The organism is Bradyrhizobium nivariense (genome assembly GCF_029846695.2).
In the GTDB taxonomy this organism is placed as follows: Bacteria; Pseudomonadota; Alphaproteobacteria; order Rhizobiales; family Xanthobacteraceae; genus Bradyrhizobium.
In genome coordinates this window covers 57,672-115,120 of sequence record NZ_JARWCR020000019.1, presented here as the reverse complement: position 1 = coordinate 115,120, position 57,449 = coordinate 57,672, and the positions used below count along the sequence as shown (strand labels likewise).

The 57,449-nt window shown below is 60.9% G+C and carries 51 protein-coding genes and 3 pseudogenes (1 of these 54 only partly in view); 24 read left to right on the top strand and 30 right to left on the bottom strand.

Annotated features, from left to right (window positions below):
* Window positions 1-310: 310 nt before the first annotated feature.
* The 4 genes from QCM77_RS18100 to QCM77_RS18085 all read right to left on the bottom strand — a co-directional run bounded on the left by QCM77_RS18100 (window position 311) and on the right by QCM77_RS18085 (window position 5,042).
* Complete coding sequence (locus tag QCM77_RS18100; protein WP_279660573.1) at window positions 311-817, bottom strand: lipocalin-like domain-containing protein; 507 nt, start codon at window positions 815-817, stop codon at window positions 311-313.
* Between the two features lie 458 nt (window positions 818-1,275).
* On the bottom strand, window positions 1,276-1,839 hold the full coding sequence (locus tag QCM77_RS18095) for a tetratricopeptide repeat protein (RefSeq protein WP_279684438.1): 564 nt from the start codon (window positions 1,837-1,839) through the stop codon (window positions 1,276-1,278).
* A 46-nt stretch (window positions 1,840-1,885) separates the two neighbouring features.
* A complete protein-coding gene (locus QCM77_RS18090) occupies window positions 1,886-3,487 on the bottom strand; it encodes a tetratricopeptide repeat protein (RefSeq protein WP_279684437.1) in 1,602 nt (533 codons plus the stop codon).
* Between the two features lie 358 nt (window positions 3,488-3,845).
* Entirely contained in the window at window positions 3,846-5,042 is a 1,197-nt protein-coding gene (locus QCM77_RS18085) for an MBL fold metallo-hydrolase (protein ID WP_279684436.1), read from the bottom strand.
* A 776-nt stretch (window positions 5,043-5,818) separates the two neighbouring features.
* Between QCM77_RS18085 and QCM77_RS18080 the strand changes: the two genes are divergently transcribed.
* From QCM77_RS18080 to QCM77_RS18065, 4 genes and pseudogenes are all read left to right on the top strand, one after another.
* Window positions 5,819-6,256: a hypothetical protein gene (locus QCM77_RS18080; RefSeq protein ID WP_279684435.1), complete on the top strand. Its 438-nt coding sequence runs from the start codon at window positions 5,819-5,821 to the stop codon at window positions 6,254-6,256.
* Between the two features lie 96 nt (window positions 6,257-6,352).
* Window positions 6,353-7,912 (top strand): OpgC domain-containing protein, encoded by a 1,560-nt coding sequence (locus tag QCM77_RS18075; protein WP_279684434.1) that lies wholly within the window; start codon window positions 6,353-6,355, stop codon window positions 7,910-7,912.
* A 192-nt stretch (window positions 7,913-8,104) separates the two neighbouring features.
* Window positions 8,105-9,195: pseudogene (locus QCM77_RS18070) on the top strand (DUF2130 domain-containing protein); the annotation flags it as partial.
* 104 nt (window positions 9,196-9,299) lie between these two features.
* Window positions 9,300-9,716 carry a hypothetical protein gene (locus QCM77_RS18065; protein WP_279684433.1) on the top strand — a complete coding sequence of 139 codons (417 nt, stop codon included), beginning with the start codon at window positions 9,300-9,302 and terminating at the stop codon, window positions 9,714-9,716.
* A gap of 401 nt (window positions 9,717-10,117) precedes the next feature.
* Here QCM77_RS18065 and QCM77_RS18060 read toward each other — a convergent pair.
* Both QCM77_RS18060 and QCM77_RS18055 read right to left on the bottom strand, forming a co-directional pair.
* Window positions 10,118-10,707, bottom strand: a pseudogene (locus QCM77_RS18060) (VapC50 family PIN domain-containing toxin).
* Window positions 10,708-10,709: 2 nt separating this feature from the next.
* Window positions 10,710-11,168: a helix-turn-helix domain-containing protein gene (locus tag QCM77_RS18055; RefSeq protein WP_279684431.1), complete on the bottom strand. Its 459-nt coding sequence runs from the start codon at window positions 11,166-11,168 to the stop codon at window positions 10,710-10,712.
* A 526-nt stretch (window positions 11,169-11,694) separates the two neighbouring features.
* Between QCM77_RS18055 and QCM77_RS18050 the strand changes: the two genes are divergently transcribed.
* The 13 genes from QCM77_RS18050 (at window position 11,695) to QCM77_RS17990 (ending at window position 23,775) form a co-directional block, all read left to right on the top strand.
* Window positions 11,695-13,350, top strand: coding sequence for an IclR family transcriptional regulator domain-containing protein (locus QCM77_RS18050; protein ID WP_279684430.1), 1,656 nt, complete (start codon window positions 11,695-11,697; stop codon window positions 13,348-13,350).
* A gap of 9 nt (window positions 13,351-13,359) precedes the next feature.
* The gene (locus QCM77_RS18045; RefSeq protein ID WP_279684429.1) at window positions 13,360-14,475 is read left to right on the top strand and encodes a mandelate racemase/muconate lactonizing enzyme family protein; all 1,116 of its coding nucleotides are present in this window, start codon (window positions 13,360-13,362) and stop codon (window positions 14,473-14,475) included.
* 22 nt (window positions 14,476-14,497) lie between these two features.
* Complete coding sequence (locus tag QCM77_RS18040) at window positions 14,498-15,643, top strand: NAD-dependent epimerase/dehydratase family protein (protein ID WP_279684428.1); 1,146 nt, start codon at window positions 14,498-14,500, stop codon at window positions 15,641-15,643.
* Between the two features lie 50 nt (window positions 15,644-15,693).
* Window positions 15,694-16,407, top strand: a complete 714-nt coding sequence (locus QCM77_RS18035; RefSeq protein ID WP_279684427.1) for an RraA family protein — start codon at window positions 15,694-15,696, stop codon at window positions 16,405-16,407.
* Window positions 16,408-16,411: 4 nt separating this feature from the next.
* Window positions 16,412-16,885, top strand: coding sequence for a nuclear transport factor 2 family protein (locus tag QCM77_RS18030; protein WP_279684426.1), 474 nt, complete (start codon window positions 16,412-16,414; stop codon window positions 16,883-16,885).
* 95 nt (window positions 16,886-16,980) lie between these two features.
* On the top strand, window positions 16,981-17,772 hold the full coding sequence (locus QCM77_RS18025) for a shikimate dehydrogenase family protein (RefSeq protein WP_279684425.1): 792 nt from the start codon (window positions 16,981-16,983) through the stop codon (window positions 17,770-17,772).
* A 219-nt stretch (window positions 17,773-17,991) separates the two neighbouring features.
* Window positions 17,992-18,801 (top strand): transporter substrate-binding domain-containing protein, encoded by an 810-nt coding sequence (locus QCM77_RS18020; RefSeq protein ID WP_279684424.1) that lies wholly within the window; start codon window positions 17,992-17,994, stop codon window positions 18,799-18,801.
* The gene (locus QCM77_RS18015; protein WP_279684423.1) at window positions 18,791-19,870 is read left to right on the top strand and encodes an Ldh family oxidoreductase; all 1,080 of its coding nucleotides are present in this window, start codon (window positions 18,791-18,793) and stop codon (window positions 19,868-19,870) included. Before QCM77_RS18020 ends, QCM77_RS18015 begins: the two co-directional genes overlap by 11 nt.
* 23 nt (window positions 19,871-19,893) lie before the next feature.
* Window positions 19,894-20,691 carry a transporter substrate-binding domain-containing protein gene (locus tag QCM77_RS18010; protein ID WP_279684422.1) on the top strand — a complete coding sequence of 266 codons (798 nt, stop codon included), beginning with the start codon at window positions 19,894-19,896 and terminating at the stop codon, window positions 20,689-20,691.
* A 34-nt stretch (window positions 20,692-20,725) separates the two neighbouring features.
* Window positions 20,726-21,409, top strand: a complete 684-nt coding sequence (locus QCM77_RS18005; RefSeq protein ID WP_279684421.1) for an amino acid ABC transporter permease — start codon at window positions 20,726-20,728, stop codon at window positions 21,407-21,409.
* Between the two features lie 16 nt (window positions 21,410-21,425).
* Entirely contained in the window at window positions 21,426-22,073 is a 648-nt protein-coding gene (locus tag QCM77_RS18000) for an amino acid ABC transporter permease (protein WP_279684420.1), read from the top strand.
* Window positions 22,057-22,791, top strand: coding sequence for an amino acid ABC transporter ATP-binding protein (locus QCM77_RS17995; RefSeq protein ID WP_279684419.1), 735 nt, complete (start codon window positions 22,057-22,059; stop codon window positions 22,789-22,791). Before QCM77_RS18000 ends, QCM77_RS17995 begins: the two co-directional genes overlap by 17 nt.
* Before the next feature lie 66 nt (window positions 22,792-22,857).
* Window positions 22,858-23,775: an aldose epimerase family protein gene (locus QCM77_RS17990; RefSeq protein WP_279684418.1), complete on the top strand. Its 918-nt coding sequence runs from the start codon at window positions 22,858-22,860 to the stop codon at window positions 23,773-23,775.
* A gap of 406 nt (window positions 23,776-24,181) precedes the next feature.
* On the opposite strand, the gene QCM77_RS17985 is transcribed toward QCM77_RS17990, so the two are convergent.
* Genes QCM77_RS17985 through QCM77_RS17970 form a run of 4 tightly spaced genes read right to left on the bottom strand, consistent with a single transcriptional unit; the run spans window position 24,182 to window position 29,902 of the window.
* Window positions 24,182-26,155 carry a MacB family efflux pump subunit gene (locus QCM77_RS17985; protein WP_279684417.1) on the bottom strand — a complete coding sequence of 658 codons (1,974 nt, stop codon included), beginning with the start codon at window positions 26,153-26,155 and terminating at the stop codon, window positions 24,182-24,184.
* A 1-nt stretch (window position 26,156) separates the two neighbouring features.
* Window positions 26,157-27,473 carry an efflux RND transporter periplasmic adaptor subunit gene (locus tag QCM77_RS17980; RefSeq protein ID WP_279684416.1) on the bottom strand — a complete coding sequence of 439 codons (1,317 nt, stop codon included), beginning with the start codon at window positions 27,471-27,473 and terminating at the stop codon, window positions 26,157-26,159.
* A gap of 43 nt (window positions 27,474-27,516) precedes the next feature.
* Window positions 27,517-28,971 carry an efflux transporter outer membrane subunit gene (locus QCM77_RS17975; protein ID WP_462804332.1) on the bottom strand — a complete coding sequence of 485 codons (1,455 nt, stop codon included), beginning with the start codon at window positions 28,969-28,971 and terminating at the stop codon, window positions 27,517-27,519.
* A gap of 52 nt (window positions 28,972-29,023) precedes the next feature.
* The gene (locus tag QCM77_RS17970; RefSeq protein WP_279684414.1) at window positions 29,024-29,902 is read right to left on the bottom strand and encodes a DUF3313 domain-containing protein; all 879 of its coding nucleotides are present in this window, start codon (window positions 29,900-29,902) and stop codon (window positions 29,024-29,026) included.
* Window positions 29,903-30,340: 438 nt separating this feature from the next.
* Here QCM77_RS17970 and QCM77_RS17965 point away from each other — a divergent pair, with 438 nt between their 5' ends.
* Window positions 30,341-31,702, top strand: a complete 1,362-nt coding sequence (locus QCM77_RS17965; protein WP_279684413.1) for an ATP-binding protein — start codon at window positions 30,341-30,343, stop codon at window positions 31,700-31,702.
* 70 nt (window positions 31,703-31,772) lie between these two features.
* Here the strand turns inward: QCM77_RS17965 and QCM77_RS17960 are convergent, their stop codons facing one another.
* A complete protein-coding gene (locus QCM77_RS17960; protein ID WP_279684412.1) occupies window positions 31,773-32,156 on the bottom strand; it encodes a hypothetical protein in 384 nt (127 codons plus the stop codon).
* Window positions 32,157-32,388: 232 nt separating this feature from the next.
* Between QCM77_RS17960 and QCM77_RS17955 the strand changes: the two genes are divergently transcribed.
* Window positions 32,389-33,111: a response regulator gene (locus QCM77_RS17955; protein WP_347882382.1), complete on the top strand. Its 723-nt coding sequence runs from the start codon at window positions 32,389-32,391 to the stop codon at window positions 33,109-33,111.
* Window positions 33,101-34,528 (top strand): sensor histidine kinase, encoded by a 1,428-nt coding sequence (locus tag QCM77_RS17950; RefSeq protein ID WP_279684411.1) that lies wholly within the window; start codon window positions 33,101-33,103, stop codon window positions 34,526-34,528. The genes QCM77_RS17955 and QCM77_RS17950 overlap by 11 nt, the downstream gene beginning before the upstream one ends.
* Before the next feature lie 36 nt (window positions 34,529-34,564).
* On the opposite strand, the gene QCM77_RS17945 is transcribed toward QCM77_RS17950, so the two are convergent.
* Window positions 34,565-35,299, bottom strand: coding sequence for a response regulator transcription factor (locus QCM77_RS17945; RefSeq protein ID WP_279684410.1), 735 nt, complete (start codon window positions 35,297-35,299; stop codon window positions 34,565-34,567).
* Between the two features lie 1,114 nt (window positions 35,300-36,413).
* Between QCM77_RS17945 and QCM77_RS17940 the strand changes: the two are divergent.
* Window positions 36,414-36,871, top strand: a pseudogene (locus QCM77_RS17940) (IS630 family transposase); the annotation flags it as partial.
* 161 nt (window positions 36,872-37,032) lie between these two features.
* Here QCM77_RS17940 and QCM77_RS17935 read toward each other — a convergent pair.
* Window positions 37,033-37,956 (bottom strand): LysR family transcriptional regulator, encoded by a 924-nt coding sequence (locus QCM77_RS17935; RefSeq protein ID WP_279684465.1) that lies wholly within the window; start codon window positions 37,954-37,956, stop codon window positions 37,033-37,035.
* 103 nt (window positions 37,957-38,059) lie between these two features.
* On the opposite strand from QCM77_RS17935, the gene mhpA reads away from it, so the two are divergent.
* Together mhpA and QCM77_RS17925 are read left to right on the top strand one after the other, a co-directional pair.
* On the top strand, window positions 38,060-39,634 hold the full coding sequence (gene mhpA, locus QCM77_RS17930; RefSeq protein WP_279684409.1) for a bifunctional 3-(3-hydroxy-phenyl)propionate/3-hydroxycinnamic acid hydroxylase MhpA: 1,575 nt from the start codon (window positions 38,060-38,062) through the stop codon (window positions 39,632-39,634).
* A 22-nt stretch (window positions 39,635-39,656) separates the two neighbouring features.
* The gene (locus QCM77_RS17925; RefSeq protein WP_279684408.1) at window positions 39,657-40,727 is read left to right on the top strand and encodes an alpha/beta hydrolase; all 1,071 of its coding nucleotides are present in this window, start codon (window positions 39,657-39,659) and stop codon (window positions 40,725-40,727) included.
* Between the two features lie 433 nt (window positions 40,728-41,160).
* Here the strand turns inward: QCM77_RS17925 and QCM77_RS17920 are convergent, their stop codons facing one another.
* The 12 genes from QCM77_RS17920 to QCM77_RS17865 form a co-directional block, all read right to left on the bottom strand.
* Complete coding sequence (locus QCM77_RS17920; RefSeq protein WP_462804331.1) at window positions 41,161-41,640, bottom strand: FAD-dependent monooxygenase; 480 nt, start codon at window positions 41,638-41,640, stop codon at window positions 41,161-41,163.
* Window positions 41,641-41,896: 256 nt separating this feature from the next.
* Complete coding sequence (locus QCM77_RS17915; protein ID WP_279684406.1) at window positions 41,897-42,877, bottom strand: SphA family protein; 981 nt, start codon at window positions 42,875-42,877, stop codon at window positions 41,897-41,899.
* A gap of 702 nt (window positions 42,878-43,579) precedes the next feature.
* Entirely contained in the window at window positions 43,580-44,767 is a 1,188-nt protein-coding gene (locus tag QCM77_RS17910; protein ID WP_279684405.1) for a helix-turn-helix domain-containing protein, read from the bottom strand.
* A 101-nt stretch (window positions 44,768-44,868) separates the two neighbouring features.
* Window positions 44,869-45,351: an FAD-dependent monooxygenase gene (locus QCM77_RS17905; RefSeq protein WP_279684404.1), complete on the bottom strand. Its 483-nt coding sequence runs from the start codon at window positions 45,349-45,351 to the stop codon at window positions 44,869-44,871.
* A gap of 783 nt (window positions 45,352-46,134) precedes the next feature.
* Complete coding sequence (locus QCM77_RS17900) at window positions 46,135-46,335, bottom strand: dienelactone hydrolase family protein (RefSeq protein ID WP_279684403.1); 201 nt, start codon at window positions 46,333-46,335, stop codon at window positions 46,135-46,137.
* Between the two features lie 220 nt (window positions 46,336-46,555).
* Window positions 46,556-46,798: a nuclear transport factor 2 family protein gene (locus QCM77_RS17895; protein ID WP_279684402.1), complete on the bottom strand. Its 243-nt coding sequence runs from the start codon at window positions 46,796-46,798 to the stop codon at window positions 46,556-46,558.
* 15 nt (window positions 46,799-46,813) lie between these two features.
* Entirely contained in the window at window positions 46,814-47,230 is a 417-nt protein-coding gene (locus QCM77_RS17890) for a nuclear transport factor 2 family protein (RefSeq protein ID WP_279684401.1), read from the bottom strand.
* A gap of 47 nt (window positions 47,231-47,277) precedes the next feature.
* Window positions 47,278-47,898, bottom strand: coding sequence for a malonic semialdehyde reductase (locus QCM77_RS17885; RefSeq protein ID WP_279684400.1), 621 nt, complete (start codon window positions 47,896-47,898; stop codon window positions 47,278-47,280).
* 83 nt (window positions 47,899-47,981) lie between these two features.
* Window positions 47,982-48,530, bottom strand: coding sequence for a nuclear transport factor 2 family protein (locus tag QCM77_RS17880; RefSeq protein WP_279684399.1), 549 nt, complete (start codon window positions 48,528-48,530; stop codon window positions 47,982-47,984).
* Between the two features lie 21 nt (window positions 48,531-48,551).
* The gene (locus QCM77_RS17875; RefSeq protein ID WP_279684398.1) at window positions 48,552-49,415 is read right to left on the bottom strand and encodes a fumarylacetoacetate hydrolase family protein; all 864 of its coding nucleotides are present in this window, start codon (window positions 49,413-49,415) and stop codon (window positions 48,552-48,554) included.
* A 17-nt stretch (window positions 49,416-49,432) separates the two neighbouring features.
* Entirely contained in the window at window positions 49,433-50,914 is a 1,482-nt protein-coding gene (mmsA, locus tag QCM77_RS17870) for a CoA-acylating methylmalonate-semialdehyde dehydrogenase (RefSeq protein ID WP_279684397.1), read from the bottom strand.
* 195 nt (window positions 50,915-51,109) lie between these two features.
* Window positions 51,110-51,529: an SgcJ/EcaC family oxidoreductase gene (locus QCM77_RS17865; protein WP_279684396.1), complete on the bottom strand. Its 420-nt coding sequence runs from the start codon at window positions 51,527-51,529 to the stop codon at window positions 51,110-51,112.
* A 217-nt stretch (window positions 51,530-51,746) separates the two neighbouring features.
* On the opposite strand from QCM77_RS17865, the gene QCM77_RS17860 reads away from it, so the two are divergent.
* Window positions 51,747-52,460, top strand: a complete 714-nt coding sequence (locus tag QCM77_RS17860; RefSeq protein ID WP_279684395.1) for a TetR/AcrR family transcriptional regulator — start codon at window positions 51,747-51,749, stop codon at window positions 52,458-52,460.
* 17 nt (window positions 52,461-52,477) lie between these two features.
* On the opposite strand, the gene QCM77_RS17855 is transcribed toward QCM77_RS17860, so the two are convergent.
* From QCM77_RS17855 to QCM77_RS17835, 5 genes are all read right to left on the bottom strand, one after another.
* The gene (locus tag QCM77_RS17855) at window positions 52,478-53,335 is read right to left on the bottom strand and encodes an SDR family oxidoreductase (protein WP_279684394.1); all 858 of its coding nucleotides are present in this window, start codon (window positions 53,333-53,335) and stop codon (window positions 52,478-52,480) included.
* Window positions 53,336-53,350: 15 nt separating this feature from the next.
* The gene (locus tag QCM77_RS17850; RefSeq protein WP_279684393.1) at window positions 53,351-54,556 is read right to left on the bottom strand and encodes an ABC transporter substrate-binding protein; all 1,206 of its coding nucleotides are present in this window, start codon (window positions 54,554-54,556) and stop codon (window positions 53,351-53,353) included.
* Window positions 54,557-54,658: 102 nt separating this feature from the next.
* Window positions 54,659-55,273 (bottom strand): NAD(P)-dependent oxidoreductase, encoded by a 615-nt coding sequence (locus QCM77_RS17845; RefSeq protein ID WP_279684392.1) that lies wholly within the window; start codon window positions 55,271-55,273, stop codon window positions 54,659-54,661.
* Window positions 55,274-55,708: 435 nt separating this feature from the next.
* Window positions 55,709-56,677 (bottom strand): VOC family protein, encoded by a 969-nt coding sequence (locus QCM77_RS17840; RefSeq protein WP_279684391.1) that lies wholly within the window; start codon window positions 56,675-56,677, stop codon window positions 55,709-55,711.
* Between the two features lie 81 nt (window positions 56,678-56,758).
* Window positions 56,759-57,449, bottom strand: partial view of a GntR family transcriptional regulator gene (locus QCM77_RS17835; protein WP_279684390.1) — the 3' portion only. Its footprint extends 107 nt past the window's final position; only the last 691 of its 798 coding nucleotides appear in the window; the start codon falls outside the window, past its right edge; the stop codon is at window positions 56,759-56,761.

Here is a 57,449-nt window from a genome sequence, read left to right as displayed (position 1 = left end):
CCGGGGTCGCTACGTCCGTTTGGGGTCAATCGCGTCGGTTTGCCCCCTGAGGTGATGATGTCCGGTCTGACCAGATAAGCGGACATCGTCAAATGGAACCAGGATGTCTCGAACGGGTCCAATTGCGGAAGTCACCCGGCTCCAGCCTTCATTCAATTCGCGCTGATGCTGGTCTGCCCCAACGATTTCGGGCGCCGCATTACAATGAACCGAGCGCGGATTCTGCTGAGCCCGGGTCGGACCAAGCAACCGCCTGCTGAACATCCAATGACTTCGCGCCCTTGCACCCGCTCAGGACCAGAGTCCGGACCTACTTGGCGCGTTTGTAGACGAGCTCAGAAGAGCCGCCAATGGACGTTGATGGGTTGGTGACCTTCAATTCGTCCGCAGCAATTGTGAATCCTCGCGTCTGTTCGGTCTCTGCTCGATTTGGGAACGAACTGCCCTCAAATTTCAGCGTGTAAGTTTTTTTCGTTTCGTCGACCGTGTACGTGCCGAAGTTGGCAATGCTTCCCTGTACGACGGCTTTGTTTTCCTCTGGCGTACCCTGTGCGCGGTTTTGCGTCGCGAACTTCGGAAGATCGGAGCGCACAATTTGCGACGAGAAGTATCCGTTCTCGGTGAAGATCAGCAGCCCTTTCGGATTGGTGCCCCACGCCGGACTCCCGTCCGGAAGTTTCGTTGTCGAGGAGACGAACGTCCAGGTCCCCACGAGTTGCTCCTTGATCGACTTCTGTTGACCACTGACGTTGCTCGGCAGCAGGGCGACTCCCAACGCCATCAGTGCAGACATGCTGAACACACTACGCCGATTCATGCTCTCCTCCTGTCTCGAATGGTGCTGAATAGATCGCAGGTGCGGTCGCGATTTCGTGGCCGCGCATTTTGCGGCCACGGGTGTATTCCGCCAAAAATGAATGTCGGCTTATTGGAATCCAATGCCCGCCGACGGCACGTTAGCAGCCCGCTCCCGCGCGGAGAATTCGGCACGTCCCGCTCAAGGGCAGATACATAACATCTAGCAGGTTTCGCGGGCTTGAGGAATGAGACCCATCGCCCGGTCGCTCCGATCAGGGCGAGGCGTTGGTCCACGAAATGCCGGCCAGACGAGAAATTCGCCTACGCTCGCCGTTGCGAGAAGACCCATCTCACGGCAGAGTTCGACGAAGCGCGCACACCTTGCGCAGCGCCAGGCCATTGTCTTTTGCGGAAGTCCGCTGTGATCAGGTGCGAGCCGATCCAGCAGCCTCATGACTTCGACATTGCGTCTGGATCTCAGCGCCCGGCCAGCCTCCTGTACGCCGCAATGGCTCGCTTGAGGTCGTCGTATTCGTCGCAGGGAATGAGGCAGAGGTTTTCCAGCGCCGCCAGAAGTTGCTCTGCCCTGGCCGGCTCCCCAAGCACCAGGTGAGCCTCGCCGAGATGCTCATGCGCGCTGCGGTGGCGCGGATTTAGCATCAATGCCTGGTGATAATGGCCGATGGCCGGACCCATCTGATGCAGCCGCCGATAGGCATAGCCAATGTAGTTCTGGACATCGGCATTAGTCGGATCGCGTAGCGCGGCGAGCTCGAACGCTACGACTGCAGCATGCCAATTCTCTACGCCCAGCGCCTTCTTGCCGGCCTTGAAATCGGGGTCGAGTTGCGCCCAGCCGGCCTCCGATGCGACCGATGCCATGGTGGTGCAGATCGGCCATGCTTCGGTCTCGTCCCGAGGGTCGAGCCCGCCGAACCGCGGTGTAATCCCGTTCCGCCAGCCCGGCGCGCTTATGGTGTAGATGGCCACGCCGGCCACCAGCGCGACGAGCATCGTAGCCAACGCGACCGCGCGAGTCATCGCTGCCTTCTCGAATTGACGGCTGCCGGGTCAGACAGCCGAGGAGTTATTTTCGTACGCCACCGATCGTGTCATCTCGGCGCGAGTATGCCTGGGCCTCACGGATTTCCGGCCGCTCCGTATCAGCGTTCTTGGCCAGGTTCGCCAGCTTGCCGAAGTACTCGGATGCCTTCTGGCGGTCACCTGCGCTGTCCGCAGCGCGGGCGGATCCCAAGAAGGCTCGGAAGCGGTTGGGGGTCTGCTTGAGCGCGGTCTCGAACTCGTTCAAGGCAGCTGCTGGCTGCCCTGTCTCAAGAAGCAGTTCCGCCAACAATTCTCGGAACGGATAGAGTCGATTCTCCATCGCCACATGCTTGAGGCTACCGTCTTCGCTGTCAGCCGCTGCTCGCATGAACCGCAGTGCCTGATCGCGATCGCCTTCTTTCAGTGCCACCCATGCGGAAATGGCAAGCATTTGCTCTTCCGTGCGGTCGGCCCAGTAGGACTGGTCGGCGTGCTGCAGCGTCGTGCGCAACGCCTTCATCGCTTCGATCTCTTCTTTAGCGCCCGCGAAATCGCCAGTGCGCGCCATGCCGAGACCTCGCGTGAAACGGATCAGTGAATCCGCCATAGGATATTGGGTGGGAGTCATCGGCAACGCGGCGGCGCCGGCCCAATCCGCCCGTTCCAGGACGTAACGCGCTGGCATCGCGGCCTTGGCGGTGAAATTGACGAAGTTGATCGGACGATCACCGCGGTCGGCGGTGGCAAGCGATTTCTTGATCATCACATCGGCCTTGGCATCCTGCGCGAGCTGCAGTTGGGCATATACCGTAAAATCCGACGCGTGATAGTAGTCGGGCTGGATCTCAAGCGACGATGCGTTCGAGGCGATGGATTCTTCCCAAAGTCCGACCATGGAGTAGATGTGCGACGGCATGTGCCGGGCGTGCGGCACGGCCGGCGCAATGCCAGCATAGCGCCGCGCCGACGCAATTCCCTTTTCGGCAAGTGGTGCAAAGTCATAGGCGTGAATGAGGTAGTGCGTCACACCCGGATGCTGCGGGTTCTGCTCGAAAAGCTTTTCTAAAAGCGCCGCGGACTTGGTCTGATTGGCATAGGTGAGGTCGCTTTTCGGCGCCGAGGCTTGGAGCGTCAGCGCGTAAAAGGTCTGCACCTCGTAGTCATCCGGATAGCTTCGAGCCATCCGCTCCATTGCGGCATTGTAGGCTGCCAGTCGGACATCCACGGCGACCTTGTCATGGTCGCGGAAATAGGCGCTCAGCGCCTCGATCCAGTCGCGTTCGCGCTGCGTCTTCGGCCCTGTAGCCCGCGCTTTCTCAAGCGCGTCCCAAGCAGCCTGCGCATCGGCCCGGCTCGGCGTGGCTGCAAGGGTGTTACCGAGGAAGTCCATCGCCACACCCCAATGCGCCATGGCGCAGGCGGGGTCCTGCTGTAGTATCCCTTCGAACGTCCGGCGAGCCTTTAGGAACCAGTATGAATGCAGCATTGCGACACCGCGATCGAACTCTGTCTGCACATTGGGGGCGCAAGAGGTAGGGAAGACCACCTTGCCGAGCTTTTCGTCTTGCTGGGCGATTGCGCCGCTTGCGAGCGCAGCGGTGATCAGACCAGCCGCAAACGAGATTCGCCGCGATTGCGTGTTCATTGTAAATGTCCTCTCTGGCCTTGCGCGAGCGATGGTACGTAAGCTTGATGCAGACAAACGCATCGGTCGGGCGCGCCATTTGCCTGATGTTCGCCTCGCGACGCGGGAGCGCAGCGCTCACAGCCACCAAAAACATCAAGGGCGGGCGATGATCGTTTCACTTTGCGCTTTCGCACGGTGAAACACTAGCTAAATGAAAACATTGCGGGAGATCAAAAGGGTCAGGCGGCGTGCCCATTCGGACAGCGGCATTCGCAGGCTCTAGGACACGGTCTTGAACATGCCGAAATCAGCGCACGTCGTCATTGGTCCGCTTCGGCCCCCACGAACGGACATTCATTTAATGGTTAGGCTGCGCTCACGCATCGAAAACCAATCGAGTTCCGGTGTACGAGCGTAGGAGCTTTGTCGGCATCGCAGCCCGCGCGGTTTCGTAGAAGGGCTCCCCCGTACAATGCAGCGGAATCACGTAAGTCGGATCGATTTCCTGGAGTGCCTTGACCGTATCTCGAACGTAGTCCTCTTGATAGGGCGCGAGATGAAAGCCCCCGATCACCGCATGAACTTTTTCCACGCCCGAGGCGGCTTGAGCTTCCTTGATCGCGTTGACCACGCCGCGATGGCTGCATGAAGTGAGAACGACAAGCCCCCGTCCTCTCAGATTAAACGCCGTCGCGATCTCGTGCTGAAACTGATCCGGTACCACAGGCGCAGTACGTTCCGCCTCGCTGAGGCGCTCGGGATAACAGCCGATGCCGCGGTCGAGACCAATGGTCATTGCGCTCGGTGACAGCACCTTCTCGAAGGTCTTCTGACTGATCTGCCCCGTGACGACGGCGTGATCCGCAACCAGGGCAGGTCTGGCTGCGACGGTTACGGCGAGGTCCGCCTCCTCGAGTGCTTTGCGGTCGATGACGCCGAAGCTGCCCCGCACCGGGGGTGCAGTCCACTCGCGCGCGCAGAAACATCCTTCGCCGCCGACAAACAACGGCAGTTTGGGCTTGAGCTTGCCGCTATGCGCCTGCAAGAAACCGACGAGACCGCCAAAGTGGTCCTGGTGCCCGTGGCTGAGCACAAGTGCGTCGATGGCCGCCGGGTCAATACCAAGCAGGCTCGTGTTGTTGAGAAGGGCTTCCGGCGTGAAACCGAAATCAACTAGGATGTTGCGCGTCTCGTTGCCGCGTCGCGACTCGACCTGCATCGCAAGGCCGAACTCGCTAACCAAAGTTTTGCGCGGCGGCTTGTCGCTAAGACCCCAGCCAAAGTGCTGGATATCGAGGTTGGGTAGCTTTCTGCTCGGGGCGACAGCGAACTGATAACTATCGATCACTATTCGAACTGCCACGCGGTCGAGCTCAGGCAATGACCCAGTGACAGCCCCCGCACTGACCGACTTCGAGCCACCAAGGGTAGCAAGTATCAGACTTAAGAGACCGGCGCCTCCGCCGCAGAGAAATTCTCGCCGCCCAACCTCGTCGCAGAAAAACTGCCGCCGGGGCGCCTGAGGACCTGTTTGTGATAGCGCGATTGAAGCCGAAGCGTAATCGATAGCCATTGCTAACCTCCCATTCTGCCAGCCATGAGGCCAAAACAGGAAAGGTCGGGCGTCTCAAGTCCGATATGCTCCTATCAACCAGCTGCTCCGTCAATAAAAAATACTCGCCTGAGCTCTGAGTTCTCGATCTGGCAAAGCTACTTCCCTTATCGACGTGTCGATTCGAGTAGCGGCTCGCGGCATGTCCGGTAATGGGCGGAAAGCGGGTCGGCCTTAGCGAATGGCCGAACGACATCCGTCGGTTACAGCCGACTTTTGCAATAAAATCGGCCAGGAAGGGACATTTCTCTCGTGCCGCGCGTCATGCGATCTGAGCCCGTCTCGCGCGCCGTTGCCCTTCTATGCCCCGGCGGTTGTGTGAAACCTCCGCGCGTTCATAAATCGTGAGTTGTGTTTGCCGTTGATCGGATCAAGCTCTTTCGATCGACTAGGTCGCGTGTGGCCGAATCCGACATCTAGTGCGCTGCTAGGCTCGCCGCTCGGCACGCAATGACACGCAAGGTTCGAGCCGAGCTGACGCGGCTCTAAACGGTATCAGTCAGCCCCACCTTGACATCTTTTCGCGACACGTCTGTGCCGTTGCTTGAACCCGCTGCCGCTGCTGCGCCCCCCGCTGTGCCACTACTCATCGAAAGGTAGGGGTCAGTTCCTGTGCGGTTGCAGCGATCAGCGCCGTTCACGAAGTACCATATTTCGGAAGTACCATATTTCGTTAGATTTCTCGGGCCTCGCGACGCCGCGATGGCGCAATGTCTCGATCTCTGGGAGGGAGAGACATGATGAAGCGATCGCCTATTCTCTCTTTGGTGACTGTCGCGAGCTTTACCGTCCTATGGTTTGTTCTGGATGCCGATCTGCATTTTAGAAAGGCGGCTGCCACTACAACGACAGCCATGCCACCCGAGGTCGTAGCTCCCGAGCCTTTCAGAACGGCCCATGCCGCTAACAATAGGTCGATGAGGATACTTGCACTGGATCAGGCTAAGCATCTCGCTTTCTGGACGTCCATTTTGAAGAATAGGAAGCAGGCCTGTGGTGCTGTTGTTCGGACCATGTATCAAGGCGGCACCGAATCTGGGGTCGATGCTTGGCGCATTGGCTGCCGGGACGGCAACGAATATTCGATAACGATTAATCCGGACGCGCAAGGCTCTGAGGCGGAGTTTCCGGTTTCGGTTTGCAGTGGAATCGCTTTCGCCCAAAGTGCTGAATAGCCTCGTCATTGAGCGTTCAGCACGCGCGAGGACGCCTCTATATGCCAGCTGCTATCCGCTGTCCCGGCGCGTCCTCGCCAACGTGCGAGGATGATCATGGCGATGACCCGATCACGACGTGAAACGGTGGAGTTCGAGCACCCATTTCGGATCACAAGCTTCGAGCGGATATTACCGGCTGGCTCGTATGAAGTGATTACCGACGAAGAATTAATGGAAGGAATGGAAGGATTATCATTTCCGTCCTTTCGGCCCGTCGCCACCATGATGATGGTGCCTGCGCCGCCGCCCCGCAGCTCTTTCGTCGAGATGGTGGCGATCAGTTCGATCGATCTGTCCGATGCCCGGGAGCCGATGCGATTGTATCCCGTTAGTGGCGTGCCTGTCGACCTCGACAAGCATCGGACTTCGTTGAACATTGACATTCGCCGGACGCTGCCGGAGATCGAGCGAAATGCGTTGCGCGTACTGCATCCGCAGCCCGAACCCGAGTTGCTCGCGACGCCTGCGATGCCATTGGCGGGCGCGCTGCCGGAGCCGAAAGGGCCAGGCCGCGACCTACGCATCGATGCTTGCCGCGGCATCGCGCTCTGGTGCATCTTTCTGAATCATGTCCCCAACAACATCGGAAGCTGGCTGACGCTGCGTAACTACGGCTTCAGTGATAGCGCGGAAGTATTCATGTTCGTCTCCGGTGTGACCTGCGCGCTGGCTTACGGCAGCGCACATTCGCGCGACGGTTGGCCCGGCGTCATCACCCGTACGCTGTGGCGAAGCTGGGATATTTATGCCGCATTTCTACTGCTCACCGTGGCTTGCGCCATCATGGTCTACCTAAGCGGCGGTGGCCGGATCGCGGACGAGAGCAACACGCGCCTTTTGCTGGAACATCCGGGTGCGGCGCTCGCGCATGCGGCAATCCTGCAATACCGTCCGGTCAACACCGACGTCTTGCCGATCTTCGTGGTTTATCATCTTTTGTTTGCACCGCTATTGTGGTTGCTGCTGCGAGTGCCGAACGCGACACTCGGCGCGTCGCTCTTGCTTTATGTGCTGGTGCACGTCTTCGGCTGGACCGTCCCGGCATGGCCCGACAACGTGTGGTTCTTCAACCCGCTGGCTTGGCAGTTGCTGGTTGTGCTCGGCGCCTGGTGTGTCATTGCGGGCAGGGGAGTGTGGCCTTGGATGACCTGTCGCATCGCGCTTGTACTTGCAGTTCTCTATCTGACTTTTAGCCTGATCGTGGCGTTGAGTTGGTGTCTCACGACGCTGGAAGATCTGGTCCCACAAGCGCTCGCCAATGTGGTTTACCAAGTCGACAAATCGGATCTCGCCCCCTTGCGGCTGCTGCATTTTTTGGCGCTTGCGATTTTAGCGGTATGGCTCGTACCTCGCGATCGGCAACTGCCAACGCCGCTGATGCGCGCAGCGATCCGCTGTGGGGAGAACTCGCTGGCAATCTATTGTCTCGGTGTTCTGCTGGCGCTCGCCAGCCAAATAGCGCTGGTCGACATCTCGAATGGTCTTGCGATGCAGATCGCGCTCAGCCTCGTCGGCATCCTGCTGATGATCGCCGCCGCAACGCTGCTGAACTCAATCAGGATCAAACCCAGGCGGCAGAGGTTCACGGATCCATCTAAAATGTCGAGGAAGTAAGTTCGCGGAGGCCGGGTACGGGTGGGGCAGTGAACTTCCAGGTGACGGTTCTCAAGGTACTGGTCAGCTATCCAGACGGCTTCGCCGCCATGGCGGACCTTAAGCGCGACATGGCGATCCTGGCGACCAGCGGACGGGACTGGGCCGATCGCACGAAGCGATTGGCGGCCCAAGGCGAAGGTCAGCAACGAACTGCACAAGGCGGCGGCTGCCAAGGACGCCGAAATCCAAGAGCTGAAGTCCGAGCTCGACGCGAGCGAGATTACTCGGAAGCTCGCTCTCATCGAAGCGCTTAGCCTAGTGGAAAAAGAGGTGATACCCTCGCGAACGCGCTCGCGCATGCTGAACACGAGAGGAAAGCTGCGTCAGAGCTTGCTGAGGCGCTTTTGGCCAGCGAGCTGCACAAGGTCTCCGCCGGCAAGGAAGAGGAAATCCGAGAGCTGAAGGCCAGGCTCCAAGGTATCGAGCTTGAGAAGAAGCTCGCCGTTACCGAGGCTGTCAGTGCCGTTGAAAAAGAGCGCGATGAGCTCAGAAATGGCATCAAGCAGGCAGAGCTTGAAAAGCAGCTGGCTGAAAAAGCTCTCAAGGACAAGTACGAGACCCAGATTAAGGATCGCGACGACGCGATCGAACGCCTGAAGGATATGAAGGCCCGCCTCTCGACCAAAATGGTTGGCGAAACCCTTGAAAAGCACTGCGAGACCGAATTCAACAAGGTGCGATCGATGGCCTTTCCGCGGGCCTACTTCGAGAAAGACAACGATGCGAGGACCGGGAGCAAGGGCGATTACATCTTTCGTGAGTCGGACGAGGCCGGCACTGAGATCACTTCGATCATGTTCGAGATGAAGAACGAGAGCGATAAAACCGCAACGAAGAGCAAGAACGAGGACTTCCTCAAGGAACTTGATCGGGATCGTACCGAGAAGGGCTGCGAGTATGCCGTCCTGGTGTCGATGCTCGAACCTGAGAGCGAACTCTACAACGCGGGCATCGTCGACGTCTTCCACCGCTTTCCGAAGATGTATGTCATCCGGCCGCAGTTCTTTCTGCCCATGATTACGCTTCTGCGGAATGCATCTCTCAACTCCCTGAAGTACAAGACCGAACTGGCCCTGGTTAAGGCGCAGAATATTGACATCACGCAGTTTGAAAACCAGCTTGAGACGTTCAAGAATGGGTTTGCCAAAAACTACGATCTCGCCTCCAGGCATTTCCAGACGGCGATTAATGAGATTGATAAGTCCATCGACCATCTCCAGAAAACAAAGGACGCATTGATAGCCCCCACGAAAACCAGCGGATGAATCGCGAGTCGACAGACGTTCACGGATACATCTAAGATGTCGAGGAAGTAAGTTCGCGGAAGCCGGGTACGGGTGGGGCGGTGAACTTCCAGGTGACGGTTCTCAAGGTGCTGGTCAGCTATCCAGACGGCTTCGCCGCCATGGCGGACCTCAAGCGCGACATGGCGATCCTGGCGACTAGCGGACGGGACTGGGCCGAACGCACGAAGCGATTGGCGGCCCGCGTGCCCGACCTGGATATCTTCTCCCAAGGTCTCATCGAGCGATTGAACCGCGGCTGGCGTATCACCGAGAAGGGACGTTCGGTTCTCGCGACCATGGAGGCACGGCCCGCACCCGCCCAAGCAACGGAGCCACCTAGCATCGGCGTGGTCGAGGAGCCGACGCTGGCCACGACTCTGTCACCGATGCCTTCGATAGCGCCAGTTCGGCACAAGCGCGACCGAAAGCGCCGCCAACGGGACATGGTTCGGCGAAGGCAGGCGAACGCGTCGTAAGGAAGGTCGGTCGGGACTGCCAGTCTTGACTTTTGAAGCGGCGCAGTTCGTTGGACGACGTATAAGCTAGTGATTTACATAATCTTTATTGATTCGCATAACCTTCATTATGGAATATCCGAAGCAATTTTTGCTGGCGACTTTGAGTTATGCGTCGAGTTCGTCCGTCAGCGAAATCATGGGGAACAGGACCGCTCACTGCAGCTGTGGGACTTCGCCAGCTCTAGCCATGACGGGCTTTGCGCTCGAGCCCAGCCTCGGGCGGCGCGACGGCCTGCACTGGCCCAGCGAATAGACCGAGGCGCCGGCGGCCGCGCTGGCCGAGACGGCCCCATTCCCGCAGCAGTGCAGTGTCACGGTGGACTCGATCGTGAGCACATGTTCTGAGGCTGTCGAATCGACTAGAGCGATTCGAGGTGTGCCCTTAGCAGGTCAACCGTCTCGATCAGTCCCGCAGCCTCCATCACGAGCAACAGCTCCGCTGGCGTCATTTCTGGTTTTTTGAAGCGTTCCGCATACGTCGAATGGCTGCAACGGCGCGAGCTTCGTCGAGTGCGATGGTATCCGCAATGAAAGCGTCGGCGGATTTCGCCTGCATGTTCAGGTCAGAAAGAACTGCCGCCGGAAAGTCCTTAAGGTTTTCCGTTACGATCATTGCGGCTTGCGTCTTGGCCGCCGCAGCAACGACGTGGTGGTCGCGGGGATCGGGCAGACCCGCCGCAACCGGCAAGAAGTTGTCAAAATCTGTAACCATGGCGTCTTCGAAGGCGGCTTCCATGCTGGCACGCGCCCGCTCCGCGCGCGCCGTTGCATCGTCGAAGCCTTTGCCGCTTAAGATTTCCTCTATAGCTGCTTCGGTCTCATCCAGAACGCGGCTCGACCAGCGGAGACGAAAAAACTCCGCCTCCGCCAGGGAGAGCAGCAGGTTCCTTTTGAGCGCGCTCGCAAGCGAGCACGCATCGACGAATGCCGTGAAACAGTTTGCAAACAAGCTTACAGATGCTCCGCGTCCAGCTCGGCGAGATTCGCAAGCGCGTTGCCTCGCTTCTCATCACGCGTGCGCTTATAGGCGAATAGGTCCTCGGCCCTAATTCTGCGATGACGCCCCACTGTCACGTGCTGAATTTCGTTCTTCTCAAGCAGCGAGACTAGAAACGGACGTGAGACATTCAGGATGTCGGCAGCCTGCTGCGTGGTCAACATCTCATGCACAGGCACGAGCGTCACCGCATCGCCGCGACCGATATGCCGCAGCAATTCCATCAAGAGGCTCGACAGGGCCGGCGACAATGTTATCTCAGCTGCCTTTTGCGCATCATCGAGCACGCGTAGTTTGGCGTCTCCCGTCGCATGCGACGCGAGTATCTGACGAAGCTGGTTGGCTGCCGCCTTCTCGCTCGCGGAAGGCAGGCGAGTACCCCCCAGCTCTCCGGCGTGGGCTGGCATGGTCATCGTATCGTCTCCCCTGTACTGCTTTGTATGTACGCCATATTCGAAATAAACGCAACAAGCGAAATAAACGAAAGGCACTAGAGTTCCTCGCCAAAGCGGGGTTCCATCGACTTGGGCAGCAGGCGGCCCAACGCGATGCTTCATCCGACGGTCCGGGCGCGGTCGATCTCTCCCGGTGCACGCCACCGGTTAAGCACTTGAAAAACTTGAGCTCTTCAATCCTTCAGGGGGGCGTAGCGAATTTTCGTTCTAAGCCATTCATTTCGTTGAGATATTTTTGCTCCCACTGGAACCGGAAATCGCGTCTTCTGATCTCGATGCGCTCGTCACGCAAAACCTCCTCCGACGCGATCGCTGGCTGAGGCAACACTCGGCTGGTCGTTTCCCCCACCAAACTCTGGATTGGGCGAGGTTCGCTGGCGACATCAACAGTGAGTCTCAATATGTGGGCATATGGACCCTCCGGACGCACTTACGCGAGTATCATGAGCTGGATGGTCTCACCAATCGAACCTAGAATTGGGTCATGCCTGAGCCCGAGGTTGAGTGGTCTGCCGATCTGATCCACCCCAGGAGCGTCGCCGGAACGGCACTTCTGGGCAAGGCTTGCGATATCCTCGAGCTGATAGGCAGATCTCCCGGATCGCTCGACCAAGCGCTTCTTGCCGACCAAACGGGCATCCCCAGAGCCACGCTCTACCGAATCCTGGGCGCACTGATCTCGCGCGGTCTGATCCGGGCCGATCCTCGCACTCAAACCTATACGCTCGGCTTCAACTTCCTCGATCTCGCTCAGAACGCTTGGTCGTCATCGGATCTGGCGTCAATCGCTTCCGCGGAACTGAGACGATTGCGCGATCTGACGGGCGAGACTGCTTATCTCGCCGTGCAAGAGGGCAGTCACGTTCTGTCTCTTGGGCGCTTCGAAAGCGCCCATTCGGAACGCTCGAATGCGAGGCTCGGCGCACTGAAGCCAATGCACTGCACGAGCCAGGGCAAAGCCATACTTGCTCATCTCTCTGAGACTCAACTCAGCCTTGCCCTGCGCGGCGAGCTGGCGCGGTTCACGGACAATACGATCTGCGACCCCTCACAATTGAGGGCCCATCTCTCGATCGTCCGCGCCCGCGGCTACGCCATCGACGACGAGGAGATCGTTCTCGGCACGCGCTGCGTCGGGACGGCTATTCTTGATCCCGGCGGGAAACCGCTCGCCGCCATCAGCGTGGCAGGCCCGACATTCCGCATTACCGCCCGGCGCGCGGAACAATTGGGACAAGAGCTCGTCGATGTCGCCAAGCGAATCTCCGACCTGCTCGCGCCGACAATCAAGAGCGCCCGGCACCATGATGCCGGCGGTTACAGGGTATTGTCGACGGCCGCCGCGTTTGTCGGTGCGGCACCGCGTTGGGATGCGCGCGCGCAAACCTTGGTCTGGGCAGATCTGCTGGCGCCGGCGATCCGGATGGAAGGCCAAAATCCGTGCACGATCGCACTCCACGAATTGTCCGAGAGCATCAACTCGCTGTGCCTCGTTGAGAACGGAGCCGTTTTCTCGGTCGGCAGCGACGTCGTCATCGACAACCTTTCCGGTCTGCGCGAGCGCATCGAGGGAAAGCCGGGTCTTTCGCTCAAGGTGCTGCGCGCCTCCCCGCAACACGAGATTTGGGCCGCGGCATTCGATGTGGAAGCCAATCTGAGCCGCATCGGCTCGTGGCGGAAGCAATCGGGTCTAGAGGCCGTCTTTGAATTGCAGGGCCACGTCACCGACATCGCGTTTGCCGGCGATGCCGGATTATTCGCCGCATTGCCGTCCCGTCAGTGCATTTATCTGCTGGAGCTGAAGACCGGTCGCAAACGAAGGTTCGCCGACATCCCCAGGGTCGCGGGCGCGCCCTGCGCACTCGCGGTCGACGAAAATTTCGGTCCGTGGGTCGGGTTGTCCGACGGCTGGAGCGTCGTCAAGCTCAACGACAGCGGGGAGATCGAGCGAACCGTCGCACTGCCGGTCCCAAACCCGACGGGGATCGGTTTCGGCGGGGCAAACCTGAGTGAACTGTTCATCACGAGCGCACGGGTCGGCCTGTCTCGCGAAAGCCTGGCGAAAGCTCCCCTGTCCGGTCAATTGCTGTCGATTGACATCGGTGAACGCGGCTTGGCGGACACCATCGCTAAACTCTAGAGGAAAATCATGCCAGCTCCAGACAACAGCAGCATCGCGCCGAAGATTGTCTCGCTCAAAACCTTTCCAGTGCGAATTCCGTTCGCCGACGGCGGGGCAGGAACAGGCGGAACGCCCTCGCGCTGGCATACGCTCGACATGGTTCTGATCCGGGTTGAGGATGAAGCCGGCATTGTCGGCTGGGGTGACGCCTTCGCCTATTTCTGTCTAGACGCAGTGAAAGCGGCCGTCGATCACATGATCGCACCGTTCGTCACAAATGCAATCATTGACGATATCGCCGCATGGAATCTGGACGTCCAGAAAAGGCTGCATCTTTTTGGGCGCTACGGTATCACCTTGTTCGCCCTCTCCGGGGTCGATATCGCGTTGTGGGATTTGAAGGCTAAGCGATGCGGTCTGCCCCTGTGGCGCCTGTTGGGCGCTAATGCCCCAGCGCAGCGGCAGGCCTATGCTAGCCTAGTGCGATACGGCGACAGTCGCCTCGTCGCCGAGCAGTGCGAGCGCGCCCTCGAGCTCGGCTATCGCCACATCAAGCTGCATGAGATCGATCCGGTTGTCATCAAGCATGCGCGCGACGTCATCGGACCTGATGTCTCTCTCATGGTCGATGCCAATTGTGCCTGGTCGATGGAGGAGACGGCGGCGCTGCGCGATACGTTCAGAAGCTGCGACGTTCTATGGGTGGAGGAACCGGTCTTCCCGCCCGACGACTATCGGAGCATGGCCGAGATCGAGAAGCTGGGACTTGCCGTGGGAACGGGAGAGAATGCCAGCACCGCCTTCGATTTCCGTCGGATCATCGAAGCCGTTACTTATCCGCAACCAAGCATGACGAAAGCGGGAGGCGTTTCCGAGTTTTCCCAAATTCTCCAGGCCTGCAAGCGTGTCGAAAAGATCGCGATGCCGCATACACCCTATTTCGGGCCCGGCTATTTCGCGACGCTGGCGATGTTGCCTCTCATGCCGCCGAGAACACTGATTGAATACCTGTTCGTCGAGCCGGAGGCGTGGGTTGCCACGACCCCGCAGCCGCTGAAAGGCCTCGTGGGCGCATCGAACGATCTCGGTATCGCGTTTGAACCCGACCTCAATGTCATCGCGCGGTATGCTGTCCGGACATGATCTCACGATGTGAGACGCCTTCGTGCCGCGCTTCGCTCGCGGAGCTTCCTCCCATGGCGGTGAACGCTATGGTGCTGCCATCGAGGCCGCGAGACGCGCAACAGCGCGTCGTTCCAAAGCAGACCAACTTCGGGGTGGAGACATGGAGATCTTTGTATCCGGCGCAACCGGTCGCGTGGGCGGCGTGCTGTCTGCCGCCTTGATGCAGCGCGGTCACAATGTTCGTACGATCGCGATAGCCGGTGATGCCAACCTGGCCGCAACCGAAGCGGCAGGAATCAGGTGCCACACCGGAAGTCTCGCCAACTTCGAGGATGTGGCAAAGGTTGCCGATGGTGTCGATGCCGTCTTTCACATGGCCGCCGTCATTTCGTTCCAGCCCGCCGCGCGCGATCTTCTCTGGGACGTCAATGTTGTCGGGACCTACAATGTGCTGCGGGCTGCGGCGGCAGAGTCGCAGAAGCGCCCGGTGCGCATGATCTTTGCATCCAGCGACCAGGTCTATCCGACGCGCTTCGCCCGCTACCGGCCGACCGACGAGAACCACCCCAGGGAACCCTACACATTCTATGGATTGAGCAAGGTCCTGGGTGAGGAAATGGTCAAGTTCTACCACCGCACCGAAAAGTCGCTCGACATCAGCACGGCTGTTTTCTCCCACACCGAGGCCACACGGGAGCTCATCGACCCCAACGGCGAGTACGCCGGTCCTGCGTTTTACGTCAACAGTCGGGTCCGCAGCCTCAAGGCCAGCAGCACGCACCATGCCGGCGCCACTTCCAACAGCGAGCTTGCCAAGGTGCTGGCCGTGCTCGAGCCGCTGGTCAGTCCCGATGAACCATTGCTGCTGGCAATGGACGCGAACGGTATCCCGCATACGCAAGAGCTGGTCGACGTTCGCGACATCGTCCAGGGCCTGCTCCTGATCTTCGACAAGCCCGAGGCGATCGGCGAGACCTTCAACCTAGCCCCGATCAGCCCTGTAAGCCTCGGCGAGTTCATCCCGTATCTCGCGAAGAAAACCGGCCGCCGCGTCGTCGAGGCGACAATTCCGGTTGAACTCGGGCGGACCCACGGCAGCGGCGCGAAGGCACGCGCCCTCCTCGGCTATGCACCGCGCTATTCGATGTTCGACATGGTCGACGAGGCCGTCGCCGCCGCTTCCTGACGTTCCAAACGCAGACTGACCTGGAGAAAATCACGATGCCTCCGATTTCATTGCAAACGCTGGACAAGCTCAAGTCCTGCTCGACCGCGACGCTCACCACGCAGTTGTTCAAGCGTAACTTTCGCCAGCAGTTTCTCGTCGGCGTGACGCCACTCAATCCGAATGCCGGTTCGTTCGCCGGCGAAGCATTCACCCTGCGCTTCATCCCGTCGCGGGAGGACAAAGACTGGGATCTGTCCGACTTGCGCAAGCGCGGCGAGGACAACGTGCAGTGGGAGGCTGTCGAAGCGATCGGCGCAGGCCAGGTCCTGATGATTGACAGCCGCAACGACGCCCGCGCGGCGTCCGCCGGCAACATGCTAATGACACGGATGATGCGCAAGCGCGTTGCCGCCGCAATCACGGACGGGGCATTCCGCGATGGAACTGAGATTGCCAAGATGCCATTCCCAGCCTACTGCACGGCCAATACGGCATCGACCCGGCCGGCCTATCACCGCGCCGCCGACATGCAGTTGCCAATCGGCTGCGCCGGCGTCGCCGTCTACCCCGGTGATATCATCGTCGGCGATAGTGATGGCGTCGTGGTGGTACCGCGCGCGATCGCCGGGGAACTGGCCGACGACTCCCATGAACAGGAGCTCCGCGAGAAATTCCTATTCACGAAGATCGATGCAGGTGCGCCGCTCTGGGGGACTTATCCTCCGAATGAAGCGATGATGCAGGAATACGCCAAATGGCGTGCCCGGCAAGCGGCGGAGTAACGCCATGACTATGCCGACCAAGTCACAGCGAGCCGAGGCGCTCATTCGACGCTATTTCGGGGCCTGCAACGACGCCGATCACGGCGCCCTCCTCGATTGCTTTACCGGCGAGGCCGTTCACTACTTCCCTCCTGGCCTGCCCGGCGCCCCGTGGCGCGGCGCCAAGGCAATCGCAGATGGCTGGGTGGGGTGCGTTAAGAACATGGGTTCCCGCTGGACGATTGAAAAGGTGCTCGCAAGCGAGAACGGTCGGGAGGCGGTGATCGAATGGACCCATTGGAAGACGGCCATCGGTGAAGTGCTGCGCGGCGACGAATGGTACATCTTCAATGAAGACATCACGCGCATCGTCGAAATCCGCGCCTACTACGCTTCCCCCGTCAACAAGGCCGAGGCCATCAACAAGCTGCACGACTTCGACTACGCGGCGAGAGGCTACGCCATGGCACCGCCTTCGCTGCCACCCAAGATTTCCTGAGTCCATCTGCGGCGGCCAAACATCGTCGGCTGCCGACATCGCAGGATACATCGGGTGCATGCTCAAGCACCCCAAACCATTTGCGGATCTGAAAAATGCCTCTTACGGGAAAGACACGGGTTCATGCGCTGATCGGCTCGCCCATAGCGCAGGTTCTTGCCCCGGGTTGGCTGACCGAGCGGATGCAGAAGGCCGACTACGACGGCGTGCTGGTTCCCCTGCACATTGAAAAGAGCAATCTCGACTCGGCGCTCCCCGCCCTCAAGGCGATGCCCAATATCGACAGCATTCTCATCACCCTGCCGCACAAGTTCGGCGCAGTCATGCATTGCGACCACCTCTCGGACCGCGCGCGTGTGCTCGGGGCCATCAACGCCATGCGACGTGAAGAGGACGGTCGCTGGTTCGGTGACAATTTCGACGGCGCTGGTTTGACGGCCGGCTTGAAACAAGCGGGACACGCCATCAAGGGCAAGAGCGTGTTCATGATCGGTGCCGGCGGCGCCGGCTCGTCGATCGGCGTCTCGATGCTCGAGGAAGGCGCACGTCATCTGACGTTCCACGACATCAACGCGAACAGCCAGGCCGCGCTGCTGGACAAGCTCCGTAGAGCATATCCCGGCAGGGTCTCGGTAGCTACCACTGTCCCGCCGGATTGTGACATCGTCGTCAATGCGACCTCAGCAGGTTTGCAGGACAGCGATCCTCTGCCGGTCGATCCGAACCAACTCGCCCCGCGCATGGTCGTTGCGGACGTCATCACCGACCCGGTGCCGACGCGGCTCCTCGTCGAGGCCGCGAAGATTGGCTGCCCGACGAGGGACGGCACCCACATGCTGGATGGGCAAATCGATCTGCTATTTGGCTTTATACTCGGCAAACGCTGACCCGCCGGGGAGCTTATCGGGGTAGGCGCTGTCGCGCTGCGAACAACGGCGTGCGCCGTCATTTCCCGTTTCGAGAAATCCGGTCAGCGTGATCGGCCGTGAGAGTCTCACAACGTGAGACGGTACCTTTCGCCAGGCGATCGATCCGCTTCTCATCGCAAACGGTGCTCGGTAACGTCGCGCATAACGAGAACAAGCCGTATTCCATGGGAGGACGAATTGGCCCGTTTCGCCGACATCATCACGCAGGTCGCTTCAAGTGCGATCGTCGCATGTCTCTGCCTGAGCACGACGCCGTGCAAGGCGGATTTGCTCGCCGACATCAAGGGGAAGGGCAAGATTCGTATCTCGATCGACCCTGCCGCGCCGCCCTATTCGATCGTCGACGAAAACGGCGAGTATGTCGGCTCCGAGGTCGAGATCGCGAAGAAGCTGGCGAAAGACTGGGCCCTTCTACTCGAACTGGTGCCAACCACGCCCGCAAACCGGATTCCCTTTCTCGTCTCGGGCCGCTCCGACGTCGTCATCTCGACGCTATCGGTAACGGACGAGCGTAAGAAGGTGGTTGACTTCTCCAAGCCGTACAGCGCCATCCAGATCGTGGTGGGCGCGCCGAAGGCGGATAATGTCTCAAAGCTTGGGGACCTCGTCGGCAAGCGCGTCGCCGTGACGCGAGGCAGCACCAATGACGCCGAGATCACGAAGGCGGCGCGACCCGGCACCGAGATCGTGCGGTTCGAGGACGATGCGACGTCGATCACGGCCCTTCTGAGTGGCCAGGCTAACTACTACGCGACGGCCCCCGCCCTGCTCACGACCGTCAACAAGAAGAATCCGGCCATCGCCCTGGAGCCGAAGATCGTCCTCAAGACAAATGTCACCGGGATTGGCTTGAGGAAGGGCGAGGCCGCGCTCGAGGCCGAGCTCAATCGATGGATCGACGCGGGCCTGCGCGACGGAAGCCTGAATGGCATTTACAGGAGCTATTTCGGCATCGACCTTCCTCCCGAGGTGACCGATGCCAAATGACCCTCAAAGGATTTATACCGCGCCTCATCGCTACGATACGGGACGGCTCTACAGCCTCGTCGAGAAGCTCTTTCTCTCGACGGGCATGGGGAACGCTATGTCACGGGACGTGACCGAATGTCTGCTGACCGCAGACATGATCGGACACGCGACGCACGGTCTTGCGATCGCGCCATGGTATCTGGACGAAATTCGCGACGGCGGGATGAAGCTCGAAGGTAGCTTCGAGCTGATCTCCGATCGCGGCGCTTGCGTCGCCTGGCAGGGGCATCGCCTACCCGGACCATGGCTCGTGAACCGTGCAATCGACTGCGCGCTTGAACGCATCGAGAGATTCGGTGTCGTGACGGTGACGATCGCTGAAGGCCACCACACCGGCGCGCTGGCGACCTATCTTCCACGCCTCACTGACAAGGGATTGATGGCGGTTCTGGCGTGTTCCGGCCCAGCCTCTGCCGGAGTAGCGCCCTTCGGCGGCACGCGGCCGATCTTCACGCCGAACCCTCTCTCGGCCGGGATACCCACCCGGGGCGCGCCCATCCTCCTGGATGTCAGTTGCTCGATCACGACCATTAAGCGGTCCACGCAACTTGCCAGGGCGGGACAGCGGTATCCCGGCGCGTGGGCACTCGATGCCGACGGCCATCCATCCGACGAACCTCAAGTGGTCATGAGCGGCGAAGGCTCGTTGATGCCTGTTGGCGGCCTCGACCACGGCCACAAGGGTTATGCGATGGCGCTCCTGGTCGAAGCGCTCACACAGGGGCTTTGCGGCACGGGGCGCAAAGATGCCCTCTCGGGCATCGTCATGAACACTTTCCTGCAGGTCATCGATCCAGCCGCCTTTGGCGGATCCTCAAATTACCTCGACGAAATGACCTGGCTGACGGATGCCTGCCATGCCAACCCTCCGCGGCCGAACATCGACAAGGTTCGCATTCCCGGGGATCAGGCTCGTGCGCGCCTGAAGGACGCGCGGACGGCCGGCGTCCGGCTGGATCAAGCAATCGTCGATGCGCTCGAACCGTATCTTGCCGAAATCGGCGAAGCATTTCCGCCGGCACTTTGATCGATCATCATCAGGAGGGTTGAATGAGGCATTTCGCAAAGGCTCTGACCGCAGCCGTTATTTTGGTCGCCGCCTTGAGTCAGGCAGCGTCGGCCGACACCTTGGACAAGATCAAGTCCGCAGGGGTCATTCGGATCGCGATCGACCTCAGCGTTCCACCGTGGTCTTTCAAGGACGAAAATCTGAACCCGACAGGCTCGGAAGTCGATGCCGCGAAACTGCTGGCATCGGACCTTGGCGTCAAAATGGAGATCGTTTCGACGAACGGCGCCAATCGCATCCCTTTTCTGCTCTCCAACCGGACAGACGTCGTGATGTCGGCTCTGTCGATCACCGACGAGCGCAAGAAGTTGATCGCATTCTCGCTGCCCTATGCCGGCGCCACGACCTACGTCGCCGCGCCGAAGAGCATGGATATCAAGACCTTTGCCGATCTGTCGGGAAAGCGCATCGCGGTGACGCGCGGCACGACCAACGATGCCGATTTGACCGCGGCGGCGCCTCGCGACGCAGAGATCATCCGCTTCGAGGATGAAGCCACGACGATGACGTCGGTGGTGTCGAACCAGGTTGACCTCGTAGCACAGGTGCCGATCCTGGTCGAACTCATCAACAAGAAGAATCCTGCCAAAAACCTTGAACCAAAGCTTCCGCTTCGTACCGCGCCCATGGGCGTCGGCATGCGCAAGGAAGATGCTGAGCTGAAGCAATGGGTCGACGCGTGGGTGAAGACCAACATTGCCAATGGAAAGCTGCAGGAGATCTTCAAGAAGTTCCAGGGCACAGACCTGCCCAGGGAGGTTGTGACGGCTTCCCAGTGATTCCGCATTTCCACGGTGGAGCGAGCGATATTCCATGACATATCATTTCGACTTTGGCGCGGTGCTGGCCCATTGGCCTCTCCTGCTCGAGGGCGTGTGGACGACGCTGCGCCTTACCTTGTTCTCCACAATGTTGGGCATCCTTATTGGCGCCTTTTGCGCAGTGATCCGGACCGGTGGCTCCGCCTGGGCGCGCGCCGTCGTCTCCCTCTATGTCGAGTTCATCCGCAACACGCCCCTGCTCGTCCAGTCGTATTTCCTGATCTTCGGAATCGCCAGCCTGGGTCTCCGGCTGCCGATCCTGGTCGGCGCGACCATCGCCCTCACCGTCAATATCGGCGCTTACACGACGGAGATCGTTCGGGCCGGCATCGAATCGATCCATCGCGGCCAGCTCGAGGCTGCGACGTGCCTTGGCCTGTCGCGTGCGCAGACGTATCTGCACGTGATCATCCGACCGGCCCTCGAACGCGTCTATCCCGCGCTGGCGAGTCAGTACGTGCTCTTGATGCTCGCCTCGAGCATTGTCTCCTCCGTCGGCGTCGAAGAGCTGTTTGGCATGTCAAACCGCATCCAGAGCGAGACGTTCCGCAACTTCGAGATCTTCGTCGTGCTCGGCGTGATCTATCTGCTTCTTGCCGTGCTCGTCCGCACCGGTTTTGCATTGCTGGGACTCGCAATCTTTCCACGCCGCCGCAAGCTCGGTACGCCGCTTTGAGCCAAGGAGACGGCCAATGAATAGCGCCTACATGATCTCGTTGCTCAAGGGACTTTGGGGTACCGTCGTGCTCAGCCTCCTGACTTTCCTCTGGGGTGGCCTGATTGGATTCCTCGTCGGCCTCGCCCGCATCTCCCCGATCAGAATCATTTCGCGATCAGCGGCAGTCTATATCGAGATCATGCAGGGGCTGCCGCTCCTCGTCCTGATGGGTCTGTGTTTCTACGGGCCAAGCATCTTCGGCTACGACTCGTTGTCTGCCCTCGCGGCTGCAACATTCGCACTTACGCTCTACAGCAGTGCCTATCTCGGAGAGATATGGCGCGGCTGCATTCAGGCGGTAGCCAAGCCTCAATGGGAGGCGGCCGAATGCCTCGGCCTCACCCGCTGGCAGCGCATGCGTTCCGTCATCCTGCCGCAGGCCCTAAGGATCGCAATCCCGCCGACCGTCGGCTTCATGGTTCAGATTGTCAAGAACACGTCGATCGCTTCGCTGGTCGTGGGTTATGCCGAACTCTCCTACAACGCCAAGATCATCAACAACGCGACGTTTCAACCGTTCCTCTACTTCGGGATCGCCGCGCTGATGTACTTCGCCATCTGCTATCCGCTCTCGGTTCAGAGCCGGGCTCTCGAAAGGAAGCTCAATGTCGCCAATCGTTGAACTCAAGGACGTCAAGAAGAGTTTTGGCAATCTGGAGGTCCTCAAGGGCATCACGTTCGAGGTGAACAAGGGTGAGGTGGCCGCGATCATCGGACAGAGCGGATCGGGTAAGAGTACCGCGCTTCGTTGCATGGATCGCCTGGAGACGATCCAGGGCGGATCGATGCTCATCTGCGGTCATCAGCTACACGATCCTGATGTCGACCTGAGGGTACTGCGGCGCGACGTCGGGATCGTCTTTCAGAGCTACAATCTCTTTCCGCACCTGACTGTCGCTGAGAACATCATGCTGGCACCGCGCCTGGTCAAGGGCATGACGCAGCGGGACGCCCGGGAAATTGCGAACACGGTGATAGCGAAGGTCGGACTGCGCGAGAAGATCGACTGCTATCCGGAGCAGCTCTCCGGTGGGCAGCAGCAGCGCGTGGCAATTGCACGCAGCCTCGCAATGGAGCCCAAGCTAATGCTGTTCGACGAGGTCACGTCGGCGCTCGACCCCCAACTCACCGGTGAGGTCCTGCGCGTGGTGGAGCAGCTCGCTGCCGACGGGATGACCATGATCCTGGTGACGCATGAAATGGCGTTCGCCCGCAAGGTGGCAGATCGCGTGATCTATATGCGAGACGGCAAGGTCCACGAAATGGGGTCTTCGGACATCCTGCGCGCTCCCGCAACTCCCGAGCTGGCGGCGTTTGTCTCGGAATCAGTGGAACACTAGAGCCGTTTCGGTTCCGATTGAATCGGAATGGAGCTCTCGATTCTTACATTGTTTGAGGAGCTTTGCATGAGCACGAGTCCTCAGTTGACCGCCGGTGCCGCCCGTCTTGGCTTCTCTGCGTCAGCGGGCGGGCGCGTCACCTTGCTCGAGCTGTGCCGCAGCGATCGGGACGAGTTGGCGAAAACTGTGTTGCGTCCGTTTCCGGACGGGGTCGACCCGCCACAGTTACTGCACTGGCCCAAGGGCGGAATCTATCCGCTCATCCCGTACAGCAACCGCGTCAAGGACAGTACTCTTGATTTTCACGGCAGGCGGTACGGTCTGCCGTCACATCCCGACGCCCAGCCGCATACGTTGCACGGACACGCCCACCGCATGATCTGGGAGATGACCTCGCTGACCAAATCGCACGTCACGATGCGATACGTCCATGCGCGAGGCACAGAGTGGCCTTGGCCATTCAGTGCGACGCTGGACATCGATCTCGAACCCACCCGCGCCCGCCTCTCCTTGTGTCTTCGGAACGATGGGCAAACACCGATGCCAGGAGGGATCGGCCTTCATCCCTATTTCCAGCACGACCCGGACGACCGCGTCGCGTTCGACGCCCCGATCGACTGGCCAGTGACGCCGGATTATTGCGCCAATCTCCCCCGAGATCGCGCTTCGCCGGCCGAGGCTGGTCCGTTACCACCCGGCGAGGTGACACTCTATCGCAGCGGATGGCGCGGACTGTGCGTCATCGACCGCGCGAACGGCGACCGGATCGAGATGCGGGCGGATCCGGCATTTTCCCACTTCGTCCTGCATCGACCGTCAAATGCCGAATATCTTTGCGCAGAACCCGTGAGCCACGTCGCCGACGGCTTCAACCTGTTCGCCAAGGGGCACCCCTGCACCGGAACGGTCGTTCTCAAGCCAGAAGAGGCACTGAATGGTTCCGTGACGATCTCGCTCGGCTTGGCAGGAGCCCCCTCCCTATAGCGCAAAACGCTTGCTCACGCTGGCTGTAATGGGATTGTCCTCGATCTCCCGGTGCACACGTCGTGCGCACGCCGCCTTCTAAGGATCGAAAAACTTGAGCTCTCGCTCCAATCCATCATGGGCGAGTTTGAGCTAACTTAAGGAAGGGTCGTCGAAGGAAGTCTAACTGCGGCGCAAGTTGGAGTGGCGTGAGAAGCTGGCGACTAGGTTCAAATCGCGGAACTGCAACCATCTCAAATTGCTGTTTGGGTCAGCGGACTGGGCGGGCGGATCAGTCCGCGCGATACATTGTTGATCTTGCGCCCTGATACTCATCGAGGGCCAGAACGACGTCCTCGCCGCCATTTGGCGCGCCCTAACGACCGTCGGCTATCGGCCGCGGCCGGCAAAGGCATTCGCGGCGAGGCTATTCCCGCGTCAGCGCCGCCACCGGGTCGAGCCGCGAGGCGTTGCGCGCAGGCATGTAGCCAAATGCGACGCCGATCGCGGTCGAAGATGCCACCGCAATGACAATCGCGGTCGTCGAGTAGATCAACCTGAATCCGACGTCGAAGGCGTTAAATACGGCGCCGAAGCTCAGCGCAAAGGCGATCCCCAGCGCGCCGCCAATCAGGCAGACCAGTACCGCCTCGATCAGGAATTGCTGGAGAATATCGGACTGCCGCGCGCCGACCGCCATGCGCACGCCGATCTCGGCGATACGCTCGGAGACCGAAACGAGCATGATGTTCATCACGCCGATGCCACCGACAATCAGGGAGATCACGGCGATGGCGGCGACCAGCAGCGTCAGGATCTGGGCGGTGCTCTGGATGGTGCGGCGGATATCGTCGGTGTTGAGGATGAAGAAATCCTTGGACCGGTGACGGTCCGTCAGGAGACGGGTGACGGCCTGCTCGGCGACATCGGTCGACATCGTATCATTGATCCGGACACTGATGCTGCGCAGGGACAGATCGCCGAGAAAGCGCGCCTGCACCGTGGTGTAGGGCAAATAGACCGTAGGAGTGGCGCTGGATCCAAAGCCACTCTGCTGCTGGCGGGTCACGCCAATAATGCGGCACGGCACCTTGCCGACCAGGATAACCCTACCGACCGGACTGACCGTCCGATCGGGAAACAGTGTCTTGCGCGCGTTGTCGTCGATCACCGTGTCCTGGGCGTAGCTGCGCACGCTGTCCGCGTCGAAGAGGCCGCCCTCGGCAAGCTGCGTGCCCTTGACCTGGAAATAGTGCTCGCCGACACCGTTGACCTGCGCGCTGGCCTCGGTCGCAGCGAAACGCACGGTCGTCGAGGTGGACACTGTCGGCGTGATCGCGGCGACATAGGATTCCTGCCCCAGCGCGCGCGCATCCGCCAGCACCAGCGTCTTGATCTTGGCCGAGCGCGTATCACCAAAGTCCTTGCCGGGAAATATCTCCAGCGTGTTGGTGCCGAGGCTGTTGATGTTGGCGAGCACCCGCTCCTGCGAGCCTGACCCCAGCGCAACCACGCAAACCACCGACGCCACGCCGATGACGATGCCGAGCATGGTCAGAAATGCCCGGAGCCGATGCGCATTCATGGACAAGAGCGCCATGCGCAGTGTTTCCTTGAAGCGGCCGAACGTCGCCCTCCAGCCCGACAGCGACGGTCCGCCGGCCTCTTCAGGCGCCGGCGCATGAGTTGCCGCGGCAACGTCGGAACGATCGCGCGGGTTGGGCAGATCGGAGCACACCTTGCCGTCGCGCAGCTCGATGATGCGCCGGGCGCGGCGGGCCACCGCCATGTCATGGGTGACGATGATCACCGTGCGGCCTTCGGCGTGGATCTCGTCGAGGATGCGCAGCACCTCCTCGCCGCTGCGGCTGTCGAGCGCCCCGGTCGGCTCGTCGGCGAGAATGACGTCGGCGTCGTTGATCAGGGCGCGCGCGATCGACACGCGCTGCTGCTGGCCACCGGAGAGTTGCCCCGGGGTGTGCTCGAGCCGGTTGGCCATGCCGAGACGGCCGAGCAGGCCCGCGGCTATGTCCCGGCGATCGGAGGAGCTGCGGCCGGCATAGATCGCCGGCATCTCCACATTGCCGACTGCGGTGAGCTCGGCGAGCAGATGATAGCGCTGGAAGATGAAGCCGAAATGCTCGCGCCGCAGCGCCGCGAGTTCGTCCATCTCGAGCGAGCCGACGTCACGGCCGGCGATCCGGTAATGCCCGGAGGTCGGACGGTCGAGGCAGCCGAGGATGTTCATCAACGTCGATTTGCCCGAGCCCGACGTGCCGACGATCGCGACCATCTCGCCGGCCGCGATCCGGATGTCGACACAGTCGAGCGCGACCACGGTGGACTCACCCGAGACGTAGGCGCGGCTCAGTCCGTCGAGAACGATCAAGGGTTCGGTCATGTCACGTCCCCGGCGGGGGCGGGAGGGAAGACTTGCTGTGCGGGGCATCGTTGCCACTGACCACCACCCGCTCGCCGGCGACAACACCGCCGCGGACTTCCGTCAAGATCTTGTTGCTGAGGCCGACCTTCACCGTCCGGGTCACGACGGCGCCCGACGAGTCAACCACCCTCACCCTGGCCGTGCCGTCCGCGGCGGTCTCGCCCAGCGCCGCGACGGGAACGGTCAACACGTCGTGCGCCTCGCCGAGCACGACATGCACCTCCGCGGTCATGTAGGTGCGCAAGTCGCCCGCAGGGTTCGGCACGTTGAAGATGCCGTTGTAGTAGATCGCCGACGAGGTGGAAGACGAGGACGAGCTGCTGCTCGACGAGGTCGTGGTCGTCGACGTAAAGCTGCTATCGGTCTTGATCGATTCCGGCGCAGGCTCGATAGATTCGAGTTTGGCTTCATAGCGATGCGCGGGATCGCCGAGGATGGTGAAATAGACCTTCTGGCCGGGCCGGCACCGCACAACGTCGGCTTCGGAGATCTCTGCGCGGATCGTCATAGTGTCGAGCTGGCCGAGCACGACGATGGTCGGCGCCGACTGCACCGCGTTCACCGTCTGGCCCTCCTGGGTCACGATGGAGAGCACGGTGCCGTCAATCGGCGCGACGATGCGGGTGTAGCCGAGGTTGACACGAGCGGTCTCGACCGCAACTTCTGCTTCGATGATCTGGGCGTCGAGCTGTTCGATCTGGGCCTCGGTGGTCTTGACGTTGGCTTCGGCGGAATCATAGTCGGCGCGCGAAGAGGCCTTCTGCGCCAGCGTGGTCTGCTGGCGCGAAAAATTGGCTTCCGCAAGCGCGAGGCTCGCCTCTTTCTCCGCGCGCTGGGCACGGGTGTTCTGGAGCGCGGCCTGGTTGGTCCGCAGCGTGTTCTGCTGGGTCAGGGAGTCGATCTCGGCGATCAGGTCGCCGGCTTTCACCGTCTGGCCGAGCGCGACCTTCAGCGACACCAGACGTCCCGAGGCCTGCGCACCGAGGGCAACCAGCTTGACTGGCTTCAGGGTGCCGGTCGCCAACACATCCTGCTCGATGTTGCCGAGTACGACGGGCGCCGTCACCAGATTGGCGTTCGACTGCGGAAACAGCACGAGCTTTGCGCCCCAACCGACCAGCGCCAGAACCAGGATGGCCGCCACGATGCGCAGGCGCTGCGACGACGAGTTTCGGCGCGGCGGCGCGCCCGGATGCGGCGCGTGGTTCGTTGGGCGCGGCGTCGCCTCCGTTCTCGGGACGCGGTCCCGCCCCTTGATTTCCACCACATCGTTCATGATCGCTCCGATCGATGCTGTCGTGTCCGATTGCGCATCTGCATCATTGTCCCGCGGCCAGGTGTGGGCCCATCCCGGCGTCAACGACCTCCGGCTTGCTGCTGTCGATCGCGCCATCCCAGCCGCCGCCGAGCGCCTTGCCCAGCGCGACGTAGTCCCGCGCCAGATTGGCCCGGCTTTCCAACAGAGAATCCTCTGCGGAGAATTGCGAGCGTTCAGCGTCGAGCACGTCGAGGAAACTGCTCGACCCGCTCTCGTAGAGCGAGCGCGACAACCGCGCCGCATCGCCGTAGCGCGATGCAGCTTCGGACAGGCTACGGATTCTGATGCGCTCCTGGGCGAGCGAGACGACGGCGTTCTCGACATCCTCCAGCGCGGTCAGAACGGCGCTGCGCCAGGCGACGTGGTACTCGTCGCGCTGGGCCTGTGCCACCTCGACGGCGGCGCGCAGCTTGCCGCCATTGAAGATCGGCAGGCTCAACGACGGCCCGACCGACCATCCGATTGTCGAAGTCTTGCCGAGATCGCCGAGCTTGAGCGCGGTCGTCGAGACCGACCCGCTCAGGCTCACATCTGGATACAAGGCAGCCTCGGCCTGTCCAATCTTGGCGGTGTATTGCGCGAGCTGACGTTCGGCCTTGCGCACGTCTGGCCGCATGGTCAGCACATCCGCGGGAATTCCCTTCGGCAACGGCAGGCGCGGCGCCGGTATCGCCTTCGCACGCGCCATGCGCGAGACCAGTGCCGTCGGATCCCTCCCTAGCAGCACGCCGAGCCGATGCACCGCCTCCTTGTAGGAGGTTTCATGCGTCGGGATGGTGGCCTCGGTGCTCGCCGCCTGCGCGACGGCCTTGGCATTGTCGACAGGGGACGCCGAGCCCGCGTCGAGCTTCTTCTGGGTCAGGGCCGCGGTTGCGCGCTGCGAGGCCGCAGTGCGCCGCGCCAGCGCCGCGCGCGCCTGATACCCGCGCGCCTCGATGTAGTAGGACGCGATATCGCCGACCAGCGTCAGCAAGGTCGCGCGCAGATCGTCTTCCGACGCCTGCACGCTATATGACGCGCTCTCCACGGCGCGCCGGTTCGCACCGAACACATCGAGCTCCCAGGACGAATCGAAGCCCGCCTGGAACTGGTTGTACGTGGTGGCGCCGACGCCCTCCGTCGCGACCCCGGCACCGGTGCGATTTGCGGTCGCCGAAGCCGGTCCTGAGATTTGCGGAAACAGCGCGCCGACCGCCTGCCGCTGCAACGCCCGTGCCTCGCGGATGCGCGCCTTCGCGGCGGCGACATCCAGATTGCCCTGGACCGCTTGCTCGATCAGCTCGTCCAGCAAGGGATCGTTGAAGCGCCGCCACCATTGCGCGAGTAGCACGGCGCTCTGTCGTGGCCGCCTGCTCGCGTCGTCGCTCCAATGCGTCCGCAGCGCGATCGTCGGGCTCAGATAGTCCGGCCCGACGGCACAGCCGGCGAGCATCGACATGACAAGCGGAAGCGCCATGAAACCAGCCGTCCTGACAATGGCCTTCATCATAACCTGGCAAATTGATCGATCATTGGCTGCTCGCCGGCGCGCCCTTGTCGGACCATTCCGGCGGCGCTCCCAAGCCTCTCGCCACCATTCCGACCACTCCGGGATCGCGGCCAAACGCCTCGCAGGCCTCGTATTTCGGCTTGCCTCCCAGGGACAATCCGATCCTGTCAAACGATGGCAAGCCCGGCGCCTTTCCGAACGGCCATTCTCCGGTGTCCAGCATTTGGCTGAAATCGGCGGCAAACGAGCCGGCGAGGTCGTAGGCGTCGCCTGCGGTGGACACAGTCGGCGAGTTCGTGAAGGAATTGGCGCCCCGCGCCCAGATCATTGCAGCCTGCTGCCGACCGGTACCGTCCTGCGCCTCGGCTTCCAACGACAGAGTGCCCAGCCCGATCGGCAGACGGGGGATCGGCGCCGGCACGCCGAGTGCGGCCGGCACGGCCGACACCACCTTCGAGGCGCCGGCAGCCACCTCATTGGTTGGCGCTGCCTGCGTCACCAGAACGTGTGTCGTCAGGTCCGCCGGCTGATCCGGACCGACCACCCGAAACCGTTCGCTCAGGCCAACGCACAGCGCACGATCCACGGCGTTGGCCACCAGGACGCGCTGCTGCTGCGACAGCGTCGGCGATGCCGCCTTCGAGAAGGCCGTCGGCACGATCCGCACGGTCTTGGCCGCGAGCACATCGTCCTTGCTGACGCGCACCAGCGATTTTGCCAGCACACCGTCGGACGGCGCCATGTTGTCGTAGGACGACAACGAGCCGCCCTTGGTCAAGGGCGCGCTGGCACAGCCCGATAGAGATACGACCGCCAAAAACGCGAGAACAGAGGGTGGGGTCGGCGCGCGACCATACGGCGCGCGCGCGGCGCGCAATTCTCCAATATCGGGGTTCATCAATGCCCCCGCACGACCGTAACAATCAGCCCCGCGTCCAATGTCGACCGTCGCGCCAGCACGTAGCAGACGGGCTCATCGCAGTGCCGCGGACGTGTCCCCCCTGCGACAAGGCGACTTGAGCGGAAAACAAACACGACCGGCATGATGTCCTCGGATATCGGGACGGCACGATAGGATGGGGGCGGATGACCTTGGATTAAGTGATGTTACAAAAAATTACGGTGATGGAGCTCGCCTATTGTTTCGACTTGGATTGTCCAGGACGGATTCGTCGCGCTGTTCACAATTTGAAACACTTCACGCCCTGCTCATCCGCCGTGAATCTCCTACGGTGTTGCGATGCCACCTCATCTCAACACGGCGCGCGCCTCAGCCCGCAACATCCGCACACATTCGGCACCACGTACCGCTGCGTCGAGGGTCCGAGCCTGCCTGATGGCGCTTTTCCAGCGATTGGCGCCGCAAAGCATCACCGCCCAAATCACCGGTCTTGTTGCCGTCTCGGTGGTGCTAGGGGTCACGCTGCTGGGAGCCATCCTCTGGTTTCTCTACGATCCCCCCGCTCGCGATGACAGCCCGATCTATACGGCCGCGCGTATCACCGAGATCACGCGGCTGGTGCGCGCGGCGAAAGATGCGACGGAGGCCGACGCAATGTTGGCCGCAATCCAGCGCGGCGGTCTCGAGATCAAGCGCGTCCCATTGGCCGCTCTTGTTCCGATCAAGGTCGATGCCTTATCCTCCCGGCTCGCCACGCATCCTCTGGAGGCACACCGCGATATCGAAATCCTGAGTGAGCTCGGAGATCCAGTGGGCCCACCATCGCAGATCATCACCCGGCTCGATGACGGCCATGGCCTGAGGTTCAATCTCGCCATCAAGACATGGCCGATGTTCGTCCCCCCAACCGCCCTCCTGTTGATCATCGTCGTGTTCTCCGCGCTTCTGATGTCGATCTATGCCGTGCGCTGGGTCGTTGCGCCGCTGGCGGCGGTTGCCGCCGCAGCGACCTCCTTTGGGCACTCGCCGCAGGCCAATGATGCGCTGAGCCCGCGTGGCCCGCGCGAGATCATCCAGGTCACCAACGCCCTCAACGAGATGCGGACCCGCATCCGCACGCTGCTGGACGACCGTACCCGTATGCTCGCGGCCATCAGCCATGATCTGCGCACGCCGCTGACACGGCTACGGCTGCGGGCCGAGCAGATCCAGCAGGACAATCTGCGCACGCCGATGCTGCGCGACATCACCAAGGTCGGCCGCATGCTCGACGATACCCTGGAATATCTCCGGGATGATGCGAAGTCGGAGCCGCAGACGCGCGTCGACCTTCCGAGCTTTCTGCAAACGATCTGCTCCGATTTCTCCGACATGGGCCACGGGGTGACCTATGCCCGTCCGGATCGCCTCTCCTACGCCTGTCATCCCCGCGCCCTGTCGCGCGCCGTCACCAACATCGTCGAGAATGCGGTCAAGCATGCCGGCACGATCAGCGTCGGCCTCGGCATGAACCATGACCGCGCGATCGAGATCGACGTTTCCGACGACGGCCCGGGCATCCCCGACACTTTGCACGACAAGGTGTTCGAGCCCTTCTTCAAGGTCGACGACGCCCGCAGCGAGAACAACAGCGGTTTTGGCCTCGGACTGTCGATCGCACTGGAAATCATGAAGCGGCATGGTGGCCGCATTGAGATGCGGCCGAGAGAGCCTGTCGGCCTCCAGGTGCTGATGGTGCTGCCGGCTGAGACGTCTCTCCAGACCGATGAGAGCCGGGGAACCTGCTCGGATCTCTAGGCGCCTTCCCGACGCGCGATCAATGCGTCAGCCTCGATCACCACGAACAGCATAGCGCGCGCCAGCATTGCTAGCGCCTGAGCCGCAACTCCACCGCGCCATCCGTGTAGGCGTCGAGGCCTCCGGCAACCTTGACGAAGCGATGGCATTTGACGCCGATGATGGTGATCGTGATGCAGATGTCTTCACCGTTGATTGCCCAGTTCGCCGACACTGTCATGGGCCCCTCAAACGTCCCAGTGCCATCCGGATTAAAGGTCACTCTGGCCTGGCGGCCGCCCTCCCTCATCGCGGCCCAGGGCCTGGAATCCGCAAGTATCCTTGCGGCCTGGGCGGGACGCAGGAATTCCCGCTCCGCCTGGGCCCGCACGATCCCGCCGGACGGCGTGAGCGCAGTCGCGATTGTCGCCGCCACGCGCATGGCGCGCACTATTTTGATGATTGTCGGCCGCATGTTCGGTCATCCTTGCTCGGCATTTTGCAGGCAGTTGATCGTCAATTGTGTGCGACGATCTGTAATGCCTCGATAGGCCGGCCGGATAAGCCGCGAATTTCGGATTATTTCATTCTGTCACGTCTGGTCCCGCGGACAGCAGGGGACACAAAATCGTAGTAGACAGGCGACTGTTACACATTGTTACGAGAAAAGGCTTGAGACGGTCGAAAAACCGAAGGATGCCTCGATCATGTCGGCTCCCCATATCCTCATCGTTGACGACGATCCGAAAATTCGCTCCGGCCTGGCCAAGTTCCTTGGACAGCAGGGTTTGCGCGTATCGGTTGCGAGCGACGGCAAGCAGTTCCGGGAAAAGCTCGCGACGTCCAAACTGGATCTGATCGTGCTCGATGTCATGCTGCCCGATGAGAACGGCCTGTCGCTCCTGCGCCAGACACAGGGCGAGAACCCGGTCCCGGTCATCCTTCTGACCGCCGTCGCCGAAGAGACCGATCGGGTGGTCGGTCTCGAGCTCGGCGCCGAGGACTACATCTGCAAGCCGTTCGGTCTGCGCGAACTGCTGGCACGCATTCGCGTGGTACTGCGACGCCAATCCGCCGTCGACGTCAGCAAGTCCGCCAAGCTCTCGACGGTCTTCGTGTTCGCCAGATGGACTCTGGACATCCGCGCGCGGACGTTGAAATCCCCGTCGGGCGCGCTGGTCGAGCTTACCTCCGGGGAGTATGATTTGCTCCAGGCCTTTGTCGAGCATCCGAACCACGTGCTCAATCGCGACCAACTGCTGGACCTGGCGCGCGGCCGCACCTCGACATCGGTCGATCGCACCATCGACGTGCAGGTCATGCGGCTGCGGCGCAAGCTGGAAGAAAACCCGGAAAACCCGACGCTGATCAAGACGGTGCGGAATGGCGGCTATATCTTCACCCCGGTCGTCGACAACGATGCCACCTAAGGAGCACGCCCTGAGCTGGATTCGGCGTCCCGGGATTGGCCGCCGCATCGCCGCCGCCATGGTCCTCAGCCTGCTGGCGATTCAGGCCCAGGCCGGCCTTCAGGTCTGGCTGTTCTCGGAGCCGCAACTGCGGATGACCGGCGCGCGATGGCTTGCGGAGCAGACCAGCAGCCTCGCCAGCGAGATTTTCGCGCAGCCCGTTCCGGATCGCGAGGCCAAGGCAAAGCAATCCAGCTCGCTGCTGTCTGTGACGTGGTCGAGAGAGAAGCCGATCGACACGTCCAACGGACCGGATCCGACCTTCGCCAGGCTGAGCGCGACGGTCATGGCTGCACTGGGCAACAGCGTCCACACAGTGGAGGTGTACGACGCCGGATTTTCGGTTGGAGGCCCATTTCGAGCCATCAAGACCGAGGTCGTGCCTTCGTCGGTCGGCCCCTCCCTCGGTGCCGCGCCACTGACGTCGGGCGAGCCGGACATTCTCGTGCCGGCCAGCCTGCGGATTGTCGTGCAGGGCGCCGATAATTCGTGGGTCGGCGTATCGTTTGCCGAATCGGTCGGCGGGCTGAGCCATGCCTTGCCGCTGCTTCCCCTGATCGGTGGCGGCCTGATCATCGCGCTCATCTCGACGCTGCTGGCGCGCCGGATCGTCGCGCCGCTGGACAGGCTGGTCGAAGCCGCGGACCGGATCGGCAAGACGCGGGATTTCGTCGCGGTCTCAGATCAGGGCCTCTACGAGTTCGGCGTCGTCGCCAGAGCCTTCGAGGACATGCAGCGGCGCCTCCTGTCGTACGTCAAGGAGCGTACGCAGATGCTCGCGGCGATCTCCCACGACTTCAGATCGTCGCTGATGCGGATGCGCATTTCCGCCGAGCAGCTCGACGCCGACGACGAGCACAACGCCATCATGGCGGAGATCGCCGACATGACCGCGATGGTCGATACCACTCTCGCCTTCGCAAGCGGTGAAACCACCGAAGCAACCACCCAGCCGATGGATCTGGCCGCGCTCCTGATCAGCCTGGTCGACGAAGCCACCGACAACGGCCATGATTGCAGCTATTCCGGGCCCGATCATCTCGAAATCGTCGGACGCCTGATCCCGCTCAAGCGAGCTTTTCGCAATCTGATCGACAATGCCGTAAAATACGGCTCGCTGGCCCGCGTCAACTTGAATGTCGACGGCGAACATATCGAGGTCAGCATCAGCGATGATGGGCCCGGCATCCCCGATGACAGGACCGAAGAGGCGATGGCACCTTTCCGACGGCTGGACCAGGCCCGAAGCGCAAAGATTCCCGGAACCGGTCTGGGGCTCACGATCGTGCGCGACGTCGTCCTGAGCCACGGCGGGTCAATCGGGTTCGGAAAAGACGATAGAAGCGCGTTTACCGTAGCGATTTTTCTGCCAAAATAAGCGGCCAAACATTCCGATGCTTGGCGGCGAATATCGTCAAGCGCTGGCGTCGACGCCCTGGAGCGAATTCACATCGGACGTAAACTGATATCCACCATTGCGGATCGTGCTGATGAGCCCGCTATCGGTCTCCGCCAGCAATTTGCGTCGCAATCGGCTGACCAGCACGTCGATCGACCTGGCCGACTCGTCCGTCGCCCGTCGACGATCCATAAGATCGAGCAATTGAGGCCGCGACAGCTTCCGTCCGGCCCTCGCAACGAACGCGGCCAGCAGGTCGAACTCGGCTGACGTCAACCCGAGCGACGAGCCGTTCGATCGCGTCACGCGCCGTTCCTTCACATTCAACACCAATCCTGCGAATGAATAGGTGTCGGAGGATCGACGGTCGCCGCGGTCGATGATCCGCAACCTCGCCTTGATGCGGGCGACGAGCTCTTTCTCGTCCACTGGCTTTTCGATGCAATCATCCGCGCCGAGCTCGAGCCCGACGACACGGTCGATCGATTCGCCGCCCGCGGTGAAAAGGATGATGGGGACCACGACGCCCTTCTCGCGTAACCTCCGGCACGTCTCGAGCCCGGTTCCATCGTCATTGGCAGCGTCGAGCACAACCGCGTCGACCGTGTTCGCCTCGAGTTCGTAAGCCGCGTTGCGTCCCCGACTGACGGCCGTCGTCGTGAACTGATGAATCGAGAGACAGGCGCTCATCGATCGTCGATCCGCTGGGGTACCAGAGACGAAAAGAATGTGGGGCAGTCGCTTCGACATCGCACCAGTTGCAAGGTTTATCGCGCGGCAACATAGCCTTTCGCAGGCCCGGCCTGATGAGCGGCGTGTTCACTTGTGTAACAAACGATTTCAACCATGCCGTCGCGCCGCCGGACGAAATTGGCGCAGCCGTCACTTCATGTCTTGTTCAGCTCGATTGCAACCTGTGAGACCCAAGCAGCAGAAGACCATCCGGCCTCACGAGGTCTTCGTGGTGGACGGTGAAGTGGCAATGCCTTCTGGACCAAGATCGGCGCCGCGTTCGAGCACAAGAATAGCAAGAGCTCAACATTCTGCTCACCGCGACGCCGGTAAGCGCCGCCTCCTGATCCGCGAGTCGAAGCCGCAAGAAGCGCACTAGGACGTTCCAACGACCAGAGCGATCTTGGCTCCGGCCTTCCGAATTCGCCTAGCGGGGTCCGAAGGTTGCAGTCCCCGGCAGCTTGTATGAAGATCAATTATCGATCCGGGCCGCACTTCACTACTGTGGGCCGCAGCGTCATCCCAGGCTGCATTGCCGGACCGTGGTTATGCACTACCCTAAAGCGTATCCCGGAAGAACGTTTGACGAGCGACGAGCCTGCATTGGTCGGATACGAAGGTATGCAGTCCCAGTTCGTCGGACAGCGCCTTGAAGGCGGTGATGCCGCGCACGGAGTTACCGTTCCGGTCGAGGCGCCCCAAATGTATTGGGTCCGATTCAGCCGAAACGCGGCTGGTAGCGGGAGACCGCTACCGCTTTTCCCCACACGACGCAAATCTTCGATATTTCCTCCGATCGTCCGCCTAAACTCTGAAACTCAGCGAATGGTAGGTTCAAATCGGGGACATGCATCCATCTCAAATTGCTTTTTCAGGCGGTGGCTTGCGGGGTCATCGCGTCCCGAACGCAGTGAACATCTTCTAAGTTGTTGAGTTTTCTTGCTGTGGCGGGCACCTCCGTCCCGTTTCGTTCACGCTTATTTCAGCCAATTCGTTGCGATTTCATTGCGGCGTTCTTGAAGGAGAGTGGGACTCGATGAGGCATAGGCACCTTTGGATGCGGGGCGGGATCTCCGGCCGAGGTTAACCGAACTGAAGGACCACCCTCGCTCGGTTATGTGCTGAGGGACGTAAGCGCAACGGCACCACGACGCTGTTTGCAGCGCTCAACATGCTGGAAGGCAAGGTCATCGAGCATGCATGCCACGCCATCGGCACCGGGAGTTTCTACGCGTTCTCAAGCTGTTGACCAACAGACCGCCGATGGTCTCGACCTTCACCTCATCATCGACAACTATGCCACGCACAAGACCCCGGCCGTGAAACGCTGGCTCAAGGCACATCCGCGCTTCCACCTTCACGCCCACCTCGGCGTCCTGGCTCAACATGGTCGAGCGCTTTTTTGCCGAGATCACCCGAAACAGCATCCGCCGCGGCGCCTTCAAGAGTGTCGCCGAGTTGACAGGGGCCATCATGCAATACCTGGAAAACCACAATGACGATCCCAAACCCTTCGTCTGGACCAAATCTGCGCGCCAAATCCTCGAAAAAGTCGCCCCGGCGAAACAAGCGTTAGTGTCACAACACTAGGTAAGAACCGATTCGATCACCAATAGGGCACCTCACCGATTCTTCTGATCTACCCCGACTAATGGACATCGTCAGACCGGCCCGGCTGGTCCGGTTCGTGCCAAAATTCCGCGACTGAGGCGCGCAATTAAACACGGCGCGCCCACTTCCACGCGTGTCCTCTAGGAGCCGTGCGAAATTCGCATGCGCTTAGCCTCGGCTAACACAATACCACGTAACCAAATGCTCGCCGGGTCGCTGTTATGCAGGGCCGGCCACTGGATCGCCTCTGTAAATGCCGGAAGCGGCACCGGTAGCTTGACGATCCGCAGTGGCATCGTCTTTGCGAGGTACAACGCAAGACGCCGGTGCATGGTCGCAATACGCTCGGTCCCAAGTAGCAGCTGCGGGATCATGCTGAAACTCTGTACGGCGACCTCGATACGCCGCTTGATGCCGTGCTCTAGCAGCAGCCATTCCTCGATCGATGGCTTTCGTGTCTTGCCGAACCGGGTCGTCACGTGCCCCATCGACATGTATTTTTCGAACGTCAGCTTGCCCGTCAGCTGCCGGTTCGAGCGACAGCCAACGCAGACCATGGTCTCGTCGAACAATTTCGTCTTCGGGTGGCCCGGCGGCATGAATATCTCGGGAAAGATCAGGAAATCGATCTCGCCCCGCCGCAGCGGCTCGTCCGGCTGATCGTCGAACGGCAGCAGCTCGAAGCTAACGCCGGGCGCGGCCTGCGCGGCCTGCTCGATGATCCTGCAGAAAAACACGATGGTCATGAAGTCGGACACGACGACACGGAAGCATCGGTCGGATTTCGCGGGATCGAACGCCTCCCGGCTCGCGATCGTCAGCTGGATGTGAAGCAGCGCCTCGCGCATCGGCGCGGCGAGCGATTCCGCAATCGGCGTCGGCACCAGTTTCCGCCCACGCATGATGAACAGGTCGTCCTTGAAATAGGTTCTCAACCGTCCCACCGCCGCGCTCATCGCCGGCTGACTGAGATTGATTTTGCGCGCTGCCGCCGTGAGGTTGCGCGCGGTCAGCAGCGCGTCGAGCGCGACGAGCAGGTTCAGGTCGAGGCCGTTGAGGCGCATGCGGTCTATCCATCCGAGACGTGGATGCCTCCCATAGAAACAATCGATTTTACTAATGCCAATCAATCCCACAAGGTCGTCCCCAAACCAAGGGAGGACTTTCGTGGCGCAGACAGATTTCGACGTTGCCATCGTCGGCTATGGGCCGACCGGCCTCACTGCCGCATCGCTTTTGGGCCAGCTCGGCCACCGTGTCGTGGTCATCGAGCGCTGGCCGACGCTGTACGGCCTGCCGCGGCTGACCCACATCGACGGGGAGACGGCGCGGCTCCTCAGCTTCGCCTGCGACATCGGCGAGGCCTTGCGCGAATCGTCTCCGATCGAGTCCTTCATCTTCTACAACGCGAAGGGCCAGTGCCTCATCGACGCCGGCGCGATTCCGACCATTCCGATGGGCTTTCCGGCACACATCTCGATCCACCAGCCCGACATCGAGGCGGCAATCGACCGCCGGGTGCGCACGCTGCCGAACGTCAGCGTCCGCCAGGGCACCGAGCTGACCGGACTGAAAAGCGCGGGCGGACCGGTCCAGCTCGCGGTGAAAGCCGGCGAGCGCACCGAGACGCTGCGCGCGCGTTACGTTTTCGGCGCCGACGGAGCCCGCAGCTTCGTCCGCTCCGCGCTCGGCATCGAGCGCGACGACAGCGGTTTCCACGAGCGCTGGCTCAACATCGACGGCGAGCGCAAGCGGGCGCTGACGTCAAGCTTCGATGAGACCAAGATATACTGCGATCCGGCGCGGGGCCACATGTTCCTGCCCATCGGAAAGAACCGCCAGCGGTTCGAATTCGCGCTGCTGAAGCGCGAGGACACGGCAGAGATGGAGAAGCCGGAGACTGCCTGGAAGATCCTGAAGCACTATCACAACATCGGACCGGACGATATCAGCATCATCCGCCAGGTCGTTTACACCTTCGAATGCCGCATGGCTCAGAGCTGGCGCAAGGGACAAACCTTCCTTGGCGGCGACGCTGCTCACACCATGCCTCCCTCTCTGGGCCAGGGGGCGTGTTCCGGCATCCGCGACGCCGCCAACATCGCCTGGAAGCTGGACTTAGTGCTGAGCGGCGCTGCGATGCCGGAAATTCTCGACAGCTATGAGGCGGAGCGGCGTCCGCATGTCGCAAACATAATGAAGACCGCCGTGATGCTCGGCAAAGTGTCGAACATCCATAACCGCGCCTTGGCATTCATCCGCGACCTGGCATTCCGCTTCAACTTGGTCCCGCCGCCGCCGCCATTCCCGTCCTTCAGCGCCGGTCTCATCCAGGACGACCGTGGCGGCGTGGCCGGCAAGGTCGTCGGCTCGGTACCGCCGCAGGGGCAAGTGCGCGTCGGCGGAACGACGGCGAGGCTCGACGACCATGTCGGCTACCGCTTCGCGCTGATCGCGGAGAGAAACCCTGCCGTGGTGCTCGATGCGTCCCGGGTCGCCTTCCTCAAGGAGCTCGGCTGCCGGCTGTTCACGCTGGCCGACGATGCGGGCCCCGGCGTGGAGCGGATCGTCGACGTCGAGGGCGTCTATGCGGCGTATCTAGCCGAAAAGCATATCGCCGCGATGCTGACGCGCCCGGACACCAACCTGTTCGGCTTTGTCGCAAATCCAATCGACCTGCCACGCCTCGTCGACGAGCTGCGCCAGAAGCTCGGCTGGCGCAAGGCCGCGATGGCCGCTTGAGCAACAACTGGAGACCTGGCGCATGCAGCTAAGGGAAGACCAGTTCAAGCAGATCGAGGCCCTATGCCGCGCGATGCCCGTCTCGCGCATGGTGGACTACGGCGTGCCCCATGACCTCGCCGAGCGCGCCCACCAGCAGGTCCGCACAGGCGCCCCCTGGGACGCAGTGCTGGAGAAGCTGGGCCACGAACGGGAGGCTCGCGCCCGGGCAGAGGAAGACCCGGTCCGCGCGCGCGACGCCTGGCACGCCACCTCGGCGTGTCTGGTCTTCGCCCAGATGGCCTTCAATGCCGACGGCGAGCGCAAGCGCGCTCTCTACCGAGAGATGACGCGCTGCTTCAGCCGCTTTGCCGCACTGTCCGAATTCCGGGTTTCTAGCATTGAGGTGCCTCACGGCGACGGCAAGCTGTTCGGCTGGCACTTTCACGCCAGCGGCGAGGCCGTCGGCGCCGTGATCGTGTTCGGCGGCATGAGCGGCTGGTCCACCGCCTACCGCTCGATGGCGGAAGCGCTCTGCCGGCGCGGCCTCGATTGTCTGCTGGTCGACGGCCCCGGGCAGGGCAACAGCCGCATCGAGGGCGGCGTGTTCGCCGGCGCCGACGTCGCCGCCGGGTTCAGCCGGTTCGTCGACCGCGTTCTGGAGTTCACGCCCGGGCGACCGGTCGGGATCTGGGGCAACAGCTTCGGCGGGCTGTTCGCCGCGCTCACCGCGGTGCGCGATCGACGGATCGCCGCCTGCTGCATCAACGGTTCGCCTGCACGCCCCGAAATCCCGCCGTTCCGCACCGTGCAGGAGCAATTCGCAGCGATGTTCGGCGTCGGTGATGCCGCAGAGCTCGCGGGCGTATTGCCGTCGCTTGTCTTCGACGGCGAGCGTGCGCCGCTCGCCTGCGCCACGCTGGTGCTAGAAGGCGGCGCGGATCCGGTAGTCTCTCTCGGGGAGCAGCGGAGCTTCCTCATCGGCAATTGCCACACGTTGTCACGCCTCGAGACGTGGCCAGATGGCGAGCACACGATCTACAACCACGCCGCAGCGCGAAATGCCCTGGTTGCGGAGTGGTTCGCTGCGGCCCTTGGACCACCGGCAGCATAAGAACACCAATCACAACAGAATAAGAGGCAACATGTCACACGTCAACGCTCTGGATTACGCGCCGCAAAGATCGTCGGACACATGGCCGGCCATGATCGACATGGCAGCGCTTCCGATCTCGTCGGCGTCCTGATCGCCGGATAAGCGCTCGTCCCGGTGCAGTCCGGAGCGCTGCCGACCCCGTTCCCTGCCGGCGTGGTGATCGCGATGGGCAATCTCATGCTCGCCATCTTTGCCTTAGTATTATTTGGTGTCGCGCCAAAGCTGATCGCCGATTTCGGTCCGCCAGCGATCTTCCGGATCTTTGCGGCCGTCATGCCTTCGGCGCCGTTACCATCGCGCTGTGAGACCGTGTCAATCCAGCGGATCGCGGATGCGACTGGTTACTCGAAAGTCTCGGTACCGAAATATTTCCCGACCAAGTTGGACAAGATCAGGGTCGGGTCGAAGCGCAATCGCGCCTACAGGTCACAGAGACTCTATCGCGCTCCTCTACCAAGCCAAGCAACTCTACGTTTCTGTCAATTGAGACGGAGGGAAGTGCATCCAACATTGTCTCAAGGCGAGCTTCGAGCTCAGGTTGATGGAACCAATATAACCGATGCCAAGCGACGGAGGTCTGCCCCTTCCAATTGAATGCTGCGAGTGTTTCGTTCTTGGAATTCCTGAGTTCAGCCAATTCATTGTAACGCTCGATCAATGGATCATTGTCCGAGTCGATTCCAATGCTTGCAAGGATTCGAGCCACCTCGTCATCGAACGTTACAGCTCGCGGCAAGAGGTGCCGGCTCGGATGACGTTCAACTACAATGACCCGGTGACCGTCGCGTCCCAACAGCTGAGCCAACAGCAGCCTGGTTGGCCCACCGCCCACGATGAGCACTTCGGCATCAAGATTTGACTGATCGAACATTACGCCCCCTTTAGGCTTATCGAGCCGTCCAACATGGCCTACCGAGTGTTCGCTTTGGCAATACGCGCCCGAGACGCCACAGCATGTCCTCGCTCAACCTCACCGCACTCAGTCCCGACAGAACTCAACGCACATCATACATCGACTCAAACTCCAACCCGCCTCGCAGACCGGCTTTGTAAGTATCCCGTGACAAGCGGTATGGCGGGGCGGCGTCTGCATCGCGAGAGGCAGGAGACCGTCACTCTCCACGCGATTACTTGTGTATGAAGGGCCGTTTCGGAGCTGCATCTGGTCCATCCGGCGCCCACAAGCGGAAGCTCAGATTGGCGAACACCGAATAGCCTTTCGCGATCGAAGCGGAATCGAAGCCAGGTCCCGCCGCCGTTCCGCCGGAGGCAGACGCCGAGAACTCCTTAGTGGCCCAGACGAACAATGCCGCGGGACCAAAATTGTATCCGACAAGTCCGCCGGCGGCCCAAAGCGCGTACCGGTTAGTATTGATCGCGCCCGCGTAGAATGCGCTTGGGGAGTCATTGGTGACCTGACCGGCGTAGTACCCGACCGGCCCGAACGTCCAGTTTCCGATAGTCTTGGTCGCCGTGAACTCCGCGTGGAAAATATCGCCGGACTTGTAATTCGTGACGGTGCTCCTGGTGTTCATCTCCTGGGAAAGGTTGGCGGTGAAATTCCACCCGTCCTTTAGATAAGAGACGATAAGGTTGGGCTGAAACGTCCACCAGGGATTTCCGACATTGCCCAGACCGTTGGCGCCGGAGATCGTGCCGTCCGGCACATAGATGCCAAGACCGGCTTTGATGAAGAAGCCGCTGTCGCCGAATCTCCAGCTCAATTCGGCCGGCACGATGAATGTGTTGTGCATGCCAGCCTGGTTGACGTTCACGGGAGCACCGATGTCGCCCATCAACCAAGGCTGCACGATGACGGCGTCATAGGTTGCGCCGAGGAAGGTCCAACCCGGCACCCAGAGCAGGCCGGACGCTTCGACGGCCGCGTGGACCGGCGCTGCGACACCGCCGACATTTGGCGCTCCCGGCCCTGTGAGCCTAGCCTGATATGTGAAGACCTGGTTAAACGAATAAATACCTGGCGGCGGATCCGCTGCGGTGCCGCCTCCTAGCGTGACGCCAGGCTTTTGCGCCTGCCCGATATACCCAAACTCGTAGGCGACCGCAGGCGTGGCAACCGCCACTGCTGCAAACATCACCGCCGTCATCAATGCTCTCTTCAACGCCATGTCCCCCCGTCGGTTGGCTGAGGCCGTCGGAACGATGGTGGACAAAAGCCGCGCCGCTCCGCGCGGCTTTGCCAAACATCACTCGATTGCGATCAGCTCAGTTAAATCCGCGCGAAGAGTAGGAGGGGTTTCGTGTCACCGTTATCCAGTTTCGGCAGTGCCCACCGATGATACGGCATTTTATATTGACGTGCTCTTTTTATCACGCCATCGGTAAACAACGTTCGCGCATCGAACATCCTCGGCCAAGAACTCCGATAGTTCAAATGCATCGGCAGATTGTCGAGACCACTCGGATACTTTCCACCTTCGGGAGAATGGACACCGGCGAGTTCAATGCATGCATCCGGCAAGGGCTCAGACAAAGAGCGCCTTGGTCCGATCGACCGCAGTTTTCGCTCAGCCGAATCTCTCGGCAGTCTCTTCGCCGCGGACACTCGCGACGGCGGCGGTATATGAGCTCGCTTGAACTTGCGCGTAAATTATCTCAACTTTTCGGGTCGAAGCCCCCGATGAAGCATAGTTGAGCCAACCCTCCGAAGGGCCCAGACCCAGCTTCACCCCCAAGCAGCCTCAGTATCCGGCCTCGATCGATGTTCACACGCCTCAACTGCAGACCCCGCCAAACCCGATGAGCAGCGGCGCTTCAGCTGCGGCCTGCCGTCCCTCCATCAGAGGGCGTTAACCCTCGAGCCAGCGGGCTTGATCCGCCGCCAACCAAGCATGCCGCGTAGCATCGAGAGCCTCGTTCCGCCCGAAAACTGGCCCTTCTTGATAGCTCTTATCCAACCGATCAAACCCCGTTGTCGAAGTACTATGGCGAGATGAACGGATTACTTGGAGCGTCTGTGACGGAAGTTCGCCGAACAGCTCCCGATAGCTGTCTGCAAAGCGGCTCCAATGCCAAAAGCCCCAGCTTGCTGCCACGTCGCCGATCGAGACCCGCCGCTTGGCTGCGGCTAGCATCTTCAGCTCGCGACGCACGGCGTTGAGGCGTACGACACGCAAGAACCGCGACGGCGAAGTGCCGAACGAATTCTGAAAACAGTCTTGCAGATTGCGACGGCTCACTCCTACGTGCCGACAGAGATCATCGACGCCCGGGGGGGTGTCCCGGCGCGATAACGCAAAGTCGAGCGCATGATCGGCGACCTTCTTTTGGGAGGTCACTGAGTTCATGGAGGTGCTCCGGCCCGACGTCAATGCCTCGGCAATGAACCTCAGCAGCGAGCTCTGCAGCTCATTCCGCGACGCAGGGAAGTCAAATACATGCGTTCGCCCGCAGGCATCGAAGAGATCGGTGATCACCCGCCGCATCGCGGCATTGCGCTCCGCCGAGACGTTGAAGCCGAGATGCCGCACCGCAAAGAGATCGTCGGCGAGCCTGCATTCCCCAATGCCTTTGAAGTATCCGGCGAGCCATTGCCTATCCACCACGAGGTGCACGACGTCGAGATATCTGGGCGTCAAAAGCGGCGGAACATCCGCGCCGTCCACGAACAGCGGAGACGGAAACGACAGCACATGGCCATTGAAGTGACTATCGCCAGACGCCGCCACCGGGAGGCTGAAGATCATCACACCTGGCCATGCCATTCCCGGCTTCATCAACGACTGGCACGTCCTTTCGCGAATGATCTGGACATGGTCAAGCCGCAGCGAGGTCAGGCGTCCGCTAAAGCGGCCCGCCGAAAACTGCTCAATTCGCAACGTTCTGCCGGTCAGGCGGTTGGCATATTCGCCGACTTCATCCGATATGAAGTCAGAAACGCGGGACGATGTCGCGTCCGCCAGCGCAGGCATGGCTTCTACATCCATCACATTTTCTCTGTCGGAAGAAGCCGAGATAAGGGTATAAGAAATCTGCATGAGCGACGCCTTCCGCTCAACGCATAAACCCACGAACCTTCTGACTCACAACGTCGATGTGAAGACTGGACGTTGAAGATCGAAAGAGCAATCAACATATCTCACGCCTTGTTCGAACGCGACGTCACACGGAAGCTGATAGCGACCGCACCACTCTGCTCGGCTTCAAGACGGCAACCGGAGCGCGCATCGACGGAACTGCGCCGCTCCGCACGCGGGAAAGGAGCGGTTCTAGCAAACAATTGCGGTATATTCAGACTTGGCTCCGGGCCGGGAGCTTCGGAACGAGCCCTTAGAAGATCGATACTGCCAAGCTCATAACCGCCGATGCGAGTGGCGAAGGCAACGCGCGGTCGTATCTCAGCAGGCGGAGCACTTGCCCGAATTTCCTCAGACAGTACGAGGCGGCGGAAGGACTCCATGATCCGAACGTTGACACAATTGCACCGCGGTTGCCGCGTCGTGACGCGATTTTCCGTGACCAGAATGCCGGGTACGCCACGCTGGGACAGATCGATGGCCGCAGTCAGACACGTTGGTTCGCGGCCAACGATCAACACAAATGTCTTTTCTGCAATTCTCACCGGACTTCCTCCCGAGGTTTTCTTAGTATTTCTTTTCGTCTTATGCGGACCGTTCCTAGCGGAGCGTATGCCCAAAAGATGGAGGCCCAGATGGGCCCCGAGTTGATCTCTCGATAGATTTACGACTACGCGAAAAATGCTCGCCCGGCAGAGAGAGACCGCGTCCTCCGACGAATTCTCCTCGCTCGTTGGCGCGACCGAATAGCAGGGCTGGCGGACTTGCAGTGAAATCCTCTTCGGCAGTTCCATCGACGGCCTCGCGTACCGGTGCGGAGCGAACCCCATAACGCTGGCGGGTAGCTTGGATTTTCAGTTTTTGGCCCCGACAGGCACATCCCGCCGATAACGTCAGCCATTGTGAGTGGGAGCGTCAGAAAGAAGCTGAGGGATGTCCGCGCCGCGAGCCGGCCGGCAGGCCTACCGCCCACGATGAGCGCATCGGCATCAAAAATTGGCTGATCGAACATAGCCCCTCAGGCTCATTGAGCCTCCATCTACGGCTTCGGCCGATACTTCTTGTTCGTCACACGCGCCCAACGCCTCACGGCACGCCGTCAACACCCCACGCCCAGCATTCCAGACACGAGTCACAAAGGCGCGACGTAGCTCTGTCGTAGTACTGTGAGGCGCCAATCGCATGAAAAAGGTTAGCAACTTCCAGAGCGAGCAATGCAGGACCAAACGCCGCAACAACGATGTCCGGCGTAGGCGGCACTATGCGGAATTGATCGGCCCCACCTGAGGCGATGAACACGATCGCCTTCGTGCCTGACGTGTTGTCATTTATGACATGATATTCACATGTAAATGCCTGTCAAGTCTTGTCCTGGAAGCCATGAGTGGCAACAGCTGCACCGGTGCTAAGAATAAGAAAGATACATCGGGGAAGAACAGGTCCGGCGCCACCGCGAGATACCCTTCGCGCGCCAGCCAATCGGCATGACCGCGCGTCACGTCGGTCAGGCCGAAGATGTCATGGAGCACGATGCCGCCGGGCTAGCGCCTAGCCCCTTGCGGCGTTGCGAGGTAACCCTTGAGCCGATGGTGCGGCGTCGAGATCGAGAACTCGGTCATGGCGTGTCCCTTCACTTTACCGGCGTCGGCTGATAGCTCAGCAGACGCCAATGTCCCCCCGAGTTGCGAACCACGGCCAGGAAGCGGTTATCCAGGGTCAGTGGCGAACCGTTGAGCAATCCACGCATCCTCATGCGACCGCGAAGAAGCGCCACGCCGAGAGCACCAACGTGCTCTGTTCTTCGATCGAGATGGACTCATAGCGAAAGTATCCAGCCTGCACTTTCGCCAGGTAGGATTGCTTGTCATCCACTGCTGCGTTTGAGTGCGCGTAGATCAGCGCGTCGTCCAGAACTTCGCGCAATACGGCGATGTCCGCCTGCTTCATCGCCTCGTACCGGCGACGTTCCATGTTTGCGATCGCTTGTTCCATCGGAGTGTTCCATGCCTAGTGGGCGCCTGGATCAACGAAGACGTAGAGCAGCTTGATACGCCCGTTCTCAATATGGGCGACGTCAGTCCCCGTCGCGGCCACGGGGCCGTCAGGTGGACCTGCGCGCCAGAACAGTCGCGCGGCGCCGTTGTGGCCCACAGCGTGCCCGGCCGCGGTGAACACGAAGTCGGCCGGCAACCGCTGGAGCAAATCCTCAACGGCTTGCGAGATCGCGCCCCATCCTGTTGCAACGGTCTCGGGATCGTAGAGAATAGCGCCGTCGGAATACAGTTCGCTCAGCGCCATGCGGCGGCGGTCCGGATCGCGCTCGTTGAAGACCCGCACAATATTAGCCTGCATCAGCGCGTCGAACTCGGTGACCGCCGGTGCCGCGGTTCCCGTCTCTCGCTGCTGCTCCGTACTGCTCGTCATGTCTATGATCCCTTGCAAGGCTGGGTTGGAAAACCGGCTCCGCGCCCTCAAAGAAGCGTGCAGACAGAGGTGAAATCCAGCCGCGGCGAGCGCGTGAAGAGCTTCGAATGATCGCCGTAGCCAAGGCTGCACAGAAAATTGGACTTGACGTGCGTGCCTGCGAAAAACTCTGCGTCGACGCCAGCATTGTCGAAACCCGACATTGGCCCGCAATCCAGTCCGAACGCACGCGCCGCGATGATGAGATAGGCGCCCTGGAGGCTACCGTTGCGAAGGGCCGTCGCTTCGATCAGCGGCGTCTTGCCCTCGAACATGGCTTTCGCATTCGGGCGATGCGGAAACAGCGTGGGAAAATGCTCAGGGAAAGCGAGATCGTAGCCAACGATGGCCGTGACCGGAGCGGCCATCATCTTGTCGGCGTTTGCAGGCGCAAGGTAGGGCCTGAGACGTTCCTTCGCGGCCGCCGTACGGAGAAAGAGCAACCGCATCGGTTGCGTGTTCATGCTCGTCGGGCCGAACTTGACGACATCGTACAGCTCGCGGAGCATGCTGTCGGGCACAGGCTTGTCGAGCCAGCCATTATGCGTGCGCGCATCCAGGAATAGCTGGCGAAGACTACTGTCGTCGATACGCCGAGCCACGCTCGGCAGCGTATCCAGGGGTTGCATCGCGAGTTCTCATTGTCTCTGACACTACGTGTTGCAAAGAATATCGTCGGCGTTCTCCGTAGACGGAGCGGCCGACTTCCTCCTCAGGCAGCCGCGCCGGCAGGCGGGAAGACGATCTCCGGAGCGCCCGGTGGTATAAAGTCGACGGCATTTGGTGCCCCCTCCTCACGCCACATCTCGTAAGCGATCTCGCGAACGATTTTCCCGTCCTTCATCTCAAAAAGATGGGTCAGGCGCACGGCAAGCTCGGCCCCGACAGGATAGGGAATATTGGGCATTTCGTTGCCCACCACCGTGACGTGGCCAATCTGATCGTCGAACACGAACTGCTCGGTGGCGAACCGGCGCAACGGCACCACGCGACGATAGGCGACCGTGCGGAAGATCGCGCGATAGGCTTCGAGGATCTCGCTCTTGTCGTTCATCACGATGCCGCGTGTGGGCGCCTCCCAGCTGATCGTGTCGCCGTAAAGAGCAATTGCCTTGTCGACATGCTCGGGCGTCTCGTTATGGAAATGCGCATCGACCACTTTCAGATTGCGGGCAATAACCTGCTCGCGCGTCAGTGCACTATCCGGAGCCGTTGTGTCCACCACGATCGGCCCTTCGACGGTTCGTTCAACGCCTGCCATCTTGTTGCTCCCTGCTGTTCTTCACTTGCGATGCGTGCTGTCGACGATCTTGTTGGTGATGCTGCCGATTCCCTCGACCCAAGTGGTGAGCGAGGCGCCCGGCTTCATATAGATCCGCGGATTGCGGCCGATCCCGACACCATCGGGCGTACCCGTCAGGATGACGTCGCCCGGCCGCAGCGTCACGTGACGGGACGTGAAGGCGATGAGCTGTGGAACGCTGAACACCATGTCTGCCGTGGTGCCATGCTGCATGACCTCCCCATCGACGATGGTCTCCAGCTTGAGATTCGATGCGGAAATGGCATCCGCCGTCACGATGAAGGAGCCGATGGGGCAGCTCTTGTCGACATTCTTTCCGAGCGCCCATTGCCCGGTGCTCAACGTCACGGACTGGAGTTGCGCAGCGCGACCGCTGACATCGTTGGCGACCGTGTATCCGAATACGTTCTCTGCAGCCGCCTTTTCGTCGGCATCGATGGTCGTGGCGCCCACGATGGCGGCCAGTTCGACTTCCCAGTCGAGACCGTCCGGTTCGGCGACCGGGACCGGTATCTGCGCTCCATCGACGACAAGCTCGGATGTCCACCGCGCGAACAGGTTTGGGAAGGTTGGCGTCGGAAGTTTCGTTTCGGCACCGTGCTTGACGTAGTTGATGGCCGCGCAAACAATCTTCGCGTCGCGCGGCACCGGCGGCGCGAGCGTCAGGTCGGCGAGCGGAATTTCGCCCTCGCTCAGCCGCGAGGCCCGCTGCCTCCAGCCGGATAGATCTTCATAGAACGCATCCATTGACGCCAGCGGCGCGACCTTGTCGTCGATCACGACCCCCATCATGCGGTCTTGCGGATCGCGCCCGCCGGTTTTGACGTAGCCAACAAAACGCATGCGTCGTACTCCGAAAACTAGTTCGATGTCTGAAAGGCGAGATCGACCTTGGTGGAATTGGCGTCGGGCCAGCGCGCCGAGACGGTCTTGGTTCGCGTGTGAAAGGCCATCGCGCCCGGACCGAACAGTTTCGTTTCGGTGAAGGCGCTGTCCTTCCAGCCGGCGAAGTTATGAAAGAACACCGGGAATGGTATCGGCACATTGACGCCGATCTGACCGGCCTCGACCTCGTCGACAAAACGGCGGGCGAGCGCGCCATTGTTGGTGAAGATGGCCGCCCCATTGCCGAGCGGGTGGCCCGCGATGATCGCGACGGCGTCCTCGTAGCTGGCAGCACGAACCACCGATAGAACCGGGCCGAAAATCTCATCGGAATGCACCGCCATGCCGGGGCGTACATGGTCCACAAGGCTCGGGCCGAGAAACCAGCCGTCGCCCTTGGCATCGACGTCGCGGCCGTCGGCTACGACCGACGCGCCTTCGGAGGCGGCGTTGGCGAGGTAGGAAGCAATCCGATCGCGGCTTTCCGCCGTGATCAGCGGGCCGACGTCGGTACCGGTTTGAGCAGGATCGCCCATGTGCAATTTTGCGATCCGGTTTTTAATCCTGTGAACGAGCGGGTCGGCACTCTGTCCGACAGCGACCACCACCGACACCGCCATGCAACGCTGTCCTGCCGCGCCATAGGCGGCGGAAACAGCCGCATCCGCGGCAAGGTCCAAATCCGCATCCGGCAGCACGACCATGTGGTTCTTGCCGCCGCCAAATGCCTGCACCCGCTTGTTGCGAGCGACACCTGCGATCCGGATTTGCTTTGCGACCGGCGTCGATCCGACAAAGCTGATGCCTGCGACGTCGGGATGCTCGATCAGACGATCCACGATTGCCTTGCCGCCGAGCACCACATTGAGAACGCCGCGCGGAAGACCTGCGCTCGAGAATATCTCGGCGAGCCGAAGCGTGGCCGAGGGATCGCGGTCGCTCGGCTTGAGGACGACGGTGTTGCCGCAGGCAATCGCCATGGCGCTCTGCACCACGGGGATCAGCACCGGGAAATTAAACGGACTGATCGCCGCGACCACGCCGATGGGAAAACGAACCTCCGTCGCATCCACGCCGCGGGATACACCCGGACTGAACGCGCCGCCGTACCAGCTTCCGATCGAGGCCAACTGGCCCAGCACCTCGATGGCACGATCGACCTCGGCGCCGGCATCCGCCAGCGTCTTGCCGAGTTCGGCGACGATGATGTCGACCAGCTCAGCGCGCGCAGTCCTGAGTGCGGCGCGCAGATCGAGCATCAGGCCCGCGCGATTCTGCAGCCCCTGCGAAGACCACGTCGGAAAAGCGGCACAGGCGGCGGCGACGGCGCGATCGACATCGGCCGACGTCGCAACTGCCGCAATGGCGGTGAGCTTTCCATTCGACGGATTGACGATCTGCGAGCCGCTGTCTGCCGGGATAAGTTCACCGGCAATGAAATGGCCGACGTGCTTCATTCCACTCCTCCCGACTGCGCTGTTGCGCGATGGCGCGCCCTTGCCGCCTAGCCTTGCGCGCTCTTTACACTCCCGATCAAACTCCATTTTGTACATACTGTCAATGCTGACATATCGTACAATTGAGTTGATCGGGGAACCATCTCGAGTGCGCATCCTTCAACCGCGTCGTCCCAGCGAGGCTTCGTCCCGGGACTAGATCTTGACTTGCTGGTCAAACGTCGCCGGATTCCAATAATCCCTGTGTTCGACGATCCGCCCGTCGAGCAGCTTCATGAAGCAGCAGCCCTCGACCCGAAACGACTTTCCAGTCGGAGGCTCGCCAAACGACTGCCCCAGAAAAGTACCGGACATGATCCATTCGCCGGCCGCAGCGTCCGCGGCTACGGCGCTACGGACTATTTCCATTTTGAAGTCCGGGAACGTCGTGAACGTCCCTTCGAAGAAGGCCCTGATCGCCTGTTGTCCGCGAAACACCTTGTCCAGGGCGACGTCGCAATAGCGTGCATCCACGACGAAAAGATTCATAAACGACGGCGTATCCTGGGTGCTCCAGGCCCTCGCCCATCGCGTCACCACATTGTCCTCGCCGTTCGGGATATCTGCCCGGCCCATCAGACGTTCTCCACTGATTGGGGTTGGGCAACTGTCACTTGCGCGAAGCCCCAGCCTCGGTCGAGCACGACATGTCACCAATGACAGCTCGTCCACAATTGAATGGAATCGACCCGCGCAATGATGTTAGGGTCGTCAAATGAGAAGCGGATTCATCGTGCTTCCGCGACGCAAGCGCACCGGGTCTGTCGGCCTGTTGCGGCGGTTCAGAGTTTAGATGGCAACCAAGATCATCCAGGGCGATACGCCCACCAATGCGAACCGTAATCAGCGTCGGCGCCAACGGACACGCGAAACCATCCTTGCCGCGGCCGAGCTGGTTTTTCGCCGCAAGGGAATCGACGGCACCACCGTCAACGACATCACCGAGCAGGCCGACGTCGCCTATGGCTCGTTTTACAATCACTTCAAATCGATCGACGAGATCGTCGGAGCGCTCGTCGCGGCGTCGCTGCAACGGGTCGCTGATCGCACCGGCAGCATTCTGGAGAAGGCCGAACGCGTCGAATTGCTGCCCTGCGTCGGCGCGCGGGTGATCATGCGTACGCTGTGGCAGGATCCCGCCATCCGCTGGCTGCTCGGCCGCCCATATGTCTTCGTCGACGAGTTCTACAAGGTCGCTACGCCAGCCATGGTATCGTTTGAGCGCCAGGCAGTTGAGGCCGGAGTCCTGCGGCCGGCCGGCGGCCATGACTACTGGCTGAAGGTTTACCCGTGGATTCTGATCGCGGAACTGACCGCGCTCGCCGAGACGGGAAATATTGCCGAACATGAGGAACGCTTCGCGCGGGTCAGTTTGCGCCTGCTCGGTGTGGACGACGCGCTCGCGCCGGGCCTGATCGCGCGTTCGCGGGAGCTGATTTCCGAAAGCGGGATACCCGAACCGAAGGTACGTGGCTCCAGGCGGACCAAAAGCACCGCCGCTTCTTAAGTGCGTCCGGCCATCATTCACCTGCCCCTCCCGGCCATTTCCCGAAGGCTCGGAACGAACAGATCGGGCGTGATGTCGATGTCGGCGACACCGGGTGGGTTGTAGCGGCTGAGGTCAGTGACGCCGTGGGCGGCAAGCACCTCATCGTCGACGAAGAAATTGCCCGTCACGGTCTTTGCATCGGAGTTAAGGATCAGGTGGGCGGCATCGGCCATGATCTCCGGTGAGCGTAGTCGGCCGATGTCGAGATGCGCCTTGAACTCTGTCATCGCGGCCGTATCGATCGCCGTTCGCGGCCAGAGCGCGTTGGCGGCGACACGTCCGCGAAACTCGCCGGCGACACCCAGCGTCACAAGACTCATACCGAACTTGGCAATTGAATAGGCAACGTGTGGCGCGAACCAGCGCTCCTCCATGTGGAGCGGCGGCGAAATGCTAAGAATATGCGGGTTCTCGGCGACGAGAAGATGCGGCAGGCAGTTTTGCGTCACCAGGAAGGTTCCGCGGGTATTGACGCCATTGATCAGATCGTAGCGCTTCACGGGCGTGTCGAGAATTCCCGTCAGCCGCACGGCGCTGGCGTTGTTGAGGCAGATATCGATGCCGCCGAAGCGCTTGACGGTTGCAGCCACGGCCGCCTCGACCTGCTCTTCCTCGCGGATATCGCAAATCAGCGGCAGCGCGTGTCCGCCGACGTCCTCGATCTCTCGCGCGGCGGTGTAGATCGTCCCCGGCAACAACGGATGCGGTTCTGCGGTCTTGGCCGCGATGGCGACATTGGCTCCGTCACGCGCCGCGCGCATCGCGATAGCGAGCCCGATTCCGCGCGAGCCGCCGCTGATGAAGATCGTCCTTCCGGCCAGCGTAGCATTCATGGGAACAAGTCCTACTCAGTCGAGTTCCAGGATGGGCCCAAAACTCTGCCAGCGAGTACCATCGAACTTGTGCATCTGGACTTGCTGGATCGGGTAATGATCCGTTGGCGAGGTGTTGACCTTGATGCCGGGCAACAGCAGGTCGAGTTCAAAATCCCTGAGATTCTCGGCCTGCTTCATCACGTTGGCGCGGGTCAGATCGTCACCGCATTGCTCGAGGATATGCACCATGGTTTGCGCGGACATGTAGCCATATCCGATGTTCCAGTTGCGCTTGTTCTCGCCTGGAAGGTATTTGTCGACAAAGGCGATAAACCGCTTCATGCCGGGATCGCTATCCCAGGCCGGTTCGCCGAACTCCTTGACGTAATTTGAGGTGATGATGTCCTTTGCGTTCTCGAGGCCCGCGGGCTTGAGAACGTTCTCGATCGAAAGCGAAATACCGACCAGGATGTGCACCGGCTTCCAGCCCATTTCCGCGGCTTTTCGGATCGCTATCGCCGCGAATTTTGGTGTCGTCAGATTCACGAAGACGTCGACGCCTGTGGTGCGGATCTTCACCAGTTGCGAGTCAATGGTTGGGTCCGTCACTTCGTAGGTCTGCTCGACGACGATATTGCTCACCTTGTCGCCGAGACCCTTCTTGAATCCCGTGATGTTGTCACGACCGAGACTATCGGCGGAGTAGAGAACGCCAATCCTGGCGTTCGGATAATTCTGTGCGAGGTATCGGCCATAGACGGAAGTCTCGCCCTGCGAGTGAGGCTGAAAACCCATCGACCATGGGAATTGCTTGTAGTCGCCGAATATTGTCCCCCCGGACGCGGTCAGAAGGTGCGGCACCTTCTTGGCGGTGATGTACTTGATCGCCGCCAGATTGGTGGGCGTCCCCAGGACACTGTAGAGCAACAGCACTTCGTCGCTCTCGACCAGTCTGCGGACCTGCTCCACCGTCTTGGGCGGACTATAGCTGTCGTCGTAGGAGATGTAGTCGATCTTGCGGCCCTTTATGCCGCCCTGATCGTTGATCATCTTGAAATAAGCGGCTTGTGTTCGGCCCACGACGGCAAAGGCGGAATTCGGTCCGCTGTACGGCATCGTGTTGCCGATCTTGATCGAGGCATCGCTTGCGCCCTGATCGTACGCTTTCTCGGCCTGACTAGCGCAGGTCGAGATCACCAAAACGACGGCGGCCAGCAGCGCACCTGTTGCTTTCCACATGACTTTCCCTCCCCTGTTTTCGAGTTTAAGTACCTTTCCGGCCCGAAGACGGCTTGGCTATTAGGCGCATCTTTGGCACCGAGAACGCGAGACCGATCCGGATCAGTAGCCGACCGTGAATCGGCGCCTGGAATGGCGCGGCTGCTCGATCTCGTCGACCAATGCTACGGCGTAGTCCTCGTAGGAGATCCAGCTTCGCCCGCTGGCATCGCGCAGCGCGGTGTCTGCTCCCAGTCTGAAGACGCCTGTGCGCTCGCCGGCGACGAACTGCGCCGACGGCGAAACAAAGGTCCAGTCGAGGTCCGCCGTCTGTCGCAGCGCATCGAGGAAATCGCATCCGGCGCGCGACTCGGCCTTGTATGGTTCAGGGACGCCGCCGGCGTCGATCAGCTTGACGCCACTGCCATTGTCGAGACTGCCGGCGCCACCGACGACGACATAGCGCGGCGCGCGCGCCTGGCGCACGGCGCCAATCAGCTTGTCAGCCTGGCCGTCCAGGAAATGGAGGCTGCTGACCACGACGTCGTGGCCTTGCAGCATCGAGGCGAGATCATCGACGCGATTGGCATCGCCCTTTTGGGCAATCACCCCGTCGAGCTGCGGCACGTTCTCCGGATGGCGTACGATTGCCGTGACGTGATGGCCGCGCCGCCAAGCGAGCTCGGCCAGGACCCGCGATCCGGCATTGCCCGTCGCACCGATCAGACAAACCTTCATCATTTCCTCCCGCCGATGCACTGCTCCGGTTTTGCAAGCTCGTCGTTGGTCTTGGACGACGCTTGGTAGCCGCCTTGAAACAGCGGTCGATCGCGAAGTGAGCGTGGATGACGGATCTGAGAATTAACCAAATTGAACGATATGTCAATTATGATTCTATATTCAAATTGGCCGGGCTACCGCTCGCCGGGTGAAGGCACGCTGCGGTACTAGATACCTCACATTGGCGCCGTGGGAGGTTGCCGCCGGGTGTTGCATTCTTACATCGAAGAAAGCTTCATTCATCACTGGCACTACGCTGCACATTAACGGCGGCACGTTAATGGTTTGAGGGACACGAAGGCCGAGATCCGAGCCACTCGGATCACCGAATGCTACCCAAGATTCCCTCGCCATCCGGTTGGATGGCGACGTCTTCTGTCGCTTACGCTCGCGCTATTCGAGAAAGTCCGCCGGCGGGGGAGCGCCCCATATGGCCAGACGATCTCCCTCGCGCTTCCAGACCTTAGGCCGTTGCGGCTTGTCGCGGTGCCATGGACGAGGGTCGAAACAGCCGGACTCTTCATCGGACATTTGATCGAGTTCAGCAAAGAACTCGATCAAGTAGCCATCTGGCGCGCGATGATAGACGTGGAGATTGTGACCGGGGCCGGCCCGCGCTGGCCCATAGGCGATGTCGATGTCATGGGATCCAAGGACCTCACAAGCGTCCAGCAGACGTGTCCGGTCGAGGAATTCGAAGGCCAAATGGTGAAGGCCTGCTCGCTTGCCGGACAGAAAGTTCAGCGTGTGGTGGTCAGAATTGCATCTGAGCCAAACGAATAAATCCTCGATCGAATCGGAAAACCGAAAGCCTAGAACCTTCTTGTAGAACGAAACCGTCGCATTGAGACTCTGGGTGCAGAACGCCGCATGCCCGAGCTTTATGGGATTTTCGCTACCTGATCTCCGCTGCTGGCTCTCTGCCGAACTGAAGAGGTCGACCACAAGATCGTCGGGACCTTGGAAACTCAGGGTAGAAGCTATCCCGGGATAAGGACTGTTCTTTACTTCAGAGGATACTCCGTGATCCCTGAGGGTGCGGGCAGCACTTGAAAGGTCCGTATCCGAGTCGATCTTGCAAACGACGCGTCGGGGCCGCGCATGAGGTCCCTTCTGGATGGTGATAGCCAACGCGCCCAACGGCATTCCGAGGTGAACGGTCGAACCATCTCGGCCCAACTCAATCAATCCTATGACGCGCTCGTAGTGTTCGACTTCCCTCTGAACGTCGGGCGTTTCCAACACAACATGACTGAGACGTCTTACCGACAACAATATCGCCTCCCTTTTCGATTTCCTGGCAGAGACTCTAACTGCTCTTCTAAACAACGAACCTGGTGCATCTAACACTTCCGTCAGCACGGATCTGTCCGGGCCCGTTGGCCGCTGGCGCATTTTCCAGATGCCGCACGTGTCTTTGGTTGATGCAACGCCGAACCGCCGTCAAGCCGCGTCTCCAATGTTCTTCGCTTCCAGGACGCCGGACTTGACTATTCGATCGGTCGTCCCCTGATAGTGCTTGGCGAGAAGAGAAATCGTTCGATCTGCATTGCGCGACAAAGCTGCATCCATGATCGCCCGGTGTTCCCCAACCCTTCCGCTCTTTCCGTTCGTCACCACGTAAGAGAGCCTCCGATACATCTCGGACGCATCGTACATCGAGCGGCAGATGTCGATAAGCATCGGGCTATCGCAGCCATCCACCAGGGTCGCATGAAAGAGCCTGTGCGCGTCCACGAAGTCCGGATTAACTAGGTTTGGCTTGGGTGCAACCGGCGTATTGGTCAGGCGATGATGTGCCGCAATGAGGCGAGACTCCCAGTCGAGATTGCCAAGCTCGAGCGTACGTCTGAGCGCAATAGACTCGATCTGTATACGAACGAACGTCAGATCCTTAAGCTCATTCGGAGAAAGTGCCGTGATCGTAAATCCATGCTGCGGTTGCGACCGCACCAGCTTTTCAGCAGCGAGCCGAGTTAGCGCCTCTCGGACGATGCTCAGACTTACACCATACTCCTCGCAGAGCTGAGAGATCTTCAGGCGCTGCCCAGGAAGGAGCCCGCCTGTCATTATGGCGTAACGCATGTTGCCGTAAACGCTTTCAATAAGAGTTTTGGACGTTTCTGCTGCAGCC

What these genes read in the sequence shown, in the direction of transcription:
- QCM77_RS17865 (WP_279684396.1), bottom strand. Translation starts at nt 51,529, where the DNA reads ATGGGCCGGGCAGATATCCCGAACGGCGAGGACAATGTGGTGACGCGA.
- QCM77_RS18010 (WP_279684422.1), top strand. Translation starts at nt 19,894, where the DNA reads ATGAGGCATTTCGCAAAGGCTCTGACCGCAGCCGTTATTTTGGTCGCC.
- QCM77_RS17970 (WP_279684414.1), bottom strand. Translation starts at nt 29,902, where the DNA reads ATGAACCCCGATATTGGAGAATTGCGCGCCGCGCGCGCGCCGTATGGT.
- QCM77_RS17860 (WP_279684395.1), top strand. Translation starts at nt 51,747, where the DNA reads ATGGCAACCAAGATCATCCAGGGCGATACGCCCACCAATGCGAACCGT.
- QCM77_RS17980 (WP_279684416.1), bottom strand. Translation starts at nt 27,473, where the DNA reads ATGAACGATGTGGTGGAAATCAAGGGGCGGGACCGCGTCCCGAGAACG.
- QCM77_RS18080 (WP_279684435.1), top strand. Translation starts at nt 5,819, where the DNA reads ATGATGAAGCGATCGCCTATTCTCTCTTTGGTGACTGTCGCGAGCTTT.
- QCM77_RS17960 (WP_279684412.1), bottom strand. Translation starts at nt 32,156, where the DNA reads ATGCGGCCGACAATCATCAAAATAGTGCGCGCCATGCGCGTGGCGGCG.
- QCM77_RS17845 (WP_279684392.1), bottom strand. Translation starts at nt 55,273, where the DNA reads ATGAAGGTTTGTCTGATCGGTGCGACGGGCAATGCCGGATCGCGGGTC.
- QCM77_RS18005 (WP_279684421.1), top strand. Translation starts at nt 20,726, where the DNA reads ATGACATATCATTTCGACTTTGGCGCGGTGCTGGCCCATTGGCCTCTC.
- QCM77_RS18045 (WP_279684429.1), top strand. Translation starts at nt 13,360, where the DNA reads ATGCCAGCTCCAGACAACAGCAGCATCGCGCCGAAGATTGTCTCGCTC.
- QCM77_RS18095 (WP_279684438.1), bottom strand. Translation starts at nt 1,839, where the DNA reads ATGACTCGCGCGGTCGCGTTGGCTACGATGCTCGTCGCGCTGGTGGCC.
- QCM77_RS17935 (WP_279684465.1), bottom strand. Translation starts at nt 37,956, where the DNA reads ATGCGCCTCAACGGCCTCGACCTGAACCTGCTCGTCGCGCTCGACGCG.
- QCM77_RS17965 (WP_279684413.1), top strand. Translation starts at nt 30,341, where the DNA reads ATGGCGCTTTTCCAGCGATTGGCGCCGCAAAGCATCACCGCCCAAATC.
- QCM77_RS17945 (WP_279684410.1), bottom strand. Translation starts at nt 35,299, where the DNA reads ATGTCGAAGCGACTGCCCCACATTCTTTTCGTCTCTGGTACCCCAGCG.
- QCM77_RS17855 (WP_279684394.1), bottom strand. Translation starts at nt 53,335, where the DNA reads ATGAATGCTACGCTGGCCGGAAGGACGATCTTCATCAGCGGCGGCTCG.
- QCM77_RS17895 (WP_279684402.1), bottom strand. Translation starts at nt 46,798, where the DNA reads ATGGAACAAGCGATCGCAAACATGGAACGTCGCCGGTACGAGGCGATG.
- QCM77_RS17975 (WP_462804332.1), bottom strand. Translation starts at nt 28,971, where the DNA reads ATGGCGCTTCCGCTTGTCATGTCGATGCTCGCCGGCTGTGCCGTCGGG.
- QCM77_RS17920 (WP_462804331.1), bottom strand. Translation starts at nt 41,640, where the DNA reads ATGTTCGATCAGTCAAATCTTGATGCCGAAGTGCTCATCGTGGGCGGT.
- QCM77_RS17990 (WP_279684418.1), top strand. Translation starts at nt 22,858, where the DNA reads ATGAGCACGAGTCCTCAGTTGACCGCCGGTGCCGCCCGTCTTGGCTTC.
- QCM77_RS17950 (WP_279684411.1), top strand. Translation starts at nt 33,101, where the DNA reads ATGCCACCTAAGGAGCACGCCCTGAGCTGGATTCGGCGTCCCGGGATT.
- QCM77_RS18090 (WP_279684437.1), bottom strand. Translation starts at nt 3,487, where the DNA reads ATGAACACGCAATCGCGGCGAATCTCGTTTGCGGCTGGTCTGATCACC.
- QCM77_RS17995 (WP_279684419.1), top strand. Translation starts at nt 22,057, where the DNA reads ATGTCGCCAATCGTTGAACTCAAGGACGTCAAGAAGAGTTTTGGCAAT.
- QCM77_RS17915 (WP_279684406.1), bottom strand. Translation starts at nt 42,877, where the DNA reads ATGACGGCGGTGATGTTTGCAGCAGTGGCGGTTGCCACGCCTGCGGTC.
- QCM77_RS17985 (WP_279684417.1), bottom strand. Translation starts at nt 26,155, where the DNA reads ATGACCGAACCCTTGATCGTTCTCGACGGACTGAGCCGCGCCTACGTC.
- QCM77_RS17850 (WP_279684393.1), bottom strand. Translation starts at nt 54,556, where the DNA reads ATGTGGAAAGCAACAGGTGCGCTGCTGGCCGCCGTCGTTTTGGTGATC.
- QCM77_RS17875 (WP_279684398.1), bottom strand. Translation starts at nt 49,415, where the DNA reads ATGCGTTTTGTTGGCTACGTCAAAACCGGCGGGCGCGATCCGCAAGAC.
- QCM77_RS17880 (WP_279684399.1), bottom strand. Translation starts at nt 48,530, where the DNA reads ATGGCAGGCGTTGAACGAACCGTCGAAGGGCCGATCGTGGTGGACACA.
- QCM77_RS18085 (WP_279684436.1), bottom strand. Translation starts at nt 5,042, where the DNA reads ATGGCTATCGATTACGCTTCGGCTTCAATCGCGCTATCACAAACAGGT.
- QCM77_RS18030 (WP_279684426.1), top strand. Translation starts at nt 16,412, where the DNA reads ATGACTATGCCGACCAAGTCACAGCGAGCCGAGGCGCTCATTCGACGC.
- QCM77_RS18100 (WP_279660573.1), bottom strand. Translation starts at nt 817, where the DNA reads ATGAATCGGCGTAGTGTGTTCAGCATGTCTGCACTGATGGCGTTGGGA.
- mmsA (WP_279684397.1), bottom strand. Translation starts at nt 50,914, where the DNA reads ATGAAGCACGTCGGCCATTTCATTGCCGGTGAACTTATCCCGGCAGAC.
- QCM77_RS17910 (WP_279684405.1), bottom strand. Translation starts at nt 44,767, where the DNA reads ATGCAGATTTCTTATACCCTTATCTCGGCTTCTTCCGACAGAGAAAAT.
- QCM77_RS18015 (WP_279684423.1), top strand. Translation starts at nt 18,791, where the DNA reads ATGCCAAATGACCCTCAAAGGATTTATACCGCGCCTCATCGCTACGAT.
- QCM77_RS17925 (WP_279684408.1), top strand. Translation starts at nt 39,657, where the DNA reads ATGCAGCTAAGGGAAGACCAGTTCAAGCAGATCGAGGCCCTATGCCGC.
- QCM77_RS18075 (WP_279684434.1), top strand. Translation starts at nt 6,353, where the DNA reads ATGGCGATGACCCGATCACGACGTGAAACGGTGGAGTTCGAGCACCCA.
- QCM77_RS17890 (WP_279684401.1), bottom strand. Translation starts at nt 47,230, where the DNA reads ATGACGAGCAGTACGGAGCAGCAGCGAGAGACGGGAACCGCGGCACCG.
- QCM77_RS18025 (WP_279684425.1), top strand. Translation starts at nt 16,981, where the DNA reads ATGCCTCTTACGGGAAAGACACGGGTTCATGCGCTGATCGGCTCGCCC.
- QCM77_RS17955 (WP_347882382.1), top strand. Translation starts at nt 32,389, where the DNA reads ATGTCGGCTCCCCATATCCTCATCGTTGACGACGATCCGAAAATTCGC.
- QCM77_RS17885 (WP_279684400.1), bottom strand. Translation starts at nt 47,898, where the DNA reads ATGCAACCCCTGGATACGCTGCCGAGCGTGGCTCGGCGTATCGACGAC.
- QCM77_RS18055 (WP_279684431.1), bottom strand. Translation starts at nt 11,168, where the DNA reads ATGACCATGCCAGCCCACGCCGGAGAGCTGGGGGGTACTCGCCTGCCT.
- QCM77_RS18000 (WP_279684420.1), top strand. Translation starts at nt 21,426, where the DNA reads ATGAATAGCGCCTACATGATCTCGTTGCTCAAGGGACTTTGGGGTACC.
- QCM77_RS18050 (WP_279684430.1), top strand. Translation starts at nt 11,695, where the DNA reads ATGCCTGAGCCCGAGGTTGAGTGGTCTGCCGATCTGATCCACCCCAGG.